Raw genomic sequence first — 57,671 nt, forward strand, 5'->3', positions numbered from 1 at the left:
TTAGGCTCATTTGGTGGCGGTTCCGTTCAGAAACGCAATAGCATCCTTGCTGCACTGAATCTGGAATTTCTGAGTTTCGGGCATGGCGCTGCGCTTTCGAATGTCACATTGTGGCTTGGCACTATAGCGTATGTTGTGGTCTGGGTTTTGCTGGGTAAATTGGTGATCGCTCGTGCGGTCACGTCACGTTTTGTGCAGCGTACGCTGGCGGTGTGGTTGATTCCATTGGCATTTGCGGCACCCATCATGTCGCGTGATGTGTATTCCTACCTGATGCAGGGCACTTTACTAAGGGATGGGTTCGATGCCTACACCCAAGGCCCGGCTGCGAACCCCAATCAGATCTTGTTTGAGGTTTCGCATGACTGGCGCAATACTACTACCCCTTACGGCCCGTTGCACTTATGGATCAGTCAGGCCGTCACTTCCGTGACTGGCGATAATGTCACCGCTGGCGTGTACGCATTTAAGGCGATTTCCTTGCTGGGCTTCGCCGCAATCATGTGGTCGATTCCGAAGATTGCTGTTTCTTTAGGCACCAATCCAGCCATCGCACTGTGGTTGGGTGTGGCGAATCCCGTCATGGTCTTCCACTTAGTTGGCGGAATACACAATGAGTCGATCATGGTGGGGCTAGTAAGCGTAGGTTTGTATTTGATTGTTCGTGATCGCTCCTATCCAGCACTTTATTCCGGCTTTTTCGCAGGCGTTGCCTTCATCGCAGTGGGTATGGCGCTGAAGGCAACCGCTGCTTTTTGCTTGCCGTTTGTTGTCTGGATAGTCGTCATTGCTGCGCCTGATGGGCTTAAGCACAAACTAACCGCGTTTTTCATCGCAGCTTTAGGCGGCGCGATTGAAACGATTGCGGTTTTGGCGATAATCACGTATCTATCGGGTGCATCATGGGGATGGATTGCCGCACTGACTGGTAATTCTAAGGTGATTAATCCGCTTTCCTTCCCGTCACTGGTTTCCGGAATTATTGGTGAAGCTGGGCGGATTTCTAACGATCTTTTCAATTACAACTCTGTGGTGGCTACGGCGCGGTCGCTTTCCTTTGTCGTGATGGCTGTGGGTTTTGTCAGTTGTTGGTGGTGGTTACGTAACCGCCCGATTACTGGGGCTATGATCGCGTATCTGGTGGCGTTTACATTCAATGCGGTGACGCTGCCTTGGTATTACGCTTCCGTTCTGCCGCTGGCCGGGGTAATTTCTTCATCCCGGCTGATCAAGCAGCTGTTCGTTATTGGTTCTATTGTGGTTGCCCTTGCGTTTACGGGCTCTGGAAACCATCAGCTTTATAATCCTGTATGGGTTGCAGCATCATTGGTTGCAGGATGGGTAGCAGCATCATGGCTTTTTACCCCCACCCACATCAAGGATTAACCAGTCATTAGTCAGGTGTGAGGCAGGTTTTCACACGGCCTCGCATTGTGGACAAGTCCTTCCGCTACCTCCTTGTGGCCTAGTCTTCTAGGCAGAATGCTTGGTGCTAGCCGTGAAATCTGCGTATAGCTTATCGACGCCCTAACGTCGCCGAATGATAAACCCCAACGGTGTTTTCGATGCACCTTAACCAAGAAATCTTTCGCTGAAAAAGTTGTCCTCGTCGTAAATATCAGCGACCAGAATCATCAAAACGCCATTGCTTGGGCACGCCGCATGACTTCCCGCGCTAAGTGCCCATGCAATGCATCGATAGGACGGCCGGGAAGGGATGGGTCTTCTGTAAACAGGAAAGTGAGGATTTCCGTGTCGTCGTATCCGCCATCGGCAAGCAGAGCAATGACTCCAGGAACAAACTTATTCGTAGTGTTTTTATGGGAAAGAAAATCTGCGGGTATGCGTTTGCTTCCACTGTCATTCACACAAATGAGTTTGTGCTCCCGAATCATGTCAAAGACCCGGGTTACTGGAACGCCCAGTTGTTCGGCGTAATCGGGAACGCTTAGTAGTTTGGTTCCGGCGGGCAAAATGGATGCAGATACAGGTTGTGAACTCACAGAGGATAATGTACCAATACTTCGGCGAAAAAGTTAGGTAGCTCCAGTCGTGCAGTTAGTGGTAAGTGGTGTGATTGTCGCGACTTTCACTGTGATTGAATTGCGGCTTAGGTTTCAGTCATACTAGAACGATGCAATTGAAGTTGGGAGATTTTCTCGAACATCGCTACCGCATTGAGGCGCCTATCGCACGCGGCGGCATGTCAACGGTGTATCGCTGTGTGGATACTCGTCTGGGGCGAACCGTTGCAGCCAAGGTCATGGATGACCAGTACGTTGGCGATCCCATCTTCTCCGACCGGTTTCAACGTGAAGCCCGGTCAATGGCGCAGCTCTCCCACCCAAATTTGGTGGGGGTGTACGATTTCAGCTCAGAGGGAGACAACATCTTCCTCATTATGGAGCTGATTAACGGCGGTACCTTAAGAGAATTATTGGAAGAACAGGGGCCATTACCAGCCTATGCTGCGGTGTCGGTGCTGCGTTCGATTTTGCAGGGGTTAGCGGCTGTGCACGCCGCTGGGCTTATCCACCGCGATTTGAAACCAGACAACGTTCTTATTAACTCGCAGAACCAGGTCAAACTATCCGACTTTGGGCTAGTTCGGGCAGCAGCGGCATCTAATGCCACCTCGAATCAGATCATCGGCACGGTTTCTTATTTGTCGCCAGAGCAGGTAAGCGGCGACGACATCACCATGGCGTCGGATGTGTACTCGGCCGGAATTTTATTATTCGAGCTTTTAACCGCAACAACTCCGTTTGCTGGCGATTCCCAAATTTCTCGGGCATTCGCACGTCTCGATTCAGATGTTCCCGCACCCAGCAGCAGGGTTAGTGGTGTACCGAAGCTTATCGACGAATTGGTGGCCACCGCTACCGCCCGCAATCCAGAGGAGCGGTTTGCCGATGCGGCGGAATTCTTAACGGCACTAGAAGACGTAGCACGGGAACTCGACTTTCCGCCGTATATAGTTCCGGTACCGAAGAACACGGCAACCCAGCGCGCCGCCGCCCACGTCGCGTCGTTAACCGACGCGGATGCCACCACGGTGATAGGAAGTGTCAACGACAACGCCGACGCCCCCACCACGGTGGTAGGTAGCCCTAATATGACCATGCAATTGCCCCCAAGCGCTCCGGAAGAAACGTCGGTGTTTCCCACAGCGGTACCCGAAGTGGCACCACCACCGCAACCGGTAGTCGCGCAACCTCATCCAGATGTCGATACCCCAGCCGTGGTGGAATCATTATCACCGGCACCGGTGGTCACCAATCGGGGCCGCGGCGGAATCGTCGTCTGGTGGATCGTTGTAGCGATAATCACCACAGCAATTGCGATCGGCGCGTGGTGGTTTGGCTCTGGAAGATACGGCGAAGTGCCGCAAGTATTGGGGATGGATCAAACCACAGCAAGCCAGACCCTTGCTGACCACGGGTTTGGGACAGCGATAGCGACGGTGTATGACGATGATATTCCGGTCGATTTAGTTGCTGGAACTAAACCGGCCAGCGGCAGCCAAGCGGTAAAGGGTGACGATGTCACCCTTTTGGTGTCATTGGGCAAACCAACGGTTCCTGACTTTGCAGAGCAACCAGATGTTTCCGCCTACCGCGCCGCGCTGTCATCGCGAACATTGCAGTACAGCGAAGGCGAATCGGTGTACTCCGATTCCGTCGAAGAAGGAAAAATCGCAGAGGTATCCCCTGGCGTAGGCAGCGAAGTTCCCGTTAATAGCACGATCACCGTACATCTATCCAAGGGCCCAACACCCGTCAACGTTCCGAACGTGCGGGACCAATCCCGAGAAGAAGCCATTGGCCAATTGCGTAATGCCGGTTTTGATGTGACGGTGGAAACCCGATTCGATGATTCTGTTGCGGGAGAGCATGCAATTGGCACACAACCGGAGGCGGGTTCCCAGATTCCCAAAGGCAGCAAAATTACCCTCCATGTCTCCACCGCAACCGAGATCCCTGATCTTTTCGGTCTTACCGAACGAGAAGCCCGCAGCCTTTTGGCGGAATCAGGAATACGGGTAGCTGAGGTTATCCGTTCGGAAGATTCCAGCGCCGTAGGTGAAACCGCATCCGATGTCTATGAGTCTTCCCCACCATCCGGCACCCTGATCGATAGCTCCCAAACCGCAGTAACCATTGTGTTGGTTGGCGAAGTTGAAGTGCCCAATGTAGTAGGAAAACGCCTAAGTGAAGCACGTCGTATCTTGCACGATGCAGGTTTGGAGGCAAAGGTGGCAACGTCGGCAAGCAATAGCAGCCGAGTGTTATACCAGTCTCCTACAATATTCAGCACGTTAGCGCCCGGCGAAGAAGTAGAATTACGTGTCCTTAATTAACCGTATCGCAGCTGATTGGTGGACGGCCGCGATCGGTGCGGTATGCGCAGGTATCCTTGTCGCTCTTATGCTTGTCGACGTCTCAAACGGCTCGGTCCGCTACCTAGTAGACCTTGATGTGTATCGACTAGGTGCCACCGAATTCCTCCGATCGGGCAACATCTACAATCAACGTTTCCACACGCAGGAAACGCCTCTGCCGTTTACGTATCCGCCGTTTGCTGCTCTGGTTTTCAGCCCGCTAGCATACCTGCCGCTTAGTCTAAGCAGCGTTTTGTTTAGCACGATTACGGTGGTGTGTCTAGCGACAGCCTGCGCAATAGCGCTTGCGTGGTGCGATGTAGCACACCCAATATTATGGGCGCTCCGACTAATACCACTTGTGGTTTTGTGCGAACCAGTTATCGCCACGTTAATGTTCGGCCAGATCAACACAGTGCTACTTTTGCTAGTGCTTGTCGACGCCAGCGGAGCGCTCCGCCGAATTTTTCCGTGGTTCCCGCCCGGAATTCTATGCGGGATTGCTGCTGCCATCAAACTCACCCCGGCGATTTTCGCTATGTATTTCCTCGTAACAAAAAATTGGCGGGCAGTCCGCAACCTTGCACTTTCCGCAATTGTCGCTTCTGCATTACCTGCACTGTGGTACCCATCACTGGTGTGGCAGTACTTTAGCGACACAATATTTGCCACCGATCGTATCGGCGCCAGCTATTTCGCCGCCAACCAAAGCATCGCTGGTGTTATCAGCCGGGCGGAAGAATCCGCCTACTGGTGGCTGTTTTTCAGCATCACGGTTATCGTGGGTGGCGGCTACTCGGCATATCGTGCCGCCTACAACTCCCACCACCTACTAGCTCTTAATCTGATCGCACTTACCGGGTTATTGGTCTCCCCCGTCAGTTGGTCGCATCACTGGGTGTGGCTGCCAATAACAGCTTTTGCGCTGTGGCAGGCCAAAATGCGAATAATGGCTGGGTGGGTGCTTTTTGCCACCACGGTAGGATGCTTTCACGCATTCCTCCCGTCCCGCAATCACCTGGAGCTGGAATGGACCATTACCCAACAAATACTAGGCTCCCACTACGTGATCGTAGCGGGAGCAGTACTAGCCTGGTGCGGCTATCAGTTACGGGCTAATTACGTAGCATCTCCGCCACAAGGAACGCCAATTCCAACGACTGCTGGGTATTTAGCCGAGGATCACAGGCCGACTCATAACGACCCGGCAGATCCACATCGGTGATATCCTCTGCGCCGCCAAGGCATTCTGTGACGTCCTCGCCAGTTAGCTCAATGTGAATGCCGCCTGGGTGGGTACCTAACGCCCGATGTACCTCAAAAAAGCCCTGAACTTCATCAATCACCTTGTCAAAGTGACGAGTCTTATAGCCATTTGATGAAGTAAACGTGTTGCCATGCATCGGGTCAGACTGCCAGATGACCTTGTGCCCGGAAGCCTCAACAGCCTCCACGATCGGCGGCAAGACAGTCCTAACCTTGTCGTGCCCCATGCGGGCAACCATTGTTAACCGCCCTGGGGTGAACTCGGGATCAAGTTTATCGGCATACGCAACAGCTTCTTCCGGAGTAACGGTCGGACCAATCTTTATGCCGACCGGGTTAGCGATCATAGCAGCAAAATTCACATGGAAATCGTCGATGCCACGGGTACGCTCACCTATCCACAGTTGGTGTGCGGAAAGGTCATAAAGTTTAGTGTTTCCGTCTTCATCGGTAGCCAACCTGAGCATCGCACGTTCATAATCGACCAACAGCGCTTCATGTGAGGCATAAATATGTGCTGAACGCAGCGAATCATCAGCCACTCCGCACGCATTCATGAATTGCAATCCACGCTCAATCTCCTGAGCCAGAGCTTCATACCGGGCACCCGCTGGTGATTTTGCGACGAACTCACGATTCCACTCCGTCAAACGGTGCAAGTCCGCAGTCCCCGAATTGGTCAGGGCACGCACCAAATTCATAGCAGCCGATGAATTAGCATATGCACGAATCATTCGCGCTGGGTCGTGCTGCCGAGCAGATTCGTCAGCCTCCACACCGTTGACGATATCGCCCCGGTAATTAAGCAATCCGTGTTCGTCCAGGTCAGAAGAACGAGGCTTAGCGTATTGCCCCGCAATACGAGCCATTTTCACCACAGGTGTAGAAGCACCATAGGTCAGGACCACCGCCATTTGCAGCAATGTCTTGATATTGGCACGAATGTGGGGTTCAGTGTTGGACTCAAAAGTTTCGGCGCAATCGCCGCCCTGCAACAAAAACGCCTTACCGTTAGCCACGTCCGCCAGATGGCTTTCCAATTCCCGGATTTCCGGCGCAACAACGATCGGAGGCACCGACTCTAAGATCTTACGCACGTTTGCTGCGATCTCTTGATCCCAGTGTGGCTGCTGTTTAGCATCACGGGAAATCACATCTTCAAACTGTTGTTGCAAACCGTCAGGCAATGGTGGCAAATCAGGAAGGGCTTCTTTGGGGATATCAACTGTCCAACTCACATCACTATGTTTAGCATGGACACCCCTAAAACCCCACATTCCCCACCATGCAACCTAGCAAAAATTGCTCATTAATAAATAAAACTAAAATTACCTACTTATTTTGAGGATCTGGTTAAAATTTTATTTCTCTTCCCTAAGGGGAGCGCCGCCATGCAGACCTTAAATTTTGCGAGGTTATGCCTGGCGTCGATAAGCGCATCATGATTGCCATCCGGCAACTCTGGCAGCTTAGGGCATCCCGCAAACTCCCAGTATTGTCGCAATTCCCGAGTGAAACGCGGGATCTCCCGTGGTAATCCCGTCATGTCACCCCATAATTGCGCCAAAACAACATGGTCGTATGCTGCAACCCATGCCCATAGCTCTGGGCGTGACGATGCGGAAGTCAAAAACTCGTAAACTTCTTTCCTAATGCGTGCGTTACTGCGCCATAGCGGATCTGTTTGTGGCGGCAATTTAGGTAAAACGTTTTCCTGTACCCACGGATTCGCCCGACTTAAATCCGCATCAGTGGAAATAGCGTAATATTCTCGCCCGTCTTCGGCGACGATACCAATGGAAACTAAATCAATAGTCGTTCCGTCTTCGATGAATTCCGTATCAAAAAAGTATCTCACTGCTTCAATTCCTCGTTTTATTTCTTCAGCGCGCGTTAACTACATCCCGTGAAAATGCACCGAGACAAATGTCTCTTGCTCACATTAAGGCATTGAGCTAGCAAGTGGAGCACGTTTCTTTTCTAAAAAACCAGCTATTTTCGGAGGATGGATTGTCCACCCCACAATCGGGGTGCGCGCGATACTGTACATCACCACAGCACCCAAGCCACACATGACCAAACACATCAGAACCCAGAACGTCGGAGTTTCAAAAACCACATCTGCACCAGGTTCGATATTCACCCGCCCATAAATACCGAGACTGAAAATTATAGACAAGGCAATCGGATGTCCCAGGTAGGCAACCAAGGTGTGCCGTCCAACTTTCATTAACGCAGCCCCCAGCACCGGCACCTTGGCCAATATCACCGCAGCCAACACCCCCAGTGGTATCAAACCGATGCTTATCATCACATCCACAACTGGTTTGAAAGTTTCCGAAACCAACTCACCCCGGATTACAAACTGATGCACCACAGCAGCAATCCCGCCAACGATTATGGCGGACACCGCTACCTGCCACCGCAATGCATTGTCGGCAAACCACGTTATCGCGGGGCGCAGATAGGCGCCAAGTAAAAACAACGGCAAATACGCAACCAGGCGCGGAGTAGAGAGATTCCCATGGGCCAGTAACCAAGGAGTAGCCGCGATTACCACCACTGGTAGGGCGAATTGCGCCCACGTGGGCCATGCTTTGGTCAACCACAACACCACGGTGAAGATAATGAGGACCCATAAAAACCAGTACATATTCAGGCCCCATACCACTGTTTCGCGATAGAACTCCGCAGTCGGCATGGCAACATCCAAATTTCGTAGAAGCTTCAACCGCGCGAAGAAAATCTCGACTGGCGCCCAACACAAATATGGAACAAGTAAAAACCAAATGCGTTTACTAAAGAGCTCCACCACGTTAAACCGATAAACTTTGCGGGCGAAAAACCCAGCCACTAAGAAAAACAACGGCATGCGCAGCATCGCGATAAGTTCATTAGCTTTCGCGATTACCGTGTCTGAGCCGCCTGGAACTTCGAAAGTTGCATGTAGTGTCATCACCCCTAAAATTGAGACGCCACGGGCCACATCTGGCCACGCCATGCGTGTGGTAATTGCGGTGTCAGACACAGCTACCCTTCGGTTTGGTTGAATCAAAAACTTGTCTAGTCTATCTAAAAATCTTAAGGAAACGAAACTAAGCAAAGTCAGAGCTTACCAACCTTAAGCGAGCGTTCTTGTCAACCTCCCACCGACAGTTTTTCACCGTCACTTATTTGACACACCCGACGAAACTGACCGTGCCTAACAGTAATTTAACGTTGCGCCTCCGGTGGAAAACCTTTTCCAGCTTCCAGGGATTTCTTAACATCGGCTGCGTAAACATTGATATACGGTTGATCCGCCAGTTGCGACAGCACCAACATCACATGATCGGTTAATGATCGTGCCGCCTCATGCGAGGCTGGGTCGAGCCCCCGCCCTTTTACGAAAGCAATCGGATCTATGGCTTCGCCGATACGCATATGAACTTTTTTCGGACGCAAAATCCAGGAACCGATCGGATTGGCCTCGCGGGTTCCGATCATAGCGACAGGTATCACAGGGGCGCCAGATTCCAATGCCACTCGGGCCATTCCAGTCTTACCCCGGTAAATCCTGCCATCAGGTGAGCGTGTGCCTTCCGGATAAATGCCAAACACTTCATCTTTTTCAAATACCGATTGCGCTGCACGCAATAACGCATCACCCGCGTCGTTAGCCGTCCGATCCAGTGGGATTTGCCCCAACGCAGTGAACAACCACTTTTGCAGTTTCCCTACTAGACCAGGCGAAGTGAAATACTCATTCTTCGCTGGAAACGTTATCTGCCTCGGGCATAAAAGCGCCAGATAAAACGAATCGAACACAGCTTGGTGGTTGGAGGCCAAAATCGCCGATCCGGTGGCAGGGATGTTTTCAGCCCCCACAATGGTAGGCCGGTTATACACATGCAGCAATGGGCCCAGAAAAACATGTTTAAATGCCCAATACCATTTGTTGCTCATGGTGTTTCCTCCCACAACCGCACCTATACGTTAAGTTTAACAACCTGGATTTTAGAGCAACTTCCGCGCTAAATCCGCCACGCCAATCATACCTGCATCGCCGCCCAACTGAGCGCAAGTTACGTGCGGAAGTGGTCTAAATCCCGCCCCTACTATGCTTCGAGACATCTCTGCGACCGCAGCATCCATATACAAATCGGGATCTTGGGACACTCCACCACCAATAACAATTAGGCCCGGATCTAAGACATCCGAGACGATCGACAGCCCCAGACCCAACCAGCGGGAAAAATCTGCCACCGCCCGAACTGCCACCGGATCGCCACGGCGCGCGCTTTCCATAACGCTTTTTCCGCTTATCGAGATCTCATGCCGTAACAAACTGTCCAAATGTGGCTCCTGCATCATCAGTTCCCGCGCAGTTTCTGCAAGAGCTGTTCCGGAGCAGTAACGCTCCAAACATCCGTGTTTACCGCAGGGACAGGGGCGCCCATTAGGAACAACTTGGAGATGACCAAATTCAGGGGCAGTACCAAACGCGCCACGGTAAATCTCGCCGTTATGCATCAATGTGGCACCGATTCCGGTACCAATCGCAAATAGCACCCAGTTGTCGCTGCCCTGGGCAGCACCGAACCGATACTCCCCCCAAGCCGCTGAATTAGCGTCATGTTCTAGCCACACTGGCAATCCCAACGCCTCAGTTAGCTCCGCGCGCACCGCGCGATCCCGCCACGGCAAATGCGGCGCGAAGCGAACAACCTCACATGCCGGGTCTAAAAACCCGGCAACCGCCAATCCGACAGCTCCAATGGAATATTCTTCGCTTAGTTTTTCAACCGTCCCAACGATCCCCTGCATGAGATCAGCGTCAGTCTGTGGAACCAACGAAGAAACAGAAGCGATAATCTCACCTTCTGCTGTAACCACACCAGCCCGCATGTTGGTTCCGCCAATATCAAAACCAACAGTGACAGTTGAGGACATGAATCCGCCTTTTGAGGTGAGAAATCAAAAAATAATAATCGTCGATTATACCCACTGGCATTGAAACTCACCTAGTTATCACAACCGGAGGGATTTGATCGTTTAAAAAACTAATTGAAAAGAATCCGCTGCAACCGACGACCCATAATTTCCCACGTCCAATTTTTAGCGACATGTAACTTGCCCGCAGCCGACATCTGGGAACGCACAGACGGTGTGGAAAGCAACAACGTCAGGGCGTCGAAAAGCTGCTTTCTGCTTTTCCCCTCAACCACGATTCCACTCTCTACGGTGACTGTTTCCGGCGCACCCCCAGAATCACCTGCAATAACCGGGATCCCAGCCGCTTGAGCCTCTAAAAATACGATTCCAAGCCCCTCAACGTCCAAACCACCGCCTCGGGTGCGACACGGCATAGCAAACACGTCCGCAGCACGAACGAAATCAACTAAATCAGCTTCTGAAACCCGTCCTGTAAACCGAACAGACCCGTGCGGGCAGGACTTAGCAAGCTGTCGTAACCGAGCTTCATAGGGCCCGCTACCAACTAAAATCAACCTAGCTGAGGGGAACTTTGCGGCAACTTCCGGCCACACGCTAAGCAAGTGGTCCTGCCCCTTACGCGGAACCAACCGGGACACACAAACCACCACCAATTCAGCCGGATGCAACCCCAACCGGAGCCGAGTCTTTTCTCGCTCTGATTGCGATAATGGTGCAAACCTTTCGAGGTGGACTCCTGATGGCAAATGGGCAAATTCCGGGCTGCCAAAAGCAGAACCGAACCGCCCCAGGGTGTAATCCGAAATATACGTCACGACGTCACAATCCCGCCCGATTACCCGCAGCAGCTGGCGCGCACCTGGCAGCATGGACCACCCAACCTCATGCCCATGTGTTGAAGCAACCACCCGCTTAGCCCCCGCTGCCCTGGCAAACCGCGCCATTAGAGCAAGTGGCGCTGCAGCCCCGAACCACACAACATCTATATGCTCTGATTGAATGATTTCTCGCATCCGGCGCACCGTAGCGGGAGTTGGCAGCATCACCCGGCGGGGCCAGCGATATATTCGGTACGGCACAGATTCATCCCAACGGCGGGCGGCTTTTTCGTCTTGGGTGGAGGCGAAAACCACAACATTGTCTGGGTTGAGGGTAAAAAGAAAATCCCTAAGATACGACTGAATCCCACCAATAGTCGGCGGGAAATCATTCGTTACCAATAACACTCGCATGAAAAGCCTACTATGCCGCAGTCATCTAGTAGCGCCGCGCACCATAAAACGGCATGGAATCCATACTCACTACTTGCACCGGAATACCATAGTCTGAGGCGTGCAGTATCTTATTGTCGCCGGCATAAATGCCGACATGTGTGGCGCCCGGATAAAAGCCCACAATGTCTCCTGGCTGCAATTCGCTACGACTAACCGGCATTCCGCCAGCCATCTGTGCCTGGGATGTGCGCGGCACGGTCTTGCCTTGTTGCTGATACGACCACACGATCAACCCGGAGCAGTCAAACTGATCTGGCCCAGTAGCACCCCAACCATAAGGGGCGCCAATCTTCGTCATTCCCGCCTGCAACGCTGCCAAACCAACAGGATTGGAACCTGTTATCCCTGCGATCGCGTACTCAACTGGACCATTCTTAGCCACCCACCGTGCCCGGTCAGCATCGGATAGCGAATCTACCTTGGAAACAACCTCTTCGATCTTCACTTTTAGATCTTCTTGTTCCCGAGCTAGTTGTTCTTTCTTCGCAAGCAAACTATTGCGCTTGAATTCTGCAGCCTCTACGGCTTGGACAGCCTCGTTACGCGATTCGTTGGCTTTGGCGGTAGCGCCCAAAAGCTTATCGACGACATTCTCCGTCTTAGAAGTTAATGTTGCTATATAAGCCGACCGGTCAATAGCGTTTTGTGGATTGTCGGATCCAATCACCTGAGTAACTGGGTCTAAGACAACACCCCGATATTTCGCTGACGCGATCCGATTAACTTCCCCTTGGTAAGACGACTCCTGCGCCTTGACCGCATCAGCATGACTTGTAGCGTGATCGGCCGCCTCCTGAAGACCAACCATCTCCCCCTCTGCGACATGGATCTCATCTTCAAGGTGCTTAACTTCCTCGTTTTTAGCGCTGGTCTGTTGCGACAATTCATCCATCGACTGAATGAGCTGATCAACATCCTCAGCAGATGACACCACAGGGGCAGTCACCAACGCAAGACTGGCCAAAATGACCACACAGCTACGATAAGCGGCGCGCACAATAAACCTCTATCAGATTTGGGGGATAACAAACACTAAACCGAGAAACACTATAAAGCATCAAAGGCTTTCCACTGGACTTTCCCATGTCACCTGTTACCGATGTGAAAAAAGTAAATAATTCCCGGTTAAATACGAAAAGCTGCCTCCCGAGTACCAGGAGACAGCCAATCGAGGTATAGATTAGAACCGAACTGCAGAGTGGAATGGCATATTCGACATAGGAGCTTCTTGCAGTGGGGTGCCTTGAGTCACGGCATGAACCACCTTGCCATTACCTGCGTAGATTCCCACGTGAGAAGCACCAGAATAGAAGACCACAATATCACCCGGCTGAAGGTTATCCCGGGAAACCTTTTGTCCCTGTGCAGCCTGCGCATAGGAGGTGCGTGGAATCTGCTTACCAACTTGGTTATACGCCCAGGAGGTCAGGCCGGAGCAGTCGAACGCGTTAGGGCCAGTTGCTCCCCATACGTACGGTGCGCCAATCTTTGAGCGAGCCGCTGCAACAATCTTGTCGCCGACAGACTGAGTCTGCACCGGCTGAACGGCTTCAAATGGATTCTCGACGACTGCGGAGTAGTTAGCGTTACCCTGCCCCTTTAGGGATGGGATCCACTGGTTGGCACCTGGAACGTCTGCAAGACCCTGAACGTTCTCCACACCAGCAACCTCGAAGCGAACATCGGTGCCAGGAACGACGACCTCTGCAGCCTGTGCCGGGTTTACCATTGTCGCAACAGCAGCTGCTGCGGTTGCGGCAGCAGTGTTGCGTACCACGTTGTTGTTTTGACGACGGTGCTTAGCCACGAATGAATCTCCAATACTCTTGTTGCGCCTACATCCACGCGATCGGTTTCCCGTTGCGCTTTAGCCCGGAGCCGGTTTCCCAAACCTCTTTATTTGGGACCTTTCTAACCAGTTCGGCTTTTTCTCTCTGGCTGTTTTGTCTCAATCAGGTTACGAAATGATTTCAACCCCTGTCCATTCAATGGCAAATTTTCTTCCGTTATCAACCTGTTATCAATGCATTCTGAGAAATATATTAGAGAATTTCGTTAGTGCAATTCAGACCTCAGACATCGGACATGCCTCAAAAGACTATGGCTATCACCTGCAATAACGCAATAATATCAATATTGATAATTGCCAAAGGGGCGAAGTTGCACTTAAGGAATAAAACGACCAACCTTAATTTATGTGACTTCTGTCACATAGGGGTAATTTCGGCTAAAACTGGCCCAAATTTACCCACTTTTGCGCACCCAAAACCCTTAAATCACAAAATCCCTTGCACACAAGATAACTAGATCTAAACAACAAAAAAGACCATTTGTGCACCTAAATTCATAGGCTAAGCGATAATCAACCAAAAGATGGAAGCGTTACAACGCCTCAGTCAATAACAACGAAACGCACACGTTCGTTAACCAACCGGATGATGCAACTCACACAACTCCGACCCACACAACTCCCAGCACGGGAACTGGCACCTGTGTGACCACTTCTACAACACCTAGTGATATGAACTGCCACCTTCGTCCAAATAATCCCCATCAAGCAAGCACTGTCATCGACAAAACTGTCGTTGCCGGTAGGGAGTTATTACAACCGCTGGCGGCTTTATAAAAGCGCTTAGCCACGAGGGCCGTAAATATATATCTCGCATACATAACGGCGATGGTGAAAAGCGAGAACGGCAATATAAAAGAGGAGTACGGGAAGAGACGAAAACCATATATCGAAGGCGACTACCTCAGCCAAACTTTCGTGCCAAATCTACTTTCAATCCTTTACCGCCTTATTTCTTACATAACAAACCAGAACTAACCGCAAGTAATAAAGCAGGAAACGCTCTAAACGACCACAATGGCTGGCAGCCAGCTGTATCCGACACAAACCCATGGCCGCGATAGAGCCAAACAAGGAGTAGCCATAGAAAACCGGCCGCTGTCCTGTTTTGCGTAATTAGGACGGCGGCCGGTTTGTGAGCGCAAATGGCTTGGCGTTAAATCAAGCCCTTTTCCTCATCAGAGGCGCGGTTGGCCTTATTGAGGTTTTCAAGCATCTCAGCTTCTTCACGATGGTTCTCGTGTTCGATGTGAGCTGCCTTCGTAGCAATCTCCGCAGAATCTGGGGAGAAGAAGGAACCGCGGCCTGGGCTGCCAGCGAAGCCAAGCTGGTTCATTTGCTTCGGAACTGGTGCACCAGCGTATGGCAACGGAATTGGGTGACCATGATCGTCCACCGCACCCAGAGGCTGGTGCACTTCAATGAATGCGCCATTTGGCAAGAACTGGATAACACCGGTCTCAATGCCATGCTCTAAAACCTCGCGGTCGGAACGCTGCAAGCCAATACAGATGCGATAGGTGATGAAGTAGGCCAACGGTGGCAGAACAATCAAGCCGATACGACCAACCCAGGTCATAGCATTCAAGGAAACCTGGAAGTGATAGGCGAACAAATCGTTACCACCCGACAAGGTGACCAAGAAGTAGAACACAATGCCCATCACACCTAGGGATGTCCGGACTGGAACGTCCCGTGGTCGTTGCAACAGATTGTGGTGAGCAGTATCTCCAGTGATCTTTTGCTCAATGAATGGATAGGTAACCAAAACCACGACCATAAGACCACACAGCAGGGCCACCCAGAATGCACCTGGGATGGTGTAGTTACCGAGGTAGAGCTCCCAAGCAGGCATGACACGGGCCACACCGTCCGTCCACAGCATGTAGATATCTGGCTGAGAACCAGCGGATACCTGCGCTGGGTTATATGGGCCTAAGTTCCAGATCGCATTGATTGTGGTCAAGCCAGCCATCAGCGCCAGCACACCTGCAGTGATTAGGCCGAAAGCAGCTGCCTTAATGCCGAACAGCGGAAGGATGCGGACACCAACCACGTTGTTTTCAGCACGACCCGGGCCAGGGAATTGGGTATGCTTCTGGTACCACACGAGCGCTAAGTGCGCTGCGATCAAACCGAGGATGATGCCTGGGATAATCAAGACGTGTGCGACGTAGAAACGGTCCAGCATCAGATCAGATGGGAAATCGCCACCAAAGATTAACCAGTGCAGCCATGTACCAATGATCGGCAGACCAACAATGATCGCAGACATAATGCGCAGACCAACACCGGAAAGCAGGTCGTCCGGCAGGGAGTAACCCATGAAGCCTTCCGCCATGCCAAGAAGCAGCAGGACGCAACCAATAATCCAGTTAGCCTCACGTGGGCGACGGAACGCACCGGTGAAGAAAATACGCAACATATGGACGGTCATGGAAACCATGAACATCAGCGCCGCCCAGTGGTGCATCTGTCGGATGAAAAGTCCACCACGAACTTCAAAGGAGATGTTGAGGGCGGTTTCGTATGCCCGCGACATCTCAACGCCGTTGAGAGGCAAGTATGCGCCGTCGTAGATGACCTTGGTAATCGATGGGTCGAAGAACAAGGTCAGGTACACACCAGTCAACAGCAGGATAATGAAGCTGTAGAGGGCGATCTCACCGAGCATAAACGACCAGTGAGTGGGGAATACCTTATTAATCTGTCGGCGAATACCCGCAGCAGCGGTGTATCGCGAATCAATGTTATTGCCGATTTCAGCGAGTTTAGTGCTCATTAGGACTTACGCTCCCAGAATGCCGGGCCGACAGGCTCAACGAAGTTGCCTGCGGCGATGAGGTAACCCTCTTCGTCAACGGTGATCGGCAGCTGTGGCAATGCACGAGCGGCTGGGCCGAATACCGGCTTACCGTAGTGCAATGCGTCGAACTGCGACTGGTGGCACGGACACAGAATGCGGTTTGTCTGAGCCTCGTAGAGGGAGGTTGGGCAACCAATGTGCGTACAAATCTTGGAGTACGCGTAGTAATCACCGTAATGGAAATCTTCTTGACCGACCCGCTCAACAACCTTCTCCGCATCGGAGGAGCGAAGACGGATAAGCATCACTGCATTGCGTGGGCCGTGGATGGAATGCATGTGGTTTTCATACACATCAGCATGTGGATCGTACAGGTCGCCGTCGTTTACTGCGTCGGCAGGCAGCGGGAACACAGTTTCCATTGCAGCTGCCGAAAGATCCTCGGGACGCATCCGAACCAGGCGGGTTACGCCTTGAGTAACATAGTGCTCCCCCGAATCGGAATCATGCTTTACTGCCAGCGCGCCAGTGTCGCGGCCCAAGTACAGTTTGACGCCCTCTTCGTGTAGGGTCCAGCCGGAAGTCCATAGGGTGCCGTCACCTTGGATGCCTAGCTGGCCACGCTTCCAAGGATTCTTCACCATGCCGCCAAGCGGTGCGACAACCACTAATCCAGCAAGTACGCCGCCAAGTCCCATCAGGCCCTTGAGAACTTTACGACGACCCAAGGTCGAGGTTTCCCAAGAATCGTTGAGTAGGGCAACTATTGTGCGGCGATCTACTTCTTCAGAAGGGCCGTCGTGACGACGCTGAACCGCAATTTCTTCCGGAATGATGGTCTTAACATAAAGCACGACACCAAAGCCGAGCGAGAGGATGGCCAAGCCGGAGGTGATACCCAACAATGGGGTATAGAAGGTATAAAGCCACAGGCCGTCGTCGCCTAGACCCTTATACTGCCATGGCCAAGCCAGATATACCGCGAGAAATGCGATGGCTGAGATGATACCGATAGCAAACCAGACGCCTACCGCGCGGGCAGCACGCTTTTCAGCCGGGTCGTTTGCGATTGGGAACCGTTCCTTGCGGTACGCAACCGTGACATCGTCGAGCTGAGTGCCAAGCCGAGCGAGCTCTTCATTGGTCATGGAGTTCAGCTCTTTGGCAGTGTATTTCTTTTCGTTGTTATTGCTCATGAGCGCGATCCAATCCACAGAGCAGCGGCCACAAGGACCACAATTCCGACAAGCCACATAAACATACCCTCAGCAACCGGGCCAAGTCCTCCTAGGCTCCAGCCACCAGGGGATGGGGTTTCTTTAGCGGACTTGATGAAAGCAATGATGTCTTTCTTCTCGTCAGCAGATAGTTGACGGTCAGAGAACTTTGGCATGTTCTGTGGGCCAGTGAGCATAGCCTGATAAATTTCCTGCTCATTCGCTGGGTCCAGAACCGGAGCGTACTTACCGGAAGACAATGCGCCACCACGACCAGTGAAGTTGTGGCAGGATGCACAGTTCAACCGGAATAGATCCGCACCACGGGCGACGTCCGCTGGGTCAATCTTTCCGTCGTAGTGAGAACCACGTAGGCTTTCCTGAGCGATGGTGCCGTCTTCGTTGTAAACGATTTCTGGGCCACCACCATTTGCGGCGATGTATGCAGCGATCGCCAGAGTCTCAGCCTCGTTGTACCGCTTGGTTTTACGAGCAGCCTGTGCCTCATTACGCAGCATCGGCATACGTCCAGAATGCACCTGGAAATATACAGCGCCAGAGCCGACACCAATCAGCGATGGGCCACGATCCTCCACACCTTGTAGGTTGGCACCGTGACATGTGATGCAAGCAGTGTCGTATAGGGTCTTGCCCTCTTGGATCATTGCCTGTTCATCGGATTGCGCGGTAGCGACCTGCGCATCTGGAGTGATCGCGTTGACTAAAATTCCTGCGCCAGTGAGACCAAGGGCAAGCGCTAGCGCGCCAGCTAGCGTGCGGCGCACCTTGCGGCGCGACTTCGCATTCTTAGCCTTGCGTGCCGAGGCGGCCGAATCGACCACTTCGGGAGTCTGGGGGTTGGTATCCATCATTTTCCTTTTATCTCGATCATGGAAAGTGAAGGGCTGTAGGCCATATAGGTAAGGACATGCCTTCCGTTTGGCCGATACGGCCTACTGAATGAAGTAAATGGTTATGAACAAGCCGATCCACACAACATCAACGAAGTGCCAATAATACGACACCACCATTGCCGCTGTAGCTTGAGCCGGCGTAAATTTCGACTTCGCGATTCGCAGCAGGATCACTACGAACCCAAGAACACCCGCCAAAACGTGTGCTGCGTGGAATCCGGTGGTGATATAGAAGGTGGAGCCGTAGACGCTGCTTGGGATGGTGAGGCCGTGTTCCACCAAGTGGTAGTACTCGTAGGCCTGTCCAATCAAGAACACGGAACCGAGGAGAATCGTTAGTGTGTACCAGCGACGCAAGCCGAACAAATCACCACGCTCTGCGGCGAAGACACCGAATTGTGCCGTGATAGAGGAGGAAATCAGGATAGCGGTAATCACAAATGCGTAAGGCACATTGAGATGATCCGCCCCTTCTTGCCATGAGCCATTTCCAAGACCGTTGGCTCTAGATGTGAAGTACATCGCAAACAGGCCGGCGAAGAACATTAATTCCTGGGACAGGAACACAATCGTGCCGACACTGACCATGTTTGGTCGGTTCAGTGCCGCAACACGAGGTGTTGCTGCCATATCTGGGTTTCCAATTGCGCTCGTCACGCTATCTAGTATGTCTGTTCACGCTCCTTAAGTCACGTCATGCCCCCTTATTTTTTACGTGGCTTAGGCACCGCCCATTCCCCTCCCCCACCATTATCCGGTAAAAAATGGTGCAATATTCATCGGGAACTTTTTTAGTTTTTATCCGACGTTAGAAAAATCGCAGGTCATTGCCGCACGATACCAAAGCTGGGATTCCATGTAGCAACTTTGCCCCATAGCGAAGCTGATTTTTCCACACATTCACCAAAAAACCTTCGTGAGTTATATCACATGATATTTCCCGCCGTTTCAGCTGGCCTCCAACTTTCGTTTGCCCCTCTCCTACCTCGTCTTTTAGTTGTAGAAGTCCCTTTTCCCACCCCTTAAAAAACATTTTTTAGCATTCGGGAACTTTATACCGTCTCCATCCGACGCAAAAAGCTGCCCCGCGAAAATATCCGCAGGGCAGCTAAGAAAGCTAGACGCTAACCAAAGACTTTAGTGTTTTTCCTTTGGCAAACCATATTGCAGGTTCAGCATGGTGGTGGTGTAGATCAGCAGCACGGCACCTAGTGCGATCATCCAGTAATGCATGAATACGATACCGAAGCCTAGAACCGCTACCGCGCCGGACATGGCAGCTGGCCAGATGGAGAATGGAGAGAAGAAACCGAGGGTTCCGGCTCCATCAGCAATCTCCGCTTCCTCCCAATCCTCTGGCAACACATCAATGCGTTTTTCAGTGAAGTGAAGATAACCACCGAGCATCAAGGCCAATGCGGTAGCCAGGATGAGGGAAACCCCGCCAGCCCATTCGAAGTTAAATGAACCGCCACCGTCAACGTAAAGGTTACCGGTGTCATCCAGGTACATAGTTCCCAGGAAGTAGAGCACAGACATGACCCCGAGGAAGGCCGCCATACTGTACATAATTTTTGCTGTTGCGCGCATGTTCCTTTTACCTCCTTAAAACTTAAGCCTTGTGGTTATCGACAGCATTGTCGCCGTCACGGGTGTCACGGTTGGAATTGAACGGTGCGGTCGAAGTAGCGTAGCCAGCCTCACCAATGTGCTCCAAAGCCTGAGCATTTGTAGCTTGTGGGTTCTTTGTACGGAAGTCGATGTACTTTCCGAAATTCTCTGGCGAAACGACCCGAAGTTCAAAGTTCATCATCGCGTGGTAGGTACCGCACATTTCAGCACAGCGACCAACGAAAGCGCCTTCTTCTTCGATTGCTTCAATCTGGAATCGGCGTTCCTGCTTGTTGACCTCTGGGTGCGCATAGGTGTCCCGCTTGAAAAGGAATTCAGGCACCCAGAACGAGTGGCTTACGTCCGCCGAGGCAAGCTGGAATTCGATTGGCGTTTGGGAAGGAACGACCAAAACTGGAATTTCTTCCGTAGTGCCAACAGTTTCAATCTTGTCGAAGTGAAGGTAAGAGTAGTCGGACTTAGAACGCCCATTGATTGGGTTGTTGCCGTTAGGGTCAACTTTGGAGGCTTCGGCCTGTGCTTGACGCTCAGCATCCTTACCGTCGTAGTCCTTTCCGTCGACAGTAAGATCGCCAGATACCGCCTGATAGCCGAACTTCCAGTTCCACTGGTAAGCGGTGACGTCAACGACAACCTTTGGATCCTTGTCCAAGGCGGTAACTTTGTCCTGGGTCTGGACGGTGAAGAAGAATAATCCCATGACAATAAGGATCGGCATGATGGTCAACACCAATTCAACTGGGATGTTGTATTGGGTTTGACGCGGGAATTCGTCTTTACCCGCTTTCTTTGCCCGCTTAGCGGACCACGCGAACATGCCGTAAATAAACAGGCCCCACATGATGAAACCAATGATCCATGCAACGACCCATACCCAGACCCAGAAGTTGTACATTGCGGTTGCTTCTGGAGTAATGCCCTTTGGCCAGCCCATTCCCAGGAACCAACCCAACGCACCTTCTGGTGCTGCCACGTCACATCCTGCGAGAGCCGTAGCACCTAGAGCCAAAACACCGCTGAGCAATGTTTTGCGACCAAAGCCACGCTTGTGCTGCTGTTCCACGCGCGTCTGCCTTCCTTTACACACTAGTTTTCTTTGGACATCTGCCTACATTTACCTGCCTGCAATACGCCCACGTCTATCTTCGCAGGATAGCGCATATTCGGGTCGATTCAGGAACTTTATTATTTTTTACTCTTTTTAGGTTTTCTCAATCCTTGCTCAATACAAGGGTTCCTTACTGGGAAATTCCCGAGTTTCCGTGACATTTAGCGCATATTTTCCGCCCGGTTCACTTTGCAATGTAACCCATCTCACAATTTCACGATTGGTTATCCATCTTTCGTATGCCCACAATTTTCGCCGGAAGTTACCCCCACTTTCCATCCGGTTAACCGCCGTGTGGCAAAGATGTTCAACCTGAGGTTTTGGGAGTACTGTTGATCGGAAACCGTATTGGACAATCTTGATCCTTGATAAAGGAGGATTCCACTTACCATGTGTGGACTTCTAGGCATGCTGACCAGCAATGCAGACGCGGCCCGCTTTGTGCCGGCTATCGAAAAGGCCTTGCCTTGTATGCGACATCGTGGGCCTGATGAGGCTGGCAGCTGGCACGACGACAATGCAGTCTTCGGCTTCAATCGACTGTCCATTATCGACCTGGAGCATTCTCACCAGCCGCTGAGGTGGGGGCCGCCGGAAAATCCTGATCGTTACGCGATGACCTTCAACGGTGAAATTTATAACTACATTGAGTTGCGCGATGAGCTCGGCAAGTTAGGCTACACCTTCAATACTTCCGGTGATGGCGAACCTATCGTTGTTGGTTTCCACCATTGGGGTGCAGATGTGGTGCGGCATCTGCGCGGCATGTTTGGCATTGCCATTTGGGACAGCGTTGAAGAGAAACTGTTTCTCGCTCGCGACCAGTTCGGGATTAAGCCTCTTTATTACGCCACCACCGCAGCCGGAACGGTGTTTTCTTCGGAAAAGAAGTGCATTTTGGAAATGGCTGATGCCATTGGCCTTGAACTTGCGTTGGATAAACGCGCCATCGAGCATTACATCGATTTGCAGTACGTTCCGGAGCCAGAAAGCCTGCATAGCGGGATCCGTCGGCTAGAATCCGGTTGCACCGCGACTGTTTCTATCGGAGGTGAAGTCAAACAAACTCGGTATTTCCGGCCTCAGTTCCCGGCGCAGCATGTACCGAAAAACAAGGAACAAAACTTGTTTGATCGGATTGCTCGGGCGTTGGAGGACAGCGTCGAAAAGCACATGCGTGCCGACGTAACCGTTGGTTCCTTCTTATCCGGAGGCATCGATTCCACCGCTATTGCCACCCTTGCAAAGCGCCATAACCCGGATTTACTCACCTTCACCACTGGTTTTGAGCGCGAAGGCTACTCAGAGGTCGACGTTGCCGCCGAATCCGCTGCGGCGATCGGCGTCGAGCACATCGTCAAAATTGTCTCCCCGGAGGAATACGCAGACGCGATCCCAAAGATCATGTGGTATCTGGATGATCCGGTCGCCGATCCGTCGTTGGTTCCGCTGTTCTTCGTCGCCCAGGAAGCCCGCAAGCACGTCAAGGTTGTGCTCTCAGGTGAAGGAGCCGACGAATTGTTTGGCGGCTACACCATTTATAAAGAGCCGCTGTCACTAAAGCCGTTTGACTATGTTCCTTCGCCACTACGTAAGGGACTAAACCGTCTGTCCCAGGTTCTGCCGGAGGGTATGAAGGGTAAGTCGCTGCTTGAGCGCGGTTCCATGACCATGGAGGATCGTTATTACGGCAATGCGCGTTCCTTCAACTTTGAGCAAATGCAACGGGTTATCCCGTGGGCTAAGCGGGAATGGGACCACCGTGAGGTGACCGCGCCGATCTACGCCCAAAGCGTCCACATGGATCCAGTTGCCCGAATGCAACACCTGGATCTGTTCACCTGGATGCGAGGCGATATTTTGGTCAAGGCGGACAAGATCAATATGGCTCACTCCTTGGAACTTCGGGTACCGTTCTTAGATAAGGTGGTTTTCGAGGTGGCAGAAACCATTCCGCATGACTTGAAGATCGCCAATGGCACCACGAAATACGCATTGCGTAAGGCGATGGAACAAATCGTTCCCGGCCATGTGTTGCATCGAAAGAAGTTGGGATTCCCGGTGCCGATGAGGCACTGGCTGGCTGGTGATGAGCTATTCGGTTGGGCGCAGGACACGATCAATGCATCACAGACTGAGGATATCTTTGATAAGAAAGCCGTACTAGAGATGCTGCATGAGCATCGCAATCAGGTCAGCGACCATTCCCGGCGGCTGTGGACCGTGCTGGCGTTCATGGTGTGGCACGGTATTTTCGAGGAAAAGCGTATCGACCCTGGTATCGAAGAGCGCGACTATCCGGTGTATCTGTAACTAAAGACGCACGGGCGGCGTCGAAAAGCTAAAAAGCGTCGAAAAGCATAACACGTTGCTTTTCGACGCTTTTTAGTGCGGTTTTAGTTAAACGAATCGCCGCAGGCGCAGGAACCAGTCGCATTTGGATTTTCTATGGCAAAACCAGAGGACTGGAGGGTGTCTTCAAACTTCACGGTAGCCCCCATGAGGAATGGAACACTCTTCTTATCTACGACAAAACGCAGACCATCGTAATCGTCGATTTTATCGCCGTCTAAGAGCTCGGTTTGGAACTCCAACCGATATTGCAGACCAGCGCAACCACCAGCAGCTACAGCCAGCCGCAGGAAATACTTATCGCCGTCTTCCTCCTGCGCGATCAATGCTTTAGCCTTAGCGACGGCTTCCGGGGTAACGATAACGCCTGTATTAGTTGTTGGGGTTGTCATTTATGCTCCTTATAAAATGCTTCAACACATAAAAGTGCTTGGGCACCATTATGCACCTTTAAAGTCGCTGCGGCTAACTCATCTAAAGATTACTCGCTTTAGCTTTGGTTTTAATACCCTCACCGTCGATATATTTACCATCGTTCTCTTTTTTAGGTAACCGATATGGATACATTTTCGCAATCCGCCGCATTGTTTCCTATTTGGGGTTCTGGGTACTCTGGTTGTCGTGAAACCTTCTCAATCAAAGTCTGTGGAACCACACGAAACCTCCAGCGAAACCACCGCGACCGAATCAACTTCAACCGGTGCTAGGCAGTCGAAGGCCTATACCCCTAAGAAAGGCCACGCCACCCCGAAGCGTAAACAGGCCCAAACGCATTCAGGCAGCTTTGAGTCACGGTTTACCCCAGCTGAATCGTTGGGAGAATCTCGCAAGCGTCGTAAAGAGCTAAAAGCATCTATGTCCAATGCGGAGTGGAAAGCGTATAAAGCCGAACAGAAAGAAGCCCGCAAGCAACGGCAACGCGCTGCCCAACGGGGTATGGACTCCGGCGACGAACGCTATCTCCTACCCCGTGATAAGGGGCCAGAGCGGGCATTTGTGCGGGATTTGGTTGATTCCAAGCGGCACCTTAATTCGTATGTCATGCCGTTTGCCATCGGATTACTGCTAGTCATGATGGTTTCCACCAGTTATCCCAGCATCTCCAACATTGTTTCCATCGTGGCAATGTTGATCATGCTGGTGTTCTTCGCCGAGGCTGTCATGTTGGGACGGGCCGCTTCCCGTGCGGTTCGCGAGAAATTCCCCAATACCACTGAGAATGGTTATGCCATCGGTTTCTATGCATTTGGCCGCGCATCACAACCTCGACGTTGGCGCACGCCAAAACCAAAGGTCGAAATCGGCGATATCGTCAAATAATGTAAGGCGGCTTCGTGCGTACTCTCGTGTTAGGCGGTGCCCGCTCTGGTAAATCAGCTTTCGCGGAAAAGTTAGTCGGAACCGCCGACTGCATATATGTAGCAACAGCTCGACCGTGGCCTGGGGATACTGATTTTGACCAGCGCATCGCCCAGCATCGCCGCCGCCGCCCGCCCAATTGGGAGACAGAAGAAACCACAGACGCTGTAACTGTTTTAGCCGATCCGCCGCAGGCAACCGTGCTTGTCGACGACTTAGGTACCTGGTTGACGCACACCATTGATCGTCGACAAGCGTGGGAGCTACCGCGCGGCACCATCGCAGCTGAAATTGATGCCTTAGTCTCGACAGTCGCAGCTTTCCCTGCCGACCGGGATCTGATTATGGTCAGCCCGGAAGTGGGCATGGGGATTATTCCAGAACACCGGGCAGGACGGCTGTTTCGCGATGAAATTGGGGCGTTGAATGCCGCTATCGCCAAGACGTGCGAACAAGTGGCATTCGTTATCGCAGGCCAAGTGTTATGGCTTAAACATTAACCTGTAGTTATCACCGGCTCCCCAACCACCAGCGATGGAAAATGATGCGGCTGGCGGTTTACGTATATTTTTTAATAACCAATCACTTCACAAGAAAGCCATGACTGCCATGCAGCCTTCCGATTTTTTCCCACAGATCCAAGCACCCGACGCTGAAAGCGCAGCTAAGGCCCGGGAGTACCAGTTAACGTTGACCAAACCAACCGGCGCGTTGTCGCGCTTGGAAGATCTCGGTGTATGGCTTTCCGCTTGCCAAGGTCAGGTGCCGCCGAAGAAAATCACCCAACCTAGGTTGGTAGTTTTCGCCGGTGACCACGGAATTTCAGCGCATGGCGTTTCACCTTACCCCAGAGAAGTGTCGATTCAGATGGCAGCGAATATTAACGCCGGAGGTGCGGGCGTCAACGCCATTGCGCAGGACTCCGGTATCGGCATTCGGGTGGCCGATATTTCCCTCGACCACGACGCCACCGGCCCTGAGCGGGTGATGCGGTGTTGCGGGCGGATTGATGTCGAGGATGCCATGTCGCAGGAGCAATTGCGGCACGCGATTGAGGTGGGTAAGCGCATCGCCGATGAGGAAATCGATGCTGGTGCAGACTTCCTTATGGCTGGCGACCTGGGAATCGGCAACACTTCTCCGTCTGCGGTCATAATTGGTTTGTTAACAAATCACGAACCGGTGGTTGTTACTGGCCGGGGTTCCGGAATTGATGACGAGGGATGGAAACGCAAAGTGGCGGTGGTACGCGACGCGATGTTTAGGGCTCGCGAGGACAAAGGTGACGTGCTAGCGATCATGCGCAAGGTCACGTCGCCGGAATTAGCCGCGATGGCGGCGTTCATCGCCCAGGCTGCTGTGCGTCGCACCCCAATCTTGCTGGACGGGGTTGTGGTTACTGCCGCTGCGATATTGGCAGACAAACTCGCCCCTGGTGCTCGTAAATGGATGCAAGCCGGGCACCAATCCGCCGAACCAGCCCACGAATTTGCCCTGACATATTTGGGTTTAGAACCGCTGCTCACCCTTGGTCTTCGACTGGGTGAGGGCTCCGGTGCTGCCGCCGCTTTTCCGTTGATGCGCATGGCGGCAAATATCATGGCCGACATGGCGACCTTCGATTCAGCCCAGGTTTCCGGTGCCGATGCGGTTCCCGACGACCGGTTCGCCTAACTCCCCTGTTTAACAAACGGAAACAACCATGTCGGATAAAGCCCACTTCGTTCCCGGCGAACACGGCCCAGCAATTATCGAGGGCCCGTTGACCGCACTGAGTTGGATGACGATCCTGCCAGTAACTGGTGCATCAGCATTCGACCGGATCACTGGTACCCGTGTCATGAACAGCTTGCCCATAGTGGGAATTTTTGTTGGTGTCATGGGTGCATTGCTAGCGGTGGGGCTTCATAGTATTGGAACTCCTGGGTTTCTCATCGGGGTGCTAGTGGTTGCTGGTTGGCAGCTATTCAATCGGTTCATGCACATCGACGGGCTTGCCGACGTCGGCGATGCGCTCGGTTCCTATGCCGAACCTGCCAAAGCGCGGGAGATTTTGGCCGATCCGCACGCGGGTTTGATTGGCATGGCTGGCGCGCTGCTTGCCCTTGTACTTCAGATTGCGGCAATCGCCGCGATTACCGATGCTGGCGTTGCACCGGTGATCGCGGTAATTCCCGTCGTCGGCCGGATTTGCACAATGGTGGGTGCCTGGCGGGGTTTTAATCCAATGAAGCCCACGGGTTTCGCCGCGTTGGTTATCGGTACCGTGCGCACTAAAGCGATTGTCGCGTGGTCGTTGGCAAGCTTCCTTTTGGCCACTGGGTGTTTATTGGTTGCAGGTATCCCGCTGACGATTGGTTTAGTAGGCTACCTGTGCTGTTTGATCTTCGCCATTATCGTGGCGATCATACTCGCCCGCCATTGCAGCAAGCGGTTCTCCGGTCTTAATGGCGACACCTGTGGTTTTATCACCGAAATCTGTACCAGCCTTTGTGCCGCGTTGATCGGCATCATCCTTTCCGCAGTGCTGTGACGATAAAGCTTAAAACGGTGCCTGGATACCTGAGTCATCACTTACGACCATGGGGGAATGATAGAAATCTGCCTCATTCAAGAAGGCGACTTGCTGAACCGGATGGGCAAAGTTTACACGTGTAAGATAACGAACAGTTGTAAAACTTTAGAGGGGTTGTCAACGCTGAGCTTTTCGACGCTTCAGCCGCCCATGTAGAAGCACGGCGATTGTTGTCGATGCGGCTGCGACAACACTAATTAGCGAAACTACGTTCCAAATAAGAACCCATTGGGGTGTACTACACACGAGGTATTCGTGTTCCATCAGGCGATAATCGATTCCGGCGGCAATCATGGAAAGTACCAAAGAAACGATCCCTACGACCAGAAACCCAATTGCCAGGTTTAGTTTATTCATCCGCTGTGTTCTAAAAATGGTGGTGCCACTAGTTAAATCTCGTCGCGCCACCGCTGTTACTCACTTCTTGGGTGCTTAGCCTTCCTGGAATTTTTGCCAGGCGGTTTCACCTTCGGCCAACAGTTCTTCAAATTCGGCGCGAGTGTCCCACCGGTACAGCTCAGCCCAGTCGGGATCGCAGTGTTCGTGAATGAGATACACCGGTTCGTTGCGTCCGCGCGGGACGCAGACTGCATCGTCGCAATCAATTCGCCGGGCAATCACGACCAGGTCGCGGCCTAACCACTGCCTGTAGTACTCGTTGGTGGCACGTGACTGCGTGGGGCTGAGGAACTCCCACATTTCGCCTGCTGTCATATACCTGCCGTCACGCTATGAAAGGTCAACGAGCCAGCCGTGCTGATCGGGGATGCTGCCACGCTGGATGCCAGTGAGGTGTTCCCGCATCTTCAGCGTAATTGGGCCCGGTTCATTGTTATTGATGGTGAATTCACCGTCCTTGGACTTCACCGAACCAACCGGAGTAATGACGGCGGCGGTACCGCAGGCAAAGGTTTCGGTGATGTCTCCGGTGGCGACAGCCTCCCGCCACTCATCGGTGCAGAATAACCGCTCTTCCACCGTGTACCCCAGGTCCGCCGCGACCTGTAGCAAAGAGCGACGGGTAACACCGGGAAGCAGCGAACCGGAAAGCTGCGGGGTGACGATGGTGGGGGTGTCAGAATTTCCGTAGACGAACATCAAGTTCATGCCGCCCATTTCCTCGACGTACTTGTGTTCGTGGGCGTCAAGCCACACCACTTGGTCGCAGCCCTTGTCCGCCGCCTGCGCTTGGGCCAGAAGTGAAGCAGCGTAGTTTCCGGCGAACTTGGCGGCACCGGTGCCACCGGGAGCGGCGCGCACGAATTCGTCGCAAAGCCAGACGGATACCGGTTTAATCCCGCCGCTGAAATACGCACCGGCAGGCGAAGCTATAACGAAATACTTATAGCTTGCCGATGGGTGTACCCCGAGTGTTGGTTCAGTCGCCACCATTACTGGCCGTAAATATAGGGATTCTTCGCCGCCTGCTGCGGGGACCCACTGGCTATCGATGGTGACCAACTGCTTCAACGATTCAATAAACAGCTCGGTTGGCAGCTCCGGCATTGCCAACCGGCGGGCCGATTGCTGGAAGCGCTCGGCATTATCTTCCGGCCTGAACGTCTTGATCTGGCCGTCGGCGTGCCGGTATGCCTTGATCCCCTCGAAGATCGCCTGGCCATAATGGAAAACGCTGGTGGCCGGGTCGAAAACTAATGGCTGGTACGGGATAACTTTCGCGTCATGCCAGCCGCGTTCCGCATCCCAGTCGATGGTGACCATATGGTCGGTGAAGTGCTTGCCAAAACCAGGGTCGGAAAGAATCTCAGCAAGTTCGGTCGCGGGGGTGGGGTTGGCGGTCTTTTCGATAGCGAAGTTCAACGGTTCCATGTGAAAAACATACACCGCTTATTGCCCCCGCAGCACCCGTGACAGGCCAGTTACTGCCCAGGTGGGGGTGTTAAGCACCGCACAATAGTGATAAAAATTCGGGAAAATTTAACCTATAAGCTGCATCTTTAAGCCACATCGACTTCCGATAGGGCTTTTCGATACCCTAGATGAGTTGTTACTAACCCCCTTCTTTACTTCCGAAAGGATGTATCCCTGTGAAAGAACTTTCACTGCCTGCAACCGGCACGGCGACAACCGTGACCTTTGCTAAGAAACTCCCCAAAGCATACGACGCCTTGTTGGTGCCAGTTTTTAAAGGCGAGGACGGACTGGAACTCGCAGCCTCCGGCCAGTTTTCGGAAGACATCGATGTTAGTATCTGGGAGCTTCTCAGCACTGTAGGTGCAACCGGAAAAGCCGAAGAAATCACCCGGATCCCGGCGATTGAGGGTGTCGATGCGGATTTCATCGTCGCGGTGGGACTTGGCGATAGCGAAAAGCTTGACGACGAAACCCTGCGTCGCGCCAGCGCTGTCGCAGCCCGTTCCCTGAAAGACGTGGAAACGGCGGTAACCACACTAGGCATTTTCGGTATCCAACCCGTCACCGAAGGTTCTGTTTTGGGCGCTTATTCCTATACTGGGCAGAAATCGGAAACAGGCTCCACACCGGTATCCACCATCACAGTTTTGGGTGAGGGAAAGACAGCTAAGGATGAGTTTGAACGTGGCCTCATCGCCGCCGAGGCGGTTAATCTAGCCCGCGACTTAGTCAATGCGCCATCCTCGCACCTGTATCCAGAAAGCTATGCGACTGTCATCACCGAAGTCGCTAAGACTTACGGGTTGGATGTGGATGTCCGTGACGAAAAGAAGCTCGTCAAGCAAGGATTCGGCGGTGTGCTCGCGGTGGGTATGGGCTCTTCCCGCAAGCCACGGTTGGTGCAGCTACGCTACCAGCCGAAAAAAGCAAAGAAGCACGTATCATTCGTCGGTAAGGGCATAACGTTTGACACTGGTGGAATTTCGTTGAAGCCAGGGGCAAACATGGATCAGATGATCTCCGACATGGGTGGTTCCGCCGCAGTCATCGCAACCGCAGTGGCAGCTGCCCGGTTGAAGCTTGACATTGCGGTTACCGTCACGGTGGCACTCGCTGAGAATATGCCTGATGGTGAAGCGTTCCGCCCTGGGGATGTCATCACTCATTACAATGGCACCACCACCGAGGTGCTCAATACTGATGCTGAAGGGCGGCTAGTTTTAGCCGATGGGTTAGCACTGGCGTCAGAAGAAAAACCGGACTACCTGATCGATTGCGCCACGCTAACAGGGGCACAAATCATCGCGCTTGGCGATCGCACCTCTGGAATCATGGGTGATGCGGACTTTGCCGCCCAGCTGGCAACTATCGGCCAAAAAGTAGGCGAACAAGCATGGGCTATGCCGCTGCCTGAGGAACTTACAGAAGCGTTGAAGTCTCCGGTCGCGGATCTACGTAATATCACCCCGCAGCGTTCCGGCGGCATGCTATCAGCCGGTTGCTTCTTGAAAGAATTCGTGGGTGAGTCGATCACTTGGGCTCACGTTGATATTGCTGGCCCGTCGTTTAATACCAGCGCCGCCTACGGCTACACCCCGATGCGGGCAACTGGCGTTCCCGTCCGTACCTTCGTGGCGTTCTTAGAATCGCTGTGATAGCTTTTCGACGTCCCTCCACCGCCTGGATCAGGGACTAAACCAGCTGTCCACCACTGTTTTTCTTCAGCGGTGGACAGCTGGTTTTAGTATTCTCCCCGTTCGAACTTCTCGCGTCGTAATCGCTGTTCTTCCCGTTTCCGCAAAATTCGGTCGCGCTCAATTTTTTCCCGCATGCGTTGGGGGTAGCCGGTTTCTTCGACATCGTAGATTGGTACGTTTAGTTCTTTGGCAATGACATCGATTCCTTTAGGGCCACCTATCCGGCGCCGGGTGAAGTCTCCGGTGACATCAACAAGCACAACGGACATTTCATTCACGAGGGTTTCCGGCTCCACAAAAGCTTCTACAATCGCATGATCGACCACCCATTGTTTCAAATACGCTAAATCCGCTTCCCGGACCGTTTCACCCGGCCCACGTGCGGGTTTAAGGTTAGATTTGGTGCCTTTGCGGCCAAAGAAATTGAACACAGCTAACAATTGTAGGGGGAAAAATTCTTTTCCTTTACCTCGAAAGTCACATTATGAGCGCAAAGCAGGTACTCTCTTAAAGGTATTAAGACTTTCCACAACAAGATTTACTAGGAGTCATGACAACAATGGCGCACTCCGTTGTGATGCCCGAACTGGGCGAATCAGTAACCGAAGGCACAATTACCCAGTGGCTAAAGTCCGTCGGTGACACAGTTTCGGTAGACGAACCCCTGTTAGAAGTCTCCACCGACAAGGTTGACACAGAGGTCCCTTCCCCAGTGGCCGGTGTTCTATTGGAGATCCGCGCTCAAGAAGACGACACCGTTGACGTGGGCGAAGTTATTGCGATTATCGGCGAAGAGGGCGAGGCTCCTGCCTCTGAATCTGCTCCAGCAGAACCAGAAGCCACAGCGGAACCAGCCGCCAAGGTTGAAACAGCCGCACCAGCGGAAGAAACCCCAGCACCAGCAGCAACCGACGTGGTTATGCCCGAACTCGGCGAATCAGTAACCGAAGGCACCATCACCCAGTGGCTCAAGTCCGTCGGCGACACCGTCGAAGTAGACGAAGCACTCCTGGAAGTCTCCACCGACAAGGTCGACACCGAAGTCCCATCCCCAGTAGCTGGAACCATCCTGGAAATCCTCTTCAACGAAGACGACACCGTCGACGTCGGCGAAGTCATCGTCCGCATCGGCGACAAGAACGCACAACCAGCCGCACCAACGGAACCAACCCCAGCACCAGCGGAAGAAACCCCAGCACCAGCAGCAACCGGTGCCGCTACCGACGTGGTTATGCCCGAACTCGGCGAATCAGTAACCGAAGGCACCATTACCCAGTGGCTCAAGTCCGTCGGCGACACCGTCGAAGTAGACGAAGCACTCCTGGAAGTCTCCACCGACAAGGTCGACACCGAAGTCCCATCCCCAGTAGCTGGAACCATCCTGGAAATCCTCTTCAACGAAGACGACACCGTCGACGTCGGCGAAGTCATCGTCCGCATCGGCGACAAGAACGCACAACCAGCCGCACCAACGGAACCAACCCCCGAACCAGCAGAACCAGCCGCCAAGGTCGAAACAGCCACACCAGCGGAAGAAACCCCAGCACCAGCAGAACCGGTAGCGAAAGAAGAAGCGCCAGCAGCAAAGGTCGAAAAGCAAGAAAAGCCCGCTGCTTCGGGCGAGAACCTGCCGTATGTCACACCACTGGTTCGCAAGCTTGCCGAAAAGCACGGGGTTGATCTGACCAAGATCACCGGAACCGGTATCGGTGGCCGCATCCGTAAGCAGGACGTTCTTGCCGCGGCCAACGGTGAAGCACCGGCGGAATCTTCAGCACCTGTGGATTCTGGCCCGCGGGCAAACTGGTCCACCAAGTCGGTTGATCCAGAGAAGGCTGCCTTGATCGGCACCACCGCTAAGGTGAACCGGATCCGTGAGATCACCGCTGCAAAGATGGTGGAAGCACTTCAAATTTCCGCGCAGCTTACCCACCTGCAAGAGGTCGACATGACCAAGATTGCGGAGCTGCGTAAGGAATCCAAGCCAGCCTTCCAGCAGAAGTACGGTGTGAATCTCACTTACCTGCCATTCTTTGTTAAGGCTGCCGTTGAAGCCTTGGTTTCTCACCCGAACGTCAACGCGTCCTACAACGCCGAGACCAAGGAAATGACCTACCACGCTGATGTGAACGTCGCTATCGCGGTTGACACCCCACGCGGCCTGCTCACCCCGGTCATTCACAAGGCCCAGGAGCTTACCTTCCCAGAGATCGCCCAGGCGATTGTTGATCTTGCCGATCGGGCACGGAACAATAAACTCAAGCCACAGGATCTGATGGGCGCTACTTTCACCATCACCAACATTGGTTCCGAAGGTGCGTTGTCCGACACCCCGATCTTGGTTCCACCACAGGCTGGCATTCTAGGAACTGCCGCTATTCAAAAGCGTGCCGTGGTTGTGACTGAGGATGGAGTAGACGCCATCGCTATCCGACAGATGTGCTACATGCCATTTACCTACGACCACCAGGTGGTAGACGGCGCTGATGCTGGCCGCTTCACCACCACCATCAAGGATCGGCTAGAAACCGCAAACTTCGCAGATGATCTTGCACTCTAACCTGGCATAGCTAGTTACCCGAAGGTCGGTGTCACACTGTGTGACACCGACCTTTTCGTGTTTTGCTGGCTGGGGTTCGTACCGCAACTCGACCTTTCTCTCCGAAAAACCACGTGACCAACCACCACACCCCGGATAGGTCGAGTTGCCTCGTTAGTGCCTGCACCAGTTACTTCCCGCAGGATAGCTAAGTGAGGTACCTAACCCCCAAACTTTTCAGCAGGGATGTGGGCTAAGCCAGACACTGTGTGTGGTTAGTTTTATGCACCCAGTCAGGCGTATTTCAGCTGGCTATGCCAGCAAGTTGAGCATCGTCCACCATTGTGCGATGGTGGCGATAAAGCCGTGGCATAATGATCTCTATCACGTACCATTGTGAGCGTTATGCCCATGAATTGCTAAAGGAGACCGTCGCCACCATGACGCAACCACTTTCCTTGTCCAGTTTTCGTGACCGACATATAGGCCCTGATGAGTCGGAAAGGGTGGCGATGCTTGCCCGGCTTGGCTACCCAACCATCGATGCTCTGGTTGACGCCGCTGTTCCTAGCGATATTCGCTCTGATCAACCCCCTGCGATTGGCCCAGCGTTAAGCGAAACTGAGGCGCTTACCCGGCTGAGGTCGTATGCTAACCGCAATGTTGTTCTCAAGCCGTTTTATGGTCAGGGCTACTACGGAACCATTACCCCACCGGTCATTCGTCGCAACGTTGTGGAAGACCCAGGCTGGTACACCGCCTATACCCCCTATCAGCCTGAGATTTCGCAAGGCCGACTTGAAGCGTTGCTGAATTTCCAGACGATGATCTCTGAATTGACTGGGCTTCCGGTTGCGAATGCCTCATTACTTGACGAGGCTTCCGCAGTTGCTGAGGCCGTGGGCTTGATGGCCCGGGTGAATAAGAAAGGCAACCGGGTTATTTTGGACCAGCGGTTACACCCCCAGGTATTAGGTGTTGCTTCGGAACGGGCACGTGCTATTGGGCTGGAAGTAGAAATCACAGAGCTTAGTGCGGGTTTGGTTGGTGAAAACATCGTCGGTGTGGTGCTTGCATATCCTGGAACTGAAGGCGATGTTAAAGATATCCGCCCAATAATTGAGGATATCCACACAAAGGGCGGGTTAGCCGCTGTTGCTACCGATTTGCTCGCACTCCAGTTGCTGGCCTCCCCTGGTTCGTTGGGGGCAGACATTGCGGTTGGTTCTTCGCAGCGCTTCGGCGTTCCGCTGTTTTTCGGCGGGCCACACGCGGCGTTCATGTCAGTCACCGATGCGTTAAAGCGGCAGCTTCCGGGCCGTATCGTTGGTGTTTCGGTAGATGCCGCTGGGAATCCAGCATACCGATTGGCGCTGCAGACCCGGGAACAGCACATTCGTCGCGAAAAGGCGACGTCTAATATTTGCACCGCGCAGGCGTTGTTAGCGGTGTGTGCCTCAATGTATGCGGTATGGCACGGCCCTGAGGGGTTGAAGGCGATTGCGCAGCGGGTTCACGATTTGGCGAGCCGGTTCGCCCACGCGATTGAGGCATCCGGTGGCACGATCGCTCACCAGAGTTTCTTCGACACCGTCACCGTTGTGGTACCGGGTGCTGCGCAGGCAATTACGGATCAGTTGGCGGAAGAGGGCTATTTGGTTCGCCCGATTGGTGCGGATAAGGTTTCGGTCGCGTTCGGTGAGGACGCCGAGGTTGCGGACGTCGAAAAGCTTGCTGCCGCATTCGGAGCTTCGCTTGTCGACGCCCCAGCGGACCGCACCGGACGCGAATTCCCGGCTGGATTAGTACGCACCGATGCCACCCTGTCGCACCCGATTTTCGATTCCGTGCACTCGGAAACCCAAATGCTGCGCTACCTGCGAGCGCTCAAGGACAAAGACTTAGCGCTGGATCGCACGATGATTCCGCTGGGTTCGTGCACCATGAAGCTGAATCCGACTACTGGGATGGAACCGATCACCTGGCCGGAATTCGCCAATATCCACCCCTATGCTCCGGAGAGATTCACTAAGGGATGGCTGGAACTTATTGCTGAATTGGAGGACTGGCTTTCCGCGATCACCGGTTACGCCAAGGTGTCTGTACAGCCTAACGCAGGTTCGCAGGGCGAATTAGCTGGCCTTTTGGCTATCCGCCGCTATCACTTGTCGCGTGGCGACGATCAACGTGACATCATTTTGATCCCACAATCCGCACACGGCACCAATGCGGCCTCCGCCACCCTAGCGCATCTGCGGGTTGTTGTTGTCGCTACCGCCGCAGATGGTTCCATTGACGTGGCGGATCTGGATGCCAAATTGGAAAAACACCGCGACCATGTGGCGGGAATCATGATCACTTACCCGTCAACGCACGGAGTTTTCGAGGATACGGTTCGCGACGTGTGTGCAAAGGTGCATGAAGTTGGCGGACAAGTCTACATCGACGGCGCTAACCTCAATGCGCTTGCTGGTATCGCCCAGCCTGGTGTATTCGGTGGCGATGTATCGCACCTCAACCTGCACAAGACTTTTACCATTCCGCATGGCGGTGGTGGGCCGGGCGTTGGCCCTGTGGCGGTGCGGGAGCATTTGATTCCATTCCTGCCTACCGACGCCACGGAAACCAACCCATACGAAGAAACCCCCACCAATACAGGGGTTCCGATCTCCGGTGCCATGTACGGTTCAGCTGGTGTGCTGCCGATTTCGTGGGCGTATATAGCCATGATGGGCGGTGCGGGGCTAAAAGACGCAACGGCGAATGCCATCCTGGCTGCCAATTACGTCGCTGCGGAGCTTCATGATTCCTTCCCTGTCCTCTACACCGGCGCGAATAACCTCGTTGCTCACGAATGCATCTTGGATGTGCGCGATCTTGCAGCTCAAACTGGGGTTTCGGCAACTGATGTTGCCAAGCGATTGGTTGATTACGGTTTCCACGCCCCAACGCTATCGTTCCCCGTCGCGGGCACACTGATGGTTGAGCCCACGGAATCTGAAGATAAAGCCGAGCTTGACCGGTTTATCGCTGCAATGCGCGCTATCCGCGCCGAGATTGATGAAATTGCTTCCGGACAGGTGGCTTACGAGGAATCGGTGTTGCACCATGCGCCGTTTACCGCGCAAAGTGTCACCGCTGATGAGTGGGATCACGCATTCACCCGACAGCAGGCAGCGTATCCGGTGCCGTCACTGCGCCGTGATTTGAAGTATTTCCCACCAGTACGTCGCTTGGATGAGGCCTACGGTGACCGCAATTTCGTTTGCTCCTGCCCACCACCGTCTGCGTTCGACATCACAGAAGACGAGAATTAGACCGGCTAGAAGAAAGGTTTGTTACGTGACTGATTTGCGCCAATCTCCGCTGCATGCGGAGCATGAGAAGCTAGGGGCGACATTCATTCCATTCGGCCCGTGGAATATGCCGTTGAAGTACGGCAACGAATTGGCTGAACACCGCGCAGTGCGGGGAACCTGCGGAATCTTCGATCTTTCGCACATGGGCGAAGTCTGGGTTAAGGGCCCGGATGCTGGGGCGTTTTTGGACTATGCTTTGATCTCTCGGCTGTCGACAATCAAGGTTGGCAAAGCCAAGTACACCATGATTGTCGCGGCATCGGGTGGGATCATTGATGATCTCATCGTGTATCGCACCGATTTAGATACGTTCTTGGTTGTCCCTAACGCGGGTAATGCCGAAGTTGTTGCCAAGGAGCTGCAAGACCGTGCCGCCGGATTCGATGTTGCACTTGACGATGCCTCCGCCGCAACCGCACTCATCGCGGTTCAAGGCCCCAATGCACAGGCATTGATTTTAGAACTAGCCGCTGACCCACAGACTGTGACTGAGCTGGGGTATTACGCCGCAGTTCCGGCCGTGATCGCCGATCACGATGTGTTGCTTGCCCGTACCGGATACACCGGCGAGGATGGCTTTGAGCTGTTTATTCCCGCGGAGAAAGCAACCGACCTGTGGCAAAAAATCACCGCCGCTGGCGGCCCGCACGAATTGGTGCCGTGTGGGCTGGCGGCCCGAGATTCGTTACGGCTTGAAGCCGGCATGCCGTTATATGGTAACGAGCTCACGTTGCAAACCACTCCACTTCATGCGGGCTTAAGTGTCTTGGTTGCCAAGGAAGGCGACTTTATTGGCAAAGATGCTCTAAGTACGGTTTCGCCGGAGCGCGTGCTAGTGGGGTTGTCGTCTTCTGGCCGCCGGGCTGCGCGTTCCCACGCATTGCTTTTCGACGCTACCGGGACGGAAGTTGGTGAGGTTACCTCGGGCCAACCCTCCCCTACTCTTGGTCACCCTATTGCTTTGGCCTATGTTGATGTAGCCCATAGCGATAGCGGCACTGCCCTAGAAGCTGAGATCAGCGGTAAACGATATCCCTTTGAAGTGGTTGCGCTTCCGTTTTATTCGCGAAAACGTACGTAAACCACGCTACAATTCACCCGAAGAGTGCTACTTAAAGAAAGGCCCTTGTCATGTCTTTGCCTGAGAATTTCTCCTATTCCGCCGAACATGAGTGGATTGACGCATTGGTAGATGATGCCGTCGGCACCACTGTTAAGGTCGGTATCACCTCTGTTGCCACCGAACGGCTCGGCGAAGTGGTATTCGCTGAACTACCTGCGGTTGGTGACCAAGTTGAATCTGGCGAAACCTGCGGCGAGGTGGAGTCCACCAAGTCAGTTTCTGATCTATATTCCCCGGTTACTGGCACTGTCACCGCCGTCAATGAGTCCGTCCATGACGATTATTCCGTCATCAACGCTGATCCGTTCGGCGCTGGCTGGCTGTTTGAGGTGGAAGTCACCGCCGTTGACTCGCTCATGACCGCTGAAGAGTACGCAGCAGCAAACGGCGTGTAGCCCACACCACCGAAGCTCTACCTATTCAAGCCTCCGGATTTTCCGGAGGCTTGCCTATTTTCGACTGGTGTCTGTCGGTTGCGCTTTCTGATTGCACATTATCCAGGCAAGCTACATATAAGAAAATTTGCATGACGACATGTAGTAGGTAGCAGAAGTGACGAAATTGGAATAAATATATTCACAACACCTACATGTCGTCCATATTTATTCCTTATGAAATTTACTAAACCAATAGCAAGAGCCGAAACATTTTGCTCGCAGAAAATTTTCGAACCCACCCCTACCATAGTCGCGGCCAGTGCTAGAAGAGAACGAAACCAGTGGAACACACGGCCACAGCCAGAGAAAAAGCCAGCATGAACAAGCAGCTCAGAAAGGATGGATGTACGGTGAATCGGGCGCGCAGGTGCGCTATCAACGCACAGGTGAAATAGACTACCAACCCGCCAGCAGCGGCAACGCCAAACTCAGGGATCCACACCCCTAAGAGCAATCCAATCGCCGCTAACCCCTTTGCCACGAGCAAAGCCCAGGTCCAGTCGCTGGGAAAATTCACCCCAGCAATACATTCCCGAACAAATGCCGGCGGCTTGAGGCTCATTACAACATCGGCAGCCATAACTACCCCTAAAGCTACAAACAACCACGATACAGCATCCATTTTTCCTCCATTACTCCTGGTTAACTACATTGTTTTTCCTGTGATGGCCCGAAAATCTGCCTCGATTTCAGCCATGAGTTCAGCAACCGTTTCCACTTTCTTCGTCGATAACGTTAAGACGATCCCCACATAGGCGTGATAACACGCGAGCGCTTGCACCCGGTTACCAGCCAACACGACTTGAAACTCTGAAATTAATTGTTCGGAAATTACGCCAAATAACTCCGTCCCCCCGCCACCCATCACGATGATTCCGCCATAGGTCCGAGCAAGGTCAATGCGGCTGATAAAGAGCTCCACAAACGGTGCAACCAGTGACAGCAATTCAGCCACCGGATCCGCACTACGAACCGGCGTGCGGCCCGCATGGATCATGCGGATATAGTGCTCAAAAACCTGCACGAGCAGTGTGTTTTTATCGCCCACTGCCATCACCGTGCCGACGCTTACTCCCGCTTCAAGCGCTATATCGCGAATAGTGGTTGCGGCGAAACCCTTTGTACACATTAGGTCATCGGCAGCCGCTATCACCCGCGCATGAGTTTCTTCTCGTTTTTTATCGCGAGACATAATCATCACCATCATCACCTAAAAACTGAACACGTTCACTGAACATGTTCAACATTAGCTGGTTTGAATATCAAAAGCCACCAAACCACCAACATGACCGATACGAAAAAGCTACAATTTCCACAGTGCGCACGTAACGGGTGCGCCTATAACGTCATGTTCCAGCGTGAAAGTGAGTGTCATACAGTGACCGCCCCCCGGAAACCATTCTTTCCAGCCGATCAATCTATCCGACACAGCGAAACCCCACTCGGTGTCCGGCTGTTGGGAACCATTGATTATCAGGAAGCGTGGGACCTCCAAGCAGAACTAGCCGCCAAACGCGCAGCCGATGAAATGGATGACACTGTTTTGGTGCTAGAACACCCACCGGTCTATACCGCAGGCAAGCGCACCCAGCCAGAGGACCGCCCCACCAACGGATTACCGGTCATTGATGTTGACCGGGGCGGCCGTATCACCTGGCACGGACCGGGCCAGTTGGTCATGTATCCGATTATCAAACTTGCCGACCCCATCGACGTTGTGGATTACGTCCGACGGGTCGAAGAAGCACTGATTCAGATCGTCCGCCGCGCCGGACTTGTCGATGCAGGACGAATTCAAGGCCGCAGCGGCGTGTGGATTCCCGGCGCTACCGCAGCCGATCACCGCAAGGTTGCCGCGCTGGGTATTCGCATCACCAAGGGCGTGAGTATGCACGGTTTAGCTCTTAACTGCAACAACACCCTAGAGTATTACGAACACATCATTCCTTGTGGCATTGCAGATGCGGGCGTGACAACCTTGAGTAAAGAACTTGGCCGTGATGTCACTGTCGCCGACATGATTCAACCAGCGTTGCAAGCACTTGACGACGCCTTCTCCGGCCGTCTAGTCGTGGCAGACCATACATTCGCCTCCGCCCCAGATCCCACCAAAATCACTGCACACAGTGGTGCGTCGAAAAGCTAAGCCTTAAGCGGTTAGATTCATTGTTCGCCATTTTTCGCAACCTTGAGTACATTTCTTAAGTGTGACTACAGCACCAAAAGCACGTAAACCGCTTCGCATTGAAATCCGGAATGCGGAAACCCCAATCGAAGCGAAACCACGGTGGATTCGCACCTCGGTAAAAACCGGTCCGGAATACCAAGACATTAAAAAACGCGTCGCTGGTTCCGGCTTACATACGGTCTGCCAGGAAGCAGGTTGCCCCAATATCCACGAATGCTGGGAATCGCGGGAAGCCACGTTTCTCATCGGCGGCGCAAATTGCTCCCGGCGGTGCGACTTCTGCCAGATTAACTCGGCCAAACCTGAGCCTCTTGACCGGGACGAACCCCGGCGAGTCGCTGAATCGGTGCGGGAAATGGAGCTTAATTATTCCACCATCACCGGCGTTACCCGCGATGATCTCGATGACGAAGGCGCGTGGCTATACGCCGAGGTGGTGCGCAAAATCCACGAACTTAACCCGCACACCGGTGTAGAGAACCTCACTCCTGATTTTTCTGGTCGACCTGAATTACTACAACAAGTTTTCGAGGCACGACCGGAGGTATTCGCGCACAATCTCGAAACGGTACCTCGGATTTTCAAACGTATCCGGCCCGCGTTCCGCTACGATCGTTCCCTTGATGTTATCCGGCAAGCCCGCGACTTCGGTCTTGTTACCAAATCGAACCTGATCTTGGGCATGGGCGAAACCGTGGCGGAAATCCGCGATGCTTTGACCGATCTGCATTCCGCCGGCTGCGACATCATCACCATTACCCAATATTTGCGGCCCGGCCCGATGTATCATCCGATTGACCGGTGGGTAAAACCAGAGGAATTCATTGAGCACCGCGACTTCGCCTATGAGCTAGGCTTTGGTGCCGTGATGGCTGGACCGTTGGTGCGATCGTCATATCGTGCAGGCAAGCTTTATGCCGAGGCACTTGCTGCCAGAGGTGAACAATTGCCAGAAAACTTAAGTCACCTTGCGGAAACCGCACAAGGCTCCACCGCGCAGGAAGCATCAACTCTCCTGGATCGCTACGGTGCATCTGCGGATACCCCTGTTGTTTCTTCTCGGTAAACTTCTTAAATCTTAAAAGCCGCAGCTTGGTTATGTACCCCGGCTGCGGCTTAGGTTATAGTCCAATTCCATTTATCGCATCCCCCAACTAAGGTAATGAGCATGGCTGTTGACAACAAGCAGGCGGCAAAAGCCGCGAAGAAGGAAGAACGTGCGGCGAAACGCGCCGCACGCCGCCAAAATTGGGCGCAGATTTGGCAAGCATTCAAAATTCAAAAGGAACAGGATAAATTACTTGTTCCGTTGATGCTGCTGTCCGTTTTCGGCACTGGTTTAGTGTTCTTCCTTATCGGGTTGCTGTGGAACGGCCAATGGTTCATGCTCGTTACTGGCCTGCTATTGGGTATTGCGGTGGCGATGTGGGTTTTCAGCCGCAGGCTGCAAAACAGTGTCTATGATCGGGCATCTGATCAACCCGGTGCCGCGGGCTGGGCATTAGAAAACCTCCGCTCTGGTTTCGGTGTGGCATGGCGCACTAAAGCTGCTGTTGCTTCTACTACCCACATGGACTTCGTGCACCGCGTCGTCGGCGTTTGCGGTATTGTCTTGGTTGGTGAGGGGGAAGCACACCGGCTCAAGCCACTATTTGAACAACAAAAGAAACGGATCAATCGACTCGCCCCTGGTGTTCCGGTATCCACTTTGATCGTTGGCGAGGGAGAAGGTCAGGTTCCGTTGCGGAAACTACAATCCACCATGGTCAAGATGAACCGCAAGTACAACAAGAACGAGGTATACGAAATCGCCGCGCGTATTGAGGCCATGGACGCCGCCGATCAGCATAAAGCGGCTGGGCTTCCCAAAGGTCCACTGCCTAAGGGCGGCAAAGTATCCGGCATGAATCGCCGGGCACGGCGCACCGCAGAGCGGCAGAAAAAAGCCAAGTAGCCGACAACCCTAAAAGCCTGCGCGAACTATGTGCGATAGTCGCGCAGGCTTTTTGCTGTGACCAATTGGCTGGGGAATCAGTACAATTAGCCGAGAATGACAGCGGTTCCGGTTGCCCTATCGTGCATTCCCCGACCGTCGGTGTCCACCATTGCAGCCGGCAACACGAAGATGGTGAACAGGGTTCGGGCTATCGCCCGAACAAGCCCCACTCGGGCGTTCCTGTCATCGACACGCGCAACCCCCATCCCCAACCAAGCCTGCCCTGGGGTGCGGGCGAAGATCGCCACTGAGGAAATGCCTAGGATAACGAACAGAATCAGTGTGAGGGTGGCCACACCCCCTAGGGCGTTGGTGAACATGTGAATGAAACCAGCCACGATCCAGCACATCACCCAATCGATTAAAACTCCAACGCTGCGGCGGGCGACTGAGGCCAATGCGCCCGGTCCTTCTTTCGGGAGTCCCAATTTTTCACCAGGCCAACGCCCCGGACCACCATCACCATATTCTGCTGGGATCTCTGGGCCATCAAGCCAGCTTCTTTTGCTTTTCGCCATGACTACCAATCTAGCTGGTATCAGTGGTTTTCTCTGCACCAAGAAATTGGGGCGACTACAGACAGTCGTTTTTGGTGGCGTACCGGTGCGTGAGTTAACATTTTATGTGCTTCTTTGGCAAGTTATAGGTGTCATTGCAGCTTGATGGCGCTTAAGCTACCAAAGAACATTCACCTACAATCAAGCGGTAAGTAATTTGCCCATATGAGGAGTAACCGTGGCCTTTCACTCAGCCGACGAGGTACTGAAATTTATCACCGATGAAAATGTCGAGTTTGTAGACGTCCGGTTCACGGATGTACCAGGTAGTGAGCAGCATTTCACCATACCCGCTAGCATTCTCGATGAAGACACCATCGCCGAAGGCCTAGCGTTCGACGGTTCCTCCATTCGCGGTTTCACCTCCATTGACGAATCCGATATGGCGCTGATCCCGGACTTGGCAACCGCCCAGCTTGACCCATTCCGTCGAGCGAAAACTCTCAACATCAAGTTTTTCGTGGCCGACCCGTTTACCCAAGAACCATTCAGCCGTGATCCGCGCACCGTAGCATTGAAAGCGGAAGAGTACCTAGCCTCCACTGGTATTGCCGATACCTGCTATTTTGGTGCCGAAGCCGAGTTCTATCTTTTCGATTCTGTACGTTACGCCACCGAATCCAATGCTGGTTTTTACGAAGTGGATTCCGATGAAGGCTGGTGGAACCGGGGCGCAGAAACCAATCTTGATGGTTCACTCAACCGGGGCTATAAAAACCGGATGAAAGGCGGATACTTCCCAGTTCCCCCGTATGACCAAACCCAAGATGTTCGCGACGAAATGACTCGGGTGCTCGCCGAATCTGATTTTCAGATCGAACGTTTTCACCACGAGTGCGGCACAGGCGGCCAGCAGGAAATCAATTACCGGTTTAACACCTTGTTGCACGCTGCCGACGACTTGCAAACCTTCAAGTACATCGTTAAAAACGTCGCATACCGTAATGGCAAGACCGTAACGTTCATGCCTAAGCCGCTTGCGGGTGATAACGGTTCCGGCATGCATGCGCACCAATCGCTGTGGAAAGACGGAAAGCCACTTTTCCACGACGAATCTGGCTATGCTGGACTTTCCGACATCGCGCGCTATTACATCGGCGGTATTTTGCACCACGCTGGCGCGGTTTTAGCTTTTACCAACCCAACGTTGAATTCTTATCACCGATTGGTACCGGGCTTTGAAGCCCCCATCAACCTGGTGTACTCGCAGCGTAACCGTTCAGCAGCGATCCGTATCCCCATCACCGGTTCCAACCCTAAAGCTAAGCGGATTGAGTTCCGCGCGCCGGACCCGTCTGGCAACCCCTATTTCGGTTTCGCCGCGATGATGCTCGCAGGTCTTGACGGAATTAAAAACCGCATTGAACCGCATGCACCAGTGGATAAGGACCTTTATGAGTTGCCGCCGGAGGAAGCTGCTTCCATTCCGCAGGCTCCTACTTCTCTTGAAGCATCTTTGCAAGCGTTGTCGGAAAACCACGACTTCCTCACCGATACCGGCGTTTTCAGCGAGGATTTGATCGACACTTACATCAAGCTCAAGTACGACCGGGAAATAAACCCGGTACGGCTCCGGCCAACTCCACAAGAGTTCGAGTTGTATTTCGACTGCTAATCGCTGCGCAATTTTGCTACCCTGCGGGCACTAACGCTCGTGGGGTTTGCTTTTCGACGCCCCACCTTCGCATAATGATTACCGTCCCGCTTGGTATCTGCTCTTGACGCTGCGTATAGTAGCTTTTCATGACTGATCTGTTGCCACCATGCCCGGAATGTTCGTCGGAATACACCTATGAAATGCCACCACTTTTGGTTTGTCCTGAATGCGCTAACGAATGGTCGGTGGAGGAAGCCGAAGCCGAGAACGTGATTTACGATTCAGTGGGAAATCCTCTGGCGGATGGCGACGACGTGACTGTGGTAAAAACGTTGAAGGTAAAAGGCGCGAGCCAACCGATTAAATCCGGCACCAAAGTTCGTTCAATCCGGCTCGTTCAAGGAGTCGGCGACCACGATATAGAATGCAAAATTCCTGGTTTCGGGGCAATGCAATTGAAATCCAGCGTGGTGAAGAAAGCATAAATAATCCTGGTAGAACAATGGTGTTCTACCAGGATTATTAGTTATCGTAGCTGTTATAAGTCTGCTATCGATTCAATAATGCGGCTAACGGTGGGAAGATCTTAGCCAACATGGGAGCGGCAACTGCGATCAAACCAATGAGACCAGCAATAGCTGCAGCAACAATGCCAGCGATTACAGGTTTTGAGGAACCTTTGTCGGTAGGTTCTTTCTTGTCACCTGGTTGCTCACTTGGTTTTTGGTTCTGAGTTCTGCCTGGTTGGGTTTGACTAGCGGAGGTTTCGTTACCACGGGTTGGCATACTCTGCGCCTCTAGCTCTTTAGCCTTGGTCTGGCAATCCAAAAGTGCCTTCAATACTGGCGCATTTGAAGCCTCGGTCCATTTCAGGATTACCCGGTACGCTTCAATACCCTGTACATAGTTTTTAGCGCCCTGGCCCATCTCAGCGGCTTTCACGATTGCTTTCAGCTCTTCAATGGGCTTATTTTTCTCGGCATAGAGCTCTGCTGCGCCGAGAGCCGAATTGCCTTTAGTTTGTAAATCATCATAGATTTTCTGACGCTGTACCGCGTCAAATTCTTCCCCTGTTGCGCCCGCAGCCAGGTAGACATCGGAAAGCGCCTTGAGCAGATCTTCTTTTTCTTGATTATTGAATCCCTGTGCGTCGAGTACTTCATCAAGAGGCTTTCGCAACTCTGCGTTGTCTGTTCCTACCCAATCATGAAACTCATCGACCTCGATTCCCAATCGATCGGCTACTGTAAAGAACGCAATGTTTGAGTAGCTTCCCAGTTCTGCGGCCACAGCTTTTTCTTTTTCTGGGATTACCGTGGTCTTATAGTCCGAATAAGAGCACACGACGACACGATTATTACTCTGTGTTACAGTGACATCAGAGGAGACATATTCCTCATAAGCTTTAGCTGGCACAGTTCCACTTAGACCCACTGCAGCTATGCACGAAGCAGCAAGGATCAGTCGCAAATTCTTAGGCATTACGCAAACCTTTCTAGGGTTAAGCTTAAATTTAATTAATATATTAGTCACAATTGAGTCACATTACGCAAATCAGCAAACTCTTTAACAAAGACGTAACGGTGAAACTTCGAATCTCAAAATCGTCGCGTAATTGTGATCTTATTGATTACATATTCCTGAACTTAAATGGGCGTCGCTCCTGGAAAGTGGATATGTTTGTTGTGGTTGGTGGTTGTGATTGTAGTTTAAGCTGCGTGGGCTTCGTAGGTGTTCGGGGCGAGGTATCCGCAGTGACTGTGTCTACGTGGGTGGCGTGAAGTTGTGGTGAACCAGATCGGGAAACAGGTAATGATTCTTTTTCCGAATTGTGGTTTTCACCTTGCGTTTTTACTAAATCCCTGCAATCCCAACGTTTTCATGATCCGTGCGACACGCTTATGGTTAACAGGGCCGCAATCATACACATCAGATAAGTTCCGCAGCGATACGCTTGGCACCATAACACCCATTAGAACGATCAAAGATCGCACGAATACACACAGCCAGCAAGCTATCCTGAAGGATTTTTGCATCCCGTTTGTTCTTCGTGTTGCACCATTTGTAGTACGAGGATCGGTTGATATCAAGGACCTGACACATCCGCTTCACCGAGTACTCGGTGTGGTGGTCATAGACAAACTGGAAGCGGATCACCAGTTTGTCTCTTCTGCGAAATATTTTGCAGCCTTACGCAAAATGTCGCGTTCTTCCAGAACTTTATCGAGTTCTTTATGCAACCGTCGGTTTTCCTGCTCTAACTGCTGGATACGGTCTGTTTCACTGGTGTTTTTCTCGTGCTGAGGTTTCTTGTACGAACCTCGTGTGCGATTGCCTTTGCCCATAGCTTTCACCCATCCAAGTAATGTCGAACGATTCACGCCGAGCTGGTCTGATACTTCCAACAGCGTCAAGTCTAAGTTGTTCTCGTAAAACGCAACCGCATCACGCTTGAACTGCTTCGGATAATGCGAAGCCATCAAAGACTACCTTCCCCACCACACAGACGGAATATCAAGTGCCCACCAAACAAAGGTCAGGTCCAATTTGGCTCATCCGTGGGGTTAGCCTGGGGTGTCACGATTCTTGTTGGCGGGGAAACACTTTTACGACAAGGATGGAGAATTATGCCAAAGGCAATTTCTGAGCAATACAAACAGCAGTGCGTTGATGCGGTGCTAGTTCTGGGTAAGACACGAGAGCAAGTCTCTCGGGAATACGAAGTGTCAACGTCAGCGTTAGGGCGTTGGCTGGCTAAAGCTAGGGGAACTGAAGGTACAGAGAGTGTCTAATGGTTTGTGTGTGAGGGTTCGACTCACATGAGGAGATAAGCCAAAATGACCAGTGTGGCACGTAGAGATCCGGCTGATCAGGTACTGGATGTAAATATTGCCGTTCCTTCTCAAGCCGGACACCCGGTATGAAACCGGCCGAGTGCATCGTGGCGTTAATTTTCTCAGTGAATTGCGTACAAACGTGTTGAAGTTCCGCGAAACTCGCATACTGATCACGCAGATTCGTCGTTGTCGGGACGAGATCAGCCTTCGCGATTTTCACTGTGTTTTCCACCCCACCTTTTGTCTGGGGGTCATACGACACACACGTATGAATCGACACTCCGTAATGCGCGGCAGCGGTCACGATTTTCTGATTCCGCACCGGAAGCTGACACACATGGTCAACAGTGACTGTCTTCTCATTATCAGTCAACACCAAGGACGGCACCCCACCGAAATACCGAAACGCAGCATCCAACGCCGCAATAACACTCGGAGTTGTTTTATCAGCCAACGCCATCACAAACCGAGCCCTCGACCACGGTAACCACGCCGCAAACAACACCGATGCGTGCCCATCAATCACCGGGCCGGAACCGAAATCATACTGCAACCATTTGCCAGGAGCTGCAACAACCGGTTTACTCACCCGCTGATGCGACATCCGCCACGAGTCCTTCATCACCCGTACTGTCCGCTCACAGGTACGCCTCGAACCGGTATACCCATTCGCAACGATCTTGTCGAACACAACCCGCGCCTGAATATCACCATTAGAACGCGCGATTAACTCCGTAATCTCATCAACAAACGGATCGATAATACTTTTACGCACACCCCGACCAATCTCCTGTGGATTGCCCAAAGCACGACGAGTAACAAACTTCTTGACCGTATTCGGCGAACACCCGCACAACCTCGCGGTAGCCCGATATGTACCAACTACATCATAAGTAGATAAAATATCCATGATGGTCCTTTCGGATTTCATCAAGCCTTCCTTAACCGTTGAGAAGAACAAATTGCTTACATCAACTCAACCACCAAGGAAGGCTCTAATTATTTAACTTCCACACATGCACACACCCCCAACCCCGTGCAAAAACACTGCGCACACCATTCAAAATAACCTGTCACCTAACACTGGGTACATCAGCGTGATTCGAGGTTATCGGGACAGTGTGAGCATACTAATTTCTACGACATGCTTGATTCTGAGATCTATCGAATGCGGAATGATTCCTACCAGGTATATGGATCGCCCCGTATTACCGCTGAACTAGCGGATCAAGGAATACACGTTGATAAAAAGACCGTGGCGAAACGGATAAAATTCTAGGTATTGAAGGGATTTCACGAAGATATTCACCCCGATCACCACACAGGCAGCCCCTTCTGCTCATAGAATACCAGACCTGATTAATCGTCATTTTGACGCCAGGTACAACATGGTGACCATCACACTGTGAAACAGTCCTAATGACGGTGCGCAGCAATGCTCGTACTCGGCATCATCGATCAGGCGGGTTATGTCAGTACACTGTTGTGGGTAAGTACGCTAGTGTCAGCGGTACGAGACCTGGCTGTGAATTTGTGTCTTTTCACACTTCATACAAATACACCGCCAGGTCTTACCTGTGCCACCAATCAAGGGGCACAACCACCCGACCACCAAAACCCCAACACCTAAATAAGCTTCATTCTACTAGGGTATAAATACTTGTGGTAAGAAATTAGCTACAGCTGCGACTAGTAGTCCTACTGCTCCTAGAGCTCCGAGAACCCCCAACAGTGCCTTCCACCAGTTAGCAAAGTGTCCACTACTATTTTCGCCTTTTTGACTTACCGTGAGTTCTTTGAATTCCACTAAATCATTAAAAATAACAGTAATTCTGATTTTCCCTGTTGAAGTAGGGGTAAACGACGCTCTATATCTTGTTTTCTTTTCGTAATCTTGTTCAGCCTGCACAATTGTGTTACCAGCATTTACCGATAAACGTTTAGGCAACTTTGCCACCTGCGATTCCGGAAGAGTTAGATCGACAAGAATACTCGTAGATTGACCGACTGAAACGGTTTCTGGAGATACGCTGATATCAATTGATGTAGGTTGAGGCTTTTCTTGCATTTGGATTTCTTCATTAGTTACATCAATTGCCAGACGTTCTGAAATTAAACCACCGATTTGAGCCTCAAAATAGACAGTTTCTCTTTCCGTAAGAAAATCTGAAGAATTTGGAATGTAATTATACCGAAATACCCCACTTTTATCGGTTTGAACCCTCTCACGTACTGGCGTGCGCAAATGCTCATCCCATACAAGTGTGACTGGAACTCCCGCAGTAACTGGCCTTCCATCTTGATTAAGGACTAAACCCGTAATAGTAATGGGTGAGCCAAAATTAACCTTTTCCCGCTGAGTTATGAAATGAATAGCATTTGCTTCGGCAGCTGTGGGTGAAACGACATTAACTGATGGAAAGTCAGATGCACTCGACGGAATACACCTGAACAACACATTGAATTTCTTGCCATGTGAAGAAACAACTCCCGCAGCCGTGAAAGAAACATTCCGAGCAACGTGGTAATCAGTGGTAGATGGAAGAGTAAAATCAATGCGTTGATCCTGTTTCCCAGCCGGTATTTTTAACGTAAGGTCTGGAAAAGGCACCGTGTAGAAAGAACCATTATTCACCCCCGTAATCCCTTTGCTTTCCGTAACACTGTTGATATCCTGCTCTGAAGAACCTAGTGTATCTGTTGTAGCATCTCCAGAAATCCAATGCCGATTTCCTTGAGCTTCCACCTTGGCGTCGCCAACAACTGAAACTTCCGCTGATATGGCTTGATTTCCCGACATAACAAAAGGAACGTCAATGCGAGCATGGGAAATACGTTCAAATGAAGAAGCGCTCGGTTGTTCAGGATGAGCATTCGGAATTGTCACAGTCAAATCCTTTAACGTGTAGTTAAAGTTGGTCTCGCTAGGAACATTTATCGGAGCAACTACTTTTGCGTTTAATTTGACACCGAAATCCGCAAAAGGAAAAAGGTTACGCCCAGCATTTCCGTTATTATCAAGCTTGCAGCTAAGTGGTTGCGATACCGCGCTTTCTTCCATGGCATTTGCAGATACAGTGATTAAAACCGTATTTGCAATCAATGTCGAAAGTACTGTCAGTACAATTTTCCGCATTATTTTATTCAATTAAGTAGTATCCTCTCATTTAATTGAACTGGACAAACTTCAGCGCATACTAGACGTCAGTAGCTACATATCTTACAACAAAGTTATTTTTAACTTATTCCAGACTCACTTAAAACTAATATTTTGAAGCTTTGAGGTTACCCTTGAGTGGTGGACATCTAATTAGTACGGATTGTGTGTCTGTAGGAGAGGATGTTCATTGTGAGTCAACAACGTAGGAAGTTTACCCCGGAGTATCGGGAGTAGGCCACGCGGCTTGTCATTGAGTCGGGTCGCCCTAACACCCGGGTTGGGGACGAGTTCGGCGTCAGCGCGGGGTTGCTTGGCAAGTGGGTGCGCAACGAACGCGAACGTCAAGGCAACGTTGACGGTATGAGTGAAGCTGACGTATGTGCTGAAAATGATCGCCTGCGTCGCGAACTCGCCGAAGCACGTCTGGACAACGAGTTTTTATCAAAAGTAACCACCTTCTTCGCTGCGAAGCAACGCGAACGGAAAAGTTCGAATAATGCAGCAGGAGAAGGCGAACTACAACATCACACGCATGACACGACTCTTAGAGGGAGCATGATCCCTGAAAGGTAGACGCAGCAATCCGGTCATCGGCTAGCTCAGAAACGAGCAGGTAGATCATTTTGACGGTAAATTCGCCTGCGATAAATACGCAGCCGCGCGACGCAACACCTCATTCTCCTGCTCAAGCAACCGAATCCTCCGACGAGCCTCACGCAATTGAGTAGTTACGCCGTCTTTCACCCCGGAAGCAATACGAGCCTTGCGCAACCTTTTATCCAATGAGGTTTTCTCACCAGGAAAATGCGTATGAAACGTTGACCAGTGGTTTTGGGGTTTTGTGGGTGTGTCATAGCAAAAGCACGCGGGGTTCTAGCTCAGAATGGTTTTTGACAAACTGAAAGGAACACCGCGTGCTTCGTTATTGTGCCACACTTTTTCGTCCCAATTTCTACTGCACGTACCATCAGTGCATGGCTTCAAGCCCACCGCAAACACAATGATCGTCGAGTGTGTCAAGTGGTTTGTGTGTGGGGTGTGGTTGGTTATAGGTACTTGTGTGAATCGGTTGGGGTAGGCTACTGCCATGTGGTTGATTGCTTGTTTCCAGTTAGCTACTCGTCCTCCTTCTACCAGCCGTGCGGTTTGTGCGGCTGGTTTTCCTTCTTTGGTGCGTTTTCGTGCGCGTTTGTCTTCTTGTGTTGCAGATCATTAACCATAAGGTCTTAATTGCGGACTCATCATTAGTAAATTGCACACGGTTGCGGGTGGCTTTCCTTAAGTTCATTATTCAGCGACTTATATGGAATTGGTGGTGTACATTAACCTTCCGCGCTGCTGGTGGGAACTGCAGGAATGGAATAAATCATATCCCATGCGTTGTCCCAGACTTTGACTGATTGCGGGTATTTGTGCCCCAAGTCTGATGCGGCGAAATCATCCAAAGCTTTCTTCGCTTCGGCTTCGTCTGTAGCGGTGTAGACGTCTTTTAACGCTGCACTTACCTGTTTGCGGTCTTTATATGTCACCTATCTGTTCGCTGCTCGAATCAGGTGAACAACGAAAGGCTTTGCACCATCGCATGTGGCCATGTTGCTTGCGCAGCCATATCCAGGCCTTTTTAAGGTCGTCACAGCAGACGATGAATACGTCCTTATAACCCCACGGTTAGCACGATAGGGGGCAGGCATGTGCTTAAGTAAGGATGCGCCTTCTTCTTTGTACGATCCATATCCCCAGGACATGTGTTGTGATACCGTCCATATCCACACCAACTACCCATGGTAGGCGGATGTAGTGACTACCCGACCCCCGTCTAAGGACTTTGATCCGGATAGCATCCAAAAATATCACGGGGTAGAACTCGTCTAGCTGGCGGTTGTGCCATACCATCACTTCCTCTCACACCGCATCAGTAATCGCAGAGATCGTTTCAGGAGAAATATCCATCCCAATACTTGACACTAGGTGATGCTGGATGTCGCGAATAGTCATCCCACCGGTGTACAGGCTGATGATCATCTCACTCACGATCAGTAAGCCTGCGCGTTCCTTTGTAGAACCATCATAGGGGTAAACGACCCTTCACGATCACGTGGAACCGCAAATTGTGACAGGACCATACATTCGAGTCCAGAGTTTTAGGATATGACCCATGTACGGTAGTTACTGCTAGCCAAAGCGCTTGTGCCTTCCCGGTCGCCGTGCTCATAACCTAAATGAGCATCCAATTGAAGCATTCAAACCACGGGTAATCGATGCCTGTAACATTCCCCTAACAAAGTCATTCGCATCAAAAGTGGACGTACCCAACTCATCAATCAACTTCGCGATCTTAAGGGTTAACCAGTAGCTTCTTTACCAATTGCATCAACTGTGGCCTTATCAGCCGAAACGCTTACGTGCCACACTGGTCATTTTGGCTTATCTCCTCACCTGAGTCGAACCCTCACACACAAACCATAAGACACTCTCTGCTTCTACGCTGGCTGTATGACGCAACCAGTATCGCTACTATCGCTCGTGATGCACGTATTTCACAACCCACAGGTTATCGCTATATCCATGAAGCACTGAAAGTTGTTTCCGCCAAAACTCCTACCCTTCTAGACGCACTACGGCATGCCGAGGACAACAATAATCTCTTCGTCTGTTTGGACGGCACACTCATCCGAACAGACCGGGCAACACAAAAGAACCCGAACAACCGTCATGACCTGTGGTATTGAAGGCAAGCACAAAGCGTTTGGTGGCAATGTACAAGTACTAACCGACGAAAGCGGGTACCCGCTATGGGTATCCCCCTGAGTTGCACAGTGGTTTGTGGTTTTGGTGGGTTTGGTTGTGGGTGAGCTGGGGTTTTAGGGTGTTTTTTGGGTTTTTGTCGTACTAATTTGGTGGGTTTTTTGGGCTTGTTAGTCTTGTTGTGTGGTGCGGATTAGGAAAGTTAGGACTGCTAGCGGTGCGACTGCCGTGCAGATCGTGCGGGATGTGCATCGCCGAACTGTGGTGGATTATCATGTCGGTTCTGCCCATAACGAGATTGAACTTCACGCTTTACTCAAAAAAGCGCGTGATCTGCTTTACGCTGATCAGCTTGAGTTAGATCTTGAGTTACCAGTGGCAGGTGATACCGAAGACTCGTTGACGGTGGAGTCGATGACTGCTCGCGTATTATTGGATGTTTTTGCTTGTGCGTGGTCGACGCTTGGTTTTGATGCGATCTATCCGGTGGATTCTGTTTTTGCCCGCACTGTTTTTGCACGTGTAGTCCAGCCTTCTTCGAAGTCACAAGTACCCATGGTGCTTCAACGGTTAGGGTTACCTGCTGTTCATCGCAACACGGTTTCAGCTGCAGTGAAAACAGCTTTTGATGAGGATAAGTACAGTGCGTTTTCCCGAGCATGTTTTGATTTCAGCCTGGCACGTGGCACAGTAGCGTGGGTGCTTTATGACGTTACGACGTTGTATTTTGAAGCAGATCGTGAAGACGATTTACGTAAAGTGGGGTACTCGAAAGAGCGTCGTATCGATCCACAGGTTGTTGTGGGACTGCTTGTTGATAGCCGTGGACTTCCCTTGGAAATTTCCTGCTTCGAGGGAAACAAAGCAGAAGCACTCACCATGATTGATGTACTGAATAGCTTTCGCAGGCGGCATAACGTGGAAAATATCATTGTTGTCGCCGATGCTGGCATGATTTCTGCGGACAACTGCAATCATCTAGAAGCGCTTGGGTTTCAATTCATTATCGGGGCAAGAATGTCCAAAGCTCCCTACAAGATGGATATGCCCATCAATGAGACAGGACACGCTATTGATGATGGGCATATCGTCGAATCAACGAAAACAATGGGCCCTAGCACAACTCACCGAACCACACGGCGAATGGTCTGTCAGTATTCACACAAGCGATTTGCCAACGACAAGCACACTCTTGCCAAGCAACGTCAACGTGCTGAAGAAATCGTCACAGGAACGCGGAAACAAAAACGGGCACGGTTTGTTACCCACACCAGCGGCCATTCTGAGTTCAACACTGATGATTTTGAAAAAGCGTCACAACTAGCAGGCTGGAAAGGATACATCACCAACATCTCGGCCGAGGACATGTCAGGTGAACAAATCATTGCAACATATCATGACCTATACGAAGTGGAACGAAGTTTCCGAATGGCAAAAAGCGACCTTCAAGCCAGGCCAATGTACGTACGGAAAGAAGATTCCATCCGCGCCCACCTAAATCTCGTCTTTGTCGCCCTAGCCGTCGCACGTTTCCTACAAGATCTCACCGGATTCAGTCGACAAAAAATCATCAACATCCTCGAACCCTTACGAGACGTAACCATCAACACACCCCACGGCCCGATAACCATCCCCACAAAAATCACACCAGAAGCCCAAGAAATCCTCAACAAAATGTCGTACTAAAACTGTGCAAGTCAGGTTCTAGACGCACTACGGCATGCCGAGGACAACAATAATCTCTTCGTCTGTTTGGACGGCACACTCATCCGAACAGACCGGGCAACACAAAAGAACCCGAACAACCGTCATGACCTGTGGTATTGAAGGCAAGCACAAAGCGTTTGGTGGCAATGTACAAGTACTAACCGACGAAAGCGGGTACCCGCTATGGGTATCCCCAGTATCGCCTGGATCAACTCACGATATCACCGCAGCTCGCGAGCACGTCCTCGATGAGATAAACAATGTCGATATTCGCATCCTTGCCGATAAAGGCTATATTGGCGCAGATCACAACGTATATACACCAATCAAAGGGAAGAATCTGACAGATGAAGAATATGAGTACAACCGTCGCCTTAATAGTCTCCGGGCACCAGCAGAACAAGCAAACGCCATGCCCAAACAACTCAAAGCCCTACAACATGTAACCCTATACCCGAAGACCATAACAGCCATCGCAAAAACCACACTTGTCGTCCTACACCTCAACCACAACAAACCCTGATGAGAAAACCTCAATGTGCCGATATAAATACCAAAATCATCAGCAATCTGATGCAAAGACGTTAACTTATCCCGATTCAACGCAATCCGAACAACATCCTCACGAAACTCCCGAGGAAAACACTTAGCCATAAATAAACATCCTTCCAAAGCTAAACAATACTAGCCAATCCGAATGTCACCCACACCCACAACACTTCCTTTTGATAGTAAAAGTGAACTGCGCAGCTGGCTGCCCAACGGGGAACTAGTCAGTCTCCCACCAGCATCAACCACAGACACACTGCTACATGGCAACACTGCCCCAATAGCCACCAGCGCCACAGTCGCTGTGGGTGGTGCTGCCATGAGCACAGAGACAAGGGCTACTAACAGGCAACACCACAAGAAGAACCGGCTTACAGATCGGTGGTTGGCGGGCCGAGTAATAAGCGTCTGCGATAAAATCATAGCCCCGATACTACTGGTTACCCAAGTCACACAGCCGGACTTTAAAAAGACTCTAATGCTCGCTTCATCTTCGCGTAATTCCTTATACAAAGGGGCGCCAACCAAGCGCTAGCGAGTGCGATCACGTTTGACATAACCCATGCGGGGGCGGAACCCCTCTGGCCGCCGCAGTTGGGCCACCGCATCGCCGACGACAAGCCGAAATCTCGGATTCATAGGGGGCATCTGCATGACAGAGAACCAGCCAACCTCTAAGTTTTCATCATCGTTGACAAAGGCAGCATCACTGCCGACAACACTGCACCGCAACGCGGTGTCCATGTAGCTAGACACATCACCGTTGTCGTAGGTGATGGGCCCTACCGCACCAACACCAAGCAGTGCCTCTACTTTAATGTCCAGTCCGACTTCTTCTTTTGCTTCCCGGACTGCCGCCGCATGGGGTTCTTCACCCGGATCGACGATTCCGGTGACTGGTGTCCATTCACCGTTATCGGACCGTTTGACCAACAATACCTCCGGAACAGCAGTGATAGGAGCTCCTTCGGGCACGTCTTTGATAATGACGGCCGTCACGCCTGGAAGCCACAGGTGATCGTTACCGATCTTTTTACGCAATTCCACAATGAAATCTGGAGTGGACATGGGCTAATTCACCCCTGTCGTATCATCAGTGTTTTCGGCGCCGGAAGCTGTGCTGGCATCGTTTCCGCCTTCTTGCTGGGCAGTCTCCGCCATCATTTTCTTGGTAAATTCTTCCGCAAACTTTTCCGGATTAAATTCGGTGAAGTATTTCGCTGGTGCGGATCGCTCTTGTGCCACTTTCTTACCTACTTCCAAACTTTCCTGAGGTTTCACTCTGGCTCATTAGCTTCGCACGTGAACCCACAAGTTACTGATCTGTGTGCCAATTAGTTGCTAGTCGACGAACTATAGGCGTTCGGTAATGAATTCTTTCACTGTGTTGACGTCGTTTGGCAAGTCAGTAACGTGGCGCTCGGCATCCATCACGTGTGCAAAACGCTCCGGGATTGGTGGGAAAAAACCAGTAGCTTCGGTTATCGTTTCGGCGAATTTTACTGGCAGTGCTGTTTCCAAGCAGACGATCGGTGAATCCACCTGATCGAGCCACTCGCGGGCAACTTTGACGCCATCAGCTGTGTGCGGGTCGATTAAGACCCCGTAGTTGTCAAAGCAGTCTTTAATCACTGCGA

Annotated in this window: 56 protein-coding genes and 1 pseudogene (2 of these 57 only partly in view); 23 read left to right on the forward strand and 34 right to left on the reverse strand. The window is 52.0% G+C overall.

What is annotated here, in order from left to right:
• A protein-coding gene (locus tag CMUST_RS10725) for an alpha-(1->6)-mannopyranosyltransferase A (protein WP_083987535.1) crosses the window boundary here: on the forward strand, positions 1–1,386 show its 3' portion. It extends 120 nt beyond the left edge of the window; 1,386 of the gene's 1,506 nt are visible here — the last part of the coding sequence; its start codon lies off the left edge, out of view; its stop codon occupies positions 1,384–1,386.
• A gap of 248 nt (positions 1,387–1,634) precedes the next feature.
• Here CMUST_RS10725 and CMUST_RS10730 read toward each other — a convergent pair whose 3' ends face one another.
• Complete coding sequence (locus tag CMUST_RS10730) at positions 1,635–2,003, reverse strand: Rv2175c family DNA-binding protein (RefSeq protein ID WP_047262521.1); 369 nt, start codon at positions 2,001–2,003, stop codon at positions 1,635–1,637.
• Positions 2,004–2,134: 131 nt separating this feature from the next.
• Here CMUST_RS10730 and pknB point away from each other — a divergent pair, with 131 nt between their 5' ends.
• Both pknB and CMUST_RS10740 read left to right on the forward strand, forming a co-directional pair.
• The gene (pknB, locus tag CMUST_RS10735) at positions 2,135–4,360 is read left to right on the forward strand and encodes a Stk1 family PASTA domain-containing Ser/Thr kinase (protein ID WP_047262522.1); all 2,226 of its coding nucleotides are present in this window, start codon (positions 2,135–2,137) and stop codon (positions 4,358–4,360) included.
• Positions 4,347–5,606: a glycosyltransferase 87 family protein gene (locus CMUST_RS10740; RefSeq protein ID WP_047262523.1), complete on the forward strand. Its 1,260-nt coding sequence runs from the start codon at positions 4,347–4,349 to the stop codon at positions 5,604–5,606. The genes pknB and CMUST_RS10740 overlap by 14 nt, the downstream gene beginning before the upstream one ends.
• Here the strand turns inward: CMUST_RS10740 and CMUST_RS10745 are convergent.
• The 14 genes from CMUST_RS10745 to ctaC form a co-directional block, all read right to left on the reverse strand.
• The gene (locus CMUST_RS10745) at positions 5,497–6,885 is read right to left on the reverse strand and encodes a class II 3-deoxy-7-phosphoheptulonate synthase (protein ID WP_047263576.1); all 1,389 of its coding nucleotides are present in this window, start codon (positions 6,883–6,885) and stop codon (positions 5,497–5,499) included. The two genes, CMUST_RS10740 and CMUST_RS10745, sit on opposite strands and share 110 nt — an antisense overlap.
• Before the next feature lie 98 nt (positions 6,886–6,983).
• The gene (locus CMUST_RS10750) at positions 6,984–7,505 is read right to left on the reverse strand and encodes a polyadenylate-specific 3'-exoribonuclease AS (protein ID WP_047262524.1); all 522 of its coding nucleotides are present in this window, start codon (positions 7,503–7,505) and stop codon (positions 6,984–6,986) included.
• Between the two features lie 84 nt (positions 7,506–7,589).
• Positions 7,590–8,675 (reverse strand): acyltransferase family protein, encoded by a 1,086-nt coding sequence (locus tag CMUST_RS10755; RefSeq protein ID WP_052844684.1) that lies wholly within the window; start codon positions 8,673–8,675, stop codon positions 7,590–7,592.
• Positions 8,676–8,860: 185 nt separating this feature from the next.
• Positions 8,861–9,592 carry a lysophospholipid acyltransferase family protein gene (locus CMUST_RS10760; RefSeq protein WP_047262525.1) on the reverse strand — a complete coding sequence of 244 codons (732 nt, stop codon included), beginning with the start codon at positions 9,590–9,592 and terminating at the stop codon, positions 8,861–8,863.
• A gap of 51 nt (positions 9,593–9,643) precedes the next feature.
• Complete coding sequence (locus CMUST_RS10765) at positions 9,644–10,579, reverse strand: ROK family protein (RefSeq protein ID WP_047262526.1); 936 nt, start codon at positions 10,577–10,579, stop codon at positions 9,644–9,646.
• A gap of 110 nt (positions 10,580–10,689) precedes the next feature.
• A complete protein-coding gene (locus CMUST_RS10770; RefSeq protein WP_047262527.1) occupies positions 10,690–11,814 on the reverse strand; it encodes a glycosyltransferase family 4 protein in 1,125 nt (374 codons plus the stop codon).
• A 25-nt stretch (positions 11,815–11,839) separates the two neighbouring features.
• Positions 11,840–12,853, reverse strand: a complete 1,014-nt coding sequence (locus tag CMUST_RS10775; protein ID WP_047262528.1) for a C40 family peptidase — start codon at positions 12,851–12,853, stop codon at positions 11,840–11,842.
• A gap of 183 nt (positions 12,854–13,036) precedes the next feature.
• Positions 13,037–13,663 (reverse strand): C40 family peptidase, encoded by a 627-nt coding sequence (locus CMUST_RS10780; RefSeq protein WP_047262529.1) that lies wholly within the window; start codon positions 13,661–13,663, stop codon positions 13,037–13,039.
• 1,198 nt (positions 13,664–14,861) lie between these two features.
• Positions 14,862–16,487, reverse strand: a complete 1,626-nt coding sequence (qcrB, locus tag CMUST_RS10785) for a cytochrome bc1 complex cytochrome b subunit (RefSeq protein ID WP_047262530.1) — start codon at positions 16,485–16,487, stop codon at positions 14,862–14,864.
• Positions 16,487–17,707 (reverse strand): cytochrome bc1 complex Rieske iron-sulfur subunit, encoded by a 1,221-nt coding sequence (qcrA, locus tag CMUST_RS10790; RefSeq protein WP_047262531.1) that lies wholly within the window; start codon positions 17,705–17,707, stop codon positions 16,487–16,489. Before qcrA ends, qcrB begins: the two co-directional genes overlap by 1 nt.
• On the reverse strand, positions 17,704–18,600 hold the full coding sequence (qcrC, locus tag CMUST_RS10795; protein ID WP_201779200.1) for a cytochrome bc1 complex diheme cytochrome c subunit: 897 nt from the start codon (positions 18,598–18,600) through the stop codon (positions 17,704–17,706). The genes qcrA and qcrC overlap by 4 nt, the downstream gene beginning before the upstream one ends.
• Positions 18,601–18,681: 81 nt before the next feature.
• Positions 18,682–19,299, reverse strand: a complete 618-nt coding sequence (gene ctaE / locus CMUST_RS10800; RefSeq protein ID WP_144414196.1) for an aa3-type cytochrome oxidase subunit III — start codon at positions 19,297–19,299, stop codon at positions 18,682–18,684.
• Positions 19,300–19,779: 480 nt separating this feature from the next.
• Positions 19,780–20,232, reverse strand: coding sequence for an aa3-type cytochrome oxidase subunit IV (ctaF, locus tag CMUST_RS10810; protein WP_047262534.1), 453 nt, complete (start codon positions 20,230–20,232; stop codon positions 19,780–19,782).
• Between the two features lie 22 nt (positions 20,233–20,254).
• Positions 20,255–21,337 (reverse strand): aa3-type cytochrome oxidase subunit II, encoded by a 1,083-nt coding sequence (gene ctaC / locus CMUST_RS10815; protein WP_047262535.1) that lies wholly within the window; start codon positions 21,335–21,337, stop codon positions 20,255–20,257.
• Between the two features lie 435 nt (positions 21,338–21,772).
• Here ctaC and asnB point away from each other — a divergent pair, with 435 nt between their 5' ends.
• Positions 21,773–23,695: an asparagine synthase (glutamine-hydrolyzing) gene (gene asnB / locus CMUST_RS10820; RefSeq protein ID WP_047262536.1), complete on the forward strand. Its 1,923-nt coding sequence runs from the start codon at positions 21,773–21,775 to the stop codon at positions 23,693–23,695.
• Positions 23,696–23,778: 83 nt separating this feature from the next.
• Here asnB and CMUST_RS10825 read toward each other — a convergent pair whose 3' ends face one another.
• A complete protein-coding gene (locus tag CMUST_RS10825) occupies positions 23,779–24,126 on the reverse strand; it encodes a HesB/IscA family protein (RefSeq protein WP_047262537.1) in 348 nt (115 codons plus the stop codon).
• Between the two features lie 253 nt (positions 24,127–24,379).
• Here CMUST_RS10825 and CMUST_RS10830 point away from each other — a divergent pair, with 253 nt between their 5' ends.
• The 4 genes from CMUST_RS10830 to CMUST_RS10845 all read left to right on the forward strand — a co-directional run bounded on the left by CMUST_RS10830 (position 24,380) and on the right by CMUST_RS10845 (position 27,626).
• Positions 24,380–25,054: a DUF3043 domain-containing protein gene (locus CMUST_RS10830; protein ID WP_047263579.1), complete on the forward strand. Its 675-nt coding sequence runs from the start codon at positions 24,380–24,382 to the stop codon at positions 25,052–25,054.
• Between the two features lie 14 nt (positions 25,055–25,068).
• The gene (gene cobU, locus CMUST_RS10835; protein WP_047262538.1) at positions 25,069–25,593 is read left to right on the forward strand and encodes a bifunctional adenosylcobinamide kinase/adenosylcobinamide-phosphate guanylyltransferase; all 525 of its coding nucleotides are present in this window, start codon (positions 25,069–25,071) and stop codon (positions 25,591–25,593) included.
• Between the two features lie 109 nt (positions 25,594–25,702).
• Entirely contained in the window at positions 25,703–26,767 is a 1,065-nt protein-coding gene (gene cobT / locus CMUST_RS10840) for a nicotinate-nucleotide--dimethylbenzimidazole phosphoribosyltransferase (RefSeq protein WP_047263580.1), read from the forward strand.
• 28 nt (positions 26,768–26,795) lie between these two features.
• Positions 26,796–27,626: an adenosylcobinamide-GDP ribazoletransferase gene (locus CMUST_RS10845; protein ID WP_047262539.1), complete on the forward strand. Its 831-nt coding sequence runs from the start codon at positions 26,796–26,798 to the stop codon at positions 27,624–27,626.
• 159 nt (positions 27,627–27,785) lie between these two features.
• Here CMUST_RS10845 and CMUST_RS10850 read toward each other — a convergent pair whose 3' ends face one another.
• The 3 genes from CMUST_RS10850 to CMUST_RS10860 form a co-directional block, all read right to left on the reverse strand.
• Positions 27,786–28,025 (reverse strand): hypothetical protein, encoded by a 240-nt coding sequence (locus tag CMUST_RS10850; RefSeq protein ID WP_047262540.1) that lies wholly within the window; start codon positions 28,023–28,025, stop codon positions 27,786–27,788.
• Between the two features lie 75 nt (positions 28,026–28,100).
• Positions 28,101–28,382, reverse strand: a complete 282-nt coding sequence (locus CMUST_RS10855) for a hypothetical protein (RefSeq protein ID WP_047262541.1) — start codon at positions 28,380–28,382, stop codon at positions 28,101–28,103.
• Between the two features lie 15 nt (positions 28,383–28,397).
• Positions 28,398–29,498 (reverse strand): branched-chain amino acid aminotransferase, encoded by a 1,101-nt coding sequence (locus tag CMUST_RS10860; RefSeq protein ID WP_047262542.1) that lies wholly within the window; start codon positions 29,496–29,498, stop codon positions 28,398–28,400.
• A gap of 218 nt (positions 29,499–29,716) precedes the next feature.
• Here CMUST_RS10860 and CMUST_RS10865 point away from each other — a divergent pair, with 218 nt between their 5' ends.
• The gene (locus CMUST_RS10865) at positions 29,717–31,198 is read left to right on the forward strand and encodes a leucyl aminopeptidase (protein ID WP_047262543.1); all 1,482 of its coding nucleotides are present in this window, start codon (positions 29,717–29,719) and stop codon (positions 31,196–31,198) included.
• 86 nt (positions 31,199–31,284) lie between these two features.
• Here the strand turns inward: CMUST_RS10865 and CMUST_RS10870 are convergent, their stop codons facing one another.
• Positions 31,285–31,671, reverse strand: a complete 387-nt coding sequence (locus tag CMUST_RS10870; RefSeq protein WP_047262544.1) for a hypothetical protein — start codon at positions 31,669–31,671, stop codon at positions 31,285–31,287.
• A 128-nt stretch (positions 31,672–31,799) separates the two neighbouring features.
• On the opposite strand from CMUST_RS10870, the gene sucB reads away from it, so the two are divergent.
• The 4 genes from sucB (at position 31,800) to gcvH (ending at position 38,656) form a co-directional block, all read left to right on the forward strand.
• Complete coding sequence (sucB, locus tag CMUST_RS10875; RefSeq protein WP_047262545.1) at positions 31,800–33,800, forward strand: 2-oxoglutarate dehydrogenase, E2 component, dihydrolipoamide succinyltransferase; 2,001 nt, start codon at positions 31,800–31,802, stop codon at positions 33,798–33,800.
• Between the two features lie 491 nt (positions 33,801–34,291).
• Positions 34,292–37,096 carry an aminomethyl-transferring glycine dehydrogenase gene (gene gcvP / locus CMUST_RS10880; protein ID WP_236690204.1) on the forward strand — a complete coding sequence of 935 codons (2,805 nt, stop codon included), beginning with the start codon at positions 34,292–34,294 and terminating at the stop codon, positions 37,094–37,096.
• Positions 37,097–37,121: 25 nt separating this feature from the next.
• Positions 37,122–38,219: a glycine cleavage system aminomethyltransferase GcvT gene (gene gcvT / locus CMUST_RS10885; RefSeq protein ID WP_047262547.1), complete on the forward strand. Its 1,098-nt coding sequence runs from the start codon at positions 37,122–37,124 to the stop codon at positions 38,217–38,219.
• A gap of 50 nt (positions 38,220–38,269) precedes the next feature.
• A complete protein-coding gene (gene gcvH, locus CMUST_RS10890; protein WP_047262548.1) occupies positions 38,270–38,656 on the forward strand; it encodes a glycine cleavage system protein GcvH in 387 nt (128 codons plus the stop codon).
• A gap of 304 nt (positions 38,657–38,960) precedes the next feature.
• Here the strand turns inward: gcvH and CMUST_RS10895 are convergent, their stop codons facing one another.
• Positions 38,961–39,320, reverse strand: coding sequence for a DoxX family protein (locus CMUST_RS10895; RefSeq protein ID WP_047262549.1), 360 nt, complete (start codon positions 39,318–39,320; stop codon positions 38,961–38,963).
• Between the two features lie 24 nt (positions 39,321–39,344).
• Positions 39,345–39,890, reverse strand: coding sequence for a TetR/AcrR family transcriptional regulator (locus tag CMUST_RS10900; protein WP_236690105.1), 546 nt, complete (start codon positions 39,888–39,890; stop codon positions 39,345–39,347).
• 186 nt (positions 39,891–40,076) lie between these two features.
• Here CMUST_RS10900 and lipB point away from each other — a divergent pair, with 186 nt between their 5' ends.
• From lipB to CMUST_RS10915, 3 genes are all read left to right on the forward strand, one after another.
• On the forward strand, positions 40,077–40,844 hold the full coding sequence (lipB, locus tag CMUST_RS10905; RefSeq protein WP_047262550.1) for a lipoyl(octanoyl) transferase LipB: 768 nt from the start codon (positions 40,077–40,079) through the stop codon (positions 40,842–40,844).
• Between the two features lie 61 nt (positions 40,845–40,905).
• Positions 40,906–41,952 (forward strand): lipoyl synthase, encoded by a 1,047-nt coding sequence (gene lipA, locus CMUST_RS10910; protein ID WP_047262551.1) that lies wholly within the window; start codon positions 40,906–40,908, stop codon positions 41,950–41,952.
• A 102-nt stretch (positions 41,953–42,054) separates the two neighbouring features.
• Positions 42,055–42,840: a DUF4191 domain-containing protein gene (locus CMUST_RS10915; RefSeq protein ID WP_047262552.1), complete on the forward strand. Its 786-nt coding sequence runs from the start codon at positions 42,055–42,057 to the stop codon at positions 42,838–42,840.
• 86 nt (positions 42,841–42,926) lie between these two features.
• On the opposite strand, the gene CMUST_RS10920 is transcribed toward CMUST_RS10915, so the two are convergent.
• Positions 42,927–43,400, reverse strand: a complete 474-nt coding sequence (locus CMUST_RS10920) for an RDD family protein (protein ID WP_047262553.1) — start codon at positions 43,398–43,400, stop codon at positions 42,927–42,929.
• 217 nt (positions 43,401–43,617) lie between these two features.
• On the opposite strand from CMUST_RS10920, the gene glnA reads away from it, so the two are divergent.
• Together glnA and CMUST_RS10930 are read left to right on the forward strand one after the other, a co-directional pair.
• Complete coding sequence (glnA, locus tag CMUST_RS10925) at positions 43,618–45,054, forward strand: type I glutamate--ammonia ligase (RefSeq protein ID WP_047262554.1); 1,437 nt, start codon at positions 43,618–43,620, stop codon at positions 45,052–45,054.
• Between the two features lie 128 nt (positions 45,055–45,182).
• Positions 45,183–45,521, forward strand: coding sequence for a zinc ribbon domain-containing protein YjdM (locus CMUST_RS10930; protein ID WP_047262555.1), 339 nt, complete (start codon positions 45,183–45,185; stop codon positions 45,519–45,521).
• Positions 45,522–45,585: 64 nt separating this feature from the next.
• Here the strand turns inward: CMUST_RS10930 and CMUST_RS10935 are convergent, their stop codons facing one another.
• Positions 45,586–46,518, reverse strand: coding sequence for a hypothetical protein (locus CMUST_RS10935; protein ID WP_047262556.1), 933 nt, complete (start codon positions 46,516–46,518; stop codon positions 45,586–45,588).
• A gap of 671 nt (positions 46,519–47,189) precedes the next feature.
• On the reverse strand, positions 47,190–47,516 hold the full coding sequence (locus CMUST_RS10945) for a transposase (RefSeq protein WP_047262557.1): 327 nt from the start codon (positions 47,514–47,516) through the stop codon (positions 47,190–47,192).
• A 147-nt stretch (positions 47,517–47,663) separates the two neighbouring features.
• Between CMUST_RS10945 and CMUST_RS16380 the strand changes: the two genes are divergently transcribed.
• Positions 47,664–47,828 carry a helix-turn-helix domain-containing protein gene (locus CMUST_RS16380; RefSeq protein WP_236690106.1) on the forward strand — a complete coding sequence of 55 codons (165 nt, stop codon included), beginning with the start codon at positions 47,664–47,666 and terminating at the stop codon, positions 47,826–47,828.
• Here CMUST_RS16380 and istA read toward each other — a convergent pair.
• On the reverse strand, positions 47,797–48,804 hold the full coding sequence (istA, locus tag CMUST_RS10950) for an IS21 family transposase (protein ID WP_052844690.1): 1,008 nt from the start codon (positions 48,802–48,804) through the stop codon (positions 47,797–47,799). The genes CMUST_RS16380 and istA overlap by 32 nt on opposite strands.
• A gap of 213 nt (positions 48,805–49,017) precedes the next feature.
• On the opposite strand from istA, the gene CMUST_RS16385 reads away from it, so the two are divergent.
• Entirely contained in the window at positions 49,018–49,152 is a 135-nt protein-coding gene (locus CMUST_RS16385; protein ID WP_083987538.1) for an IS3 family transposase, read from the forward strand.
• 366 nt (positions 49,153–49,518) lie between these two features.
• Here the strand turns inward: CMUST_RS16385 and CMUST_RS10960 are convergent, their stop codons facing one another.
• The gene (locus tag CMUST_RS10960) at positions 49,519–51,009 is read right to left on the reverse strand and encodes a carboxypeptidase-like regulatory domain-containing protein (protein WP_047262558.1); all 1,491 of its coding nucleotides are present in this window, start codon (positions 51,007–51,009) and stop codon (positions 49,519–49,521) included.
• A gap of 384 nt (positions 51,010–51,393) precedes the next feature.
• On the opposite strand from CMUST_RS10960, the gene CMUST_RS16965 reads away from it, so the two are divergent.
• Positions 51,394–51,606: a hypothetical protein gene (locus CMUST_RS16965; protein ID WP_047262559.1), complete on the forward strand. Its 213-nt coding sequence runs from the start codon at positions 51,394–51,396 to the stop codon at positions 51,604–51,606.
• Between the two features lie 45 nt (positions 51,607–51,651).
• Here the strand turns inward: CMUST_RS16965 and CMUST_RS17230 are convergent, their stop codons facing one another.
• From CMUST_RS17230 to CMUST_RS17240, 3 genes and pseudogenes are all read right to left on the reverse strand, one after another.
• A complete protein-coding gene (locus CMUST_RS17230) occupies positions 51,652–51,816 on the reverse strand; it encodes a hypothetical protein (RefSeq protein WP_158408230.1) in 165 nt (54 codons plus the stop codon).
• Between the two features lie 539 nt (positions 51,817–52,355).
• Positions 52,356–52,562 (reverse strand): transposase, encoded by a 207-nt coding sequence (locus tag CMUST_RS17235; protein ID WP_047262561.1) that lies wholly within the window; start codon positions 52,560–52,562, stop codon positions 52,356–52,358.
• Between the two features lie 166 nt (positions 52,563–52,728).
• A pseudogene (locus CMUST_RS17240) lies at positions 52,729–53,055 on the reverse strand (transposase).
• Between the two features lie 951 nt (positions 53,056–54,006).
• On the opposite strand from CMUST_RS17240, the gene CMUST_RS10990 reads away from it, so the two are divergent.
• Complete coding sequence (locus CMUST_RS10990; RefSeq protein WP_052844640.1) at positions 54,007–55,464, forward strand: IS1634 family transposase; 1,458 nt, start codon at positions 54,007–54,009, stop codon at positions 55,462–55,464.
• 34 nt (positions 55,465–55,498) lie between these two features.
• The gene (locus CMUST_RS10995) at positions 55,499–56,008 is read left to right on the forward strand and encodes a transposase family protein (RefSeq protein ID WP_083987540.1); all 510 of its coding nucleotides are present in this window, start codon (positions 55,499–55,501) and stop codon (positions 56,006–56,008) included.
• Between the two features lie 161 nt (positions 56,009–56,169).
• Here the strand turns inward: CMUST_RS10995 and CMUST_RS16605 are convergent, their stop codons facing one another.
• The 4 genes from CMUST_RS16605 to thrC all read right to left on the reverse strand — a co-directional run.
• On the reverse strand, positions 56,170–56,457 hold the full coding sequence (locus CMUST_RS16605) for a hypothetical protein (RefSeq protein WP_144414198.1): 288 nt from the start codon (positions 56,455–56,457) through the stop codon (positions 56,170–56,172).
• 108 nt (positions 56,458–56,565) lie between these two features.
• Complete coding sequence (locus CMUST_RS11000) at positions 56,566–57,102, reverse strand: NUDIX hydrolase (RefSeq protein WP_047262563.1); 537 nt, start codon at positions 57,100–57,102, stop codon at positions 56,566–56,568.
• A gap of 3 nt (positions 57,103–57,105) precedes the next feature.
• Positions 57,106–57,315 carry a hypothetical protein gene (locus tag CMUST_RS11005; protein ID WP_047262564.1) on the reverse strand — a complete coding sequence of 70 codons (210 nt, stop codon included), beginning with the start codon at positions 57,313–57,315 and terminating at the stop codon, positions 57,106–57,108.
• A gap of 72 nt (positions 57,316–57,387) precedes the next feature.
• Positions 57,388–57,671 carry the final stretch of a threonine synthase gene (gene thrC, locus CMUST_RS11010; RefSeq protein WP_047263583.1) on the reverse strand. The gene runs 1,144 nt beyond the window's last position, so 284 of the gene's 1,428 nt are visible here — the last part of the coding sequence; its start codon lies beyond the right edge, outside the window; its stop codon occupies positions 57,388–57,390.

It is taken from the genome of Corynebacterium mustelae (genome assembly GCF_001020985.1).
In the GTDB taxonomy this organism is placed as follows: domain Bacteria; phylum Actinomycetota; class Actinomycetes; order Mycobacteriales; family Mycobacteriaceae; genus Corynebacterium; species Corynebacterium mustelae.

Bases quoted from the DNA above. Each gene is read 5' to 3' on its own strand.
- pknB (WP_047262522.1), top strand. From the start codon at position 2,135: ATGCAATTGAAGTTGGGAGATTTTCTCGAACATCGCTACCGCATTGAG.
- CMUST_RS10760 (WP_047262525.1), bottom strand. From the start codon at position 9,592: ATGAGCAACAAATGGTATTGGGCATTTAAACATGTTTTTCTGGGCCCA.
- CMUST_RS10765 (WP_047262526.1), bottom strand. From the start codon at position 10,579: ATGTCCTCAACTGTCACTGTTGGTTTTGATATTGGCGGAACCAACATG.
- CMUST_RS10770 (WP_047262527.1), bottom strand. From the start codon at position 11,814: ATGCGAGTGTTATTGGTAACGAATGATTTCCCGCCGACTATTGGTGGG.
- qcrB (WP_047262530.1), bottom strand. From the start codon at position 16,487: ATGAGCACTAAACTCGCTGAAATCGGCAATAACATTGATTCGCGATAC.
- qcrA (WP_047262531.1), bottom strand. From the start codon at position 17,707: ATGAGCAATAACAACGAAAAGAAATACACTGCCAAAGAGCTGAACTCC.
- qcrC (WP_201779200.1), bottom strand. From the start codon at position 18,600: ATGATGGATACCAACCCCCAGACTCCCGAAGTGGTCGATTCGGCCGCC.
- ctaF (WP_047262534.1), bottom strand. From the start codon at position 20,232: ATGCGCGCAACAGCAAAAATTATGTACAGTATGGCGGCCTTCCTCGGG.
- asnB (WP_047262536.1), top strand. From the start codon at position 21,773: ATGTGTGGACTTCTAGGCATGCTGACCAGCAATGCAGACGCGGCCCGC.
- CMUST_RS10825 (WP_047262537.1), bottom strand. From the start codon at position 24,126: ATGACAACCCCAACAACTAATACAGGCGTTATCGTTACCCCGGAAGCC.
- cobT (WP_047263580.1), top strand. From the start codon at position 25,703: ATGCAGCCTTCCGATTTTTTCCCACAGATCCAAGCACCCGACGCTGAA.
- CMUST_RS10845 (WP_047262539.1), top strand. From the start codon at position 26,796: ATGTCGGATAAAGCCCACTTCGTTCCCGGCGAACACGGCCCAGCAATT.
- CMUST_RS10850 (WP_047262540.1), bottom strand. From the start codon at position 28,025: ATGAATAAACTAAACCTGGCAATTGGGTTTCTGGTCGTAGGGATCGTT.
- CMUST_RS10855 (WP_047262541.1), bottom strand. From the start codon at position 28,382: ATGACAGCAGGCGAAATGTGGGAGTTCCTCAGCCCCACGCAGTCACGT.
- CMUST_RS10860 (WP_047262542.1), bottom strand. From the start codon at position 29,498: ATGGAACCGTTGAACTTCGCTATCGAAAAGACCGCCAACCCCACCCCC.
- sucB (WP_047262545.1), top strand. From the start codon at position 31,800: ATGGCGCACTCCGTTGTGATGCCCGAACTGGGCGAATCAGTAACCGAA.
- gcvP (WP_236690204.1), top strand. From the start codon at position 34,292: ATGCTTGCCCGGCTTGGCTACCCAACCATCGATGCTCTGGTTGACGCC.
- gcvH (WP_047262548.1), top strand. From the start codon at position 38,270: ATGTCTTTGCCTGAGAATTTCTCCTATTCCGCCGAACATGAGTGGATT.
- CMUST_RS10895 (WP_047262549.1), bottom strand. From the start codon at position 39,320: ATGGATGCTGTATCGTGGTTGTTTGTAGCTTTAGGGGTAGTTATGGCT.
- CMUST_RS10900 (WP_236690105.1), bottom strand. From the start codon at position 39,890: ATGTCTCGCGATAAAAAACGAGAAGAAACTCATGCGCGGGTGATAGCG.
- CMUST_RS10915 (WP_047262552.1), top strand. From the start codon at position 42,055: ATGGCTGTTGACAACAAGCAGGCGGCAAAAGCCGCGAAGAAGGAAGAA.
- CMUST_RS10920 (WP_047262553.1), bottom strand. From the start codon at position 43,400: ATGGCGAAAAGCAAAAGAAGCTGGCTTGATGGCCCAGAGATCCCAGCA.
- CMUST_RS10930 (WP_047262555.1), top strand. From the start codon at position 45,183: ATGACTGATCTGTTGCCACCATGCCCGGAATGTTCGTCGGAATACACC.
- CMUST_RS10935 (WP_047262556.1), bottom strand. From the start codon at position 46,518: ATGCCTAAGAATTTGCGACTGATCCTTGCTGCTTCGTGCATAGCTGCA.
- CMUST_RS10945 (WP_047262557.1), bottom strand. From the start codon at position 47,516: ATGGCTTCGCATTATCCGAAGCAGTTCAAGCGTGATGCGGTTGCGTTT.
- CMUST_RS16380 (WP_236690106.1), top strand. From the start codon at position 47,664: ATGCCAAAGGCAATTTCTGAGCAATACAAACAGCAGTGCGTTGATGCG.
- istA (WP_052844690.1), bottom strand. From the start codon at position 48,804: ATGAAATCCGAAAGGACCATCATGGATATTTTATCTACTTATGATGTA.
- CMUST_RS16385 (WP_083987538.1), top strand. From the start codon at position 49,018: ATGCTTGATTCTGAGATCTATCGAATGCGGAATGATTCCTACCAGGTA.
- CMUST_RS10960 (WP_047262558.1), bottom strand. From the start codon at position 51,009: ATGCGGAAAATTGTACTGACAGTACTTTCGACATTGATTGCAAATACG.
- CMUST_RS16965 (WP_047262559.1), top strand. From the start codon at position 51,394: ATGAGTGAAGCTGACGTATGTGCTGAAAATGATCGCCTGCGTCGCGAA.
- CMUST_RS10995 (WP_083987540.1), top strand. From the start codon at position 55,499: ATGCCGAGGACAACAATAATCTCTTCGTCTGTTTGGACGGCACACTCA.
- CMUST_RS16605 (WP_144414198.1), bottom strand. From the start codon at position 56,457: ATGATTTTATCGCAGACGCTTATTACTCGGCCCGCCAACCACCGATCT.
- CMUST_RS11000 (WP_047262563.1), bottom strand. From the start codon at position 57,102: ATGTCCACTCCAGATTTCATTGTGGAATTGCGTAAAAAGATCGGTAAC.